This is a genomic window from Vibrio sp. 10N (assembly GCF_036245475.1).
In the GTDB taxonomy this organism is placed as follows: domain Bacteria; phylum Pseudomonadota; class Gammaproteobacteria; order Enterobacterales; family Vibrionaceae; genus Vibrio.
Genome location: NZ_BTPM01000002.1, coordinates 57672 through 115342, shown reverse-complemented (window position 1 = coordinate 115342; position 57671 = coordinate 57672). Strand labels below are relative to the sequence as shown.

The 57671-nt window shown below is 47.2% G+C and carries 48 protein-coding genes (1 of these 48 only partly in view); 28 read left to right on the top strand and 20 right to left on the bottom strand.

Going from position 1 to position 57671, the window contains the following annotated elements:
- The 3 genes in view from AAA946_RS16835 to AAA946_RS16825 are tightly spaced (at most 40 nt apart) and all read left to right on the top strand, a layout consistent with a single transcriptional unit that may run on beyond the window.
- Positions 1-365, top strand: partial view of an amino acid ABC transporter permease gene (locus AAA946_RS16835; protein WP_338165954.1) — the end only. The gene continues 430 nt to the left of window position 1, outside the view; 365 of the gene's 795 nt are visible here — the last part of the coding sequence; its start codon lies off the left edge, out of view; its stop codon occupies positions 363-365.
- A 40-nt stretch (positions 366-405) separates the two neighbouring features.
- Positions 406-1230, top strand: a complete 825-nt coding sequence (locus AAA946_RS16830) for a transporter substrate-binding domain-containing protein (RefSeq protein ID WP_338165953.1) — start codon at positions 406-408, stop codon at positions 1228-1230.
- A 5-nt stretch (positions 1231-1235) separates the two neighbouring features.
- Complete coding sequence (locus tag AAA946_RS16825) at positions 1236-2147, top strand: amino acid ABC transporter permease (protein WP_445206109.1); 912 nt, start codon at positions 1236-1238, stop codon at positions 2145-2147.
- 17 nt (positions 2148-2164) lie between these two features.
- On the opposite strand, the gene cyoE is transcribed toward AAA946_RS16825, so the two are convergent.
- Genes cyoE through AAA946_RS16805 form a run of 4 tightly spaced genes read right to left on the bottom strand, consistent with a single transcriptional unit; the run spans position 2165 to position 5694 of the window.
- A complete protein-coding gene (cyoE, locus tag AAA946_RS16820) occupies positions 2165-3067 on the bottom strand; it encodes a heme o synthase (RefSeq protein WP_338167192.1) in 903 nt (300 codons plus the stop codon).
- A gap of 11 nt (positions 3068-3078) precedes the next feature.
- Positions 3079-4242 (bottom strand): COX15/CtaA family protein, encoded by a 1164-nt coding sequence (locus AAA946_RS16815; RefSeq protein ID WP_338165952.1) that lies wholly within the window; start codon positions 4240-4242, stop codon positions 3079-3081.
- Positions 4243-4296: 54 nt separating this feature from the next.
- Positions 4297-4896 carry a hypothetical protein gene (locus tag AAA946_RS16810; protein ID WP_338165951.1) on the bottom strand — a complete coding sequence of 200 codons (600 nt, stop codon included), beginning with the start codon at positions 4894-4896 and terminating at the stop codon, positions 4297-4299.
- 9 nt (positions 4897-4905) lie between these two features.
- Entirely contained in the window at positions 4906-5694 is a 789-nt protein-coding gene (locus AAA946_RS16805; RefSeq protein WP_338165950.1) for an SURF1 family protein, read from the bottom strand.
- Between AAA946_RS16805 and AAA946_RS16800 the strand changes: the two genes are divergently transcribed.
- The gene (locus AAA946_RS16800) at positions 5693-5917 is read left to right on the top strand and encodes a DUF2909 family protein (protein ID WP_338165949.1); all 225 of its coding nucleotides are present in this window, start codon (positions 5693-5695) and stop codon (positions 5915-5917) included. The two genes, AAA946_RS16805 and AAA946_RS16800, sit on opposite strands and share 2 nt — an antisense overlap.
- A gap of 57 nt (positions 5918-5974) precedes the next feature.
- On the opposite strand, the gene AAA946_RS16795 is transcribed toward AAA946_RS16800, so the two are convergent.
- The 5 genes from AAA946_RS16795 to AAA946_RS16775 form a co-directional block, all read right to left on the bottom strand.
- Positions 5975-6856 (bottom strand): cytochrome c oxidase subunit 3, encoded by an 882-nt coding sequence (locus tag AAA946_RS16795; RefSeq protein ID WP_338165948.1) that lies wholly within the window; start codon positions 6854-6856, stop codon positions 5975-5977.
- A complete protein-coding gene (locus AAA946_RS16790) occupies positions 6849-7484 on the bottom strand; it encodes a cytochrome c oxidase assembly protein (RefSeq protein ID WP_338165947.1) in 636 nt (211 codons plus the stop codon). The genes AAA946_RS16795 and AAA946_RS16790 overlap by 8 nt, the downstream gene beginning before the upstream one ends.
- A 14-nt stretch (positions 7485-7498) precedes the next feature.
- Positions 7499-9142, bottom strand: coding sequence for a cytochrome c oxidase subunit I (ctaD, locus tag AAA946_RS16785; protein WP_338165946.1), 1644 nt, complete (start codon positions 9140-9142; stop codon positions 7499-7501).
- Positions 9142-10311: a cytochrome c oxidase subunit II gene (coxB, locus tag AAA946_RS16780; protein WP_445206108.1), complete on the bottom strand. Its 1170-nt coding sequence runs from the start codon at positions 10309-10311 to the stop codon at positions 9142-9144. Before coxB ends, ctaD begins: the two co-directional genes overlap by 1 nt.
- Before the next feature lie 493 nt (positions 10312-10804).
- Positions 10805-11419, bottom strand: coding sequence for a fumarylacetoacetate hydrolase family protein (locus AAA946_RS16775; protein ID WP_338165945.1), 615 nt, complete (start codon positions 11417-11419; stop codon positions 10805-10807).
- A gap of 235 nt (positions 11420-11654) precedes the next feature.
- Between AAA946_RS16775 and hutC the strand changes: the two genes are divergently transcribed.
- The 7 genes from hutC to AAA946_RS16740 all read left to right on the top strand — a co-directional run bounded on the left by hutC (position 11655) and on the right by AAA946_RS16740 (position 20936).
- On the top strand, positions 11655-12365 hold the full coding sequence (hutC, locus tag AAA946_RS16770) for a histidine utilization repressor (RefSeq protein WP_338165944.1): 711 nt from the start codon (positions 11655-11657) through the stop codon (positions 12363-12365).
- 234 nt (positions 12366-12599) lie between these two features.
- Positions 12600-13832 (top strand): imidazolonepropionase, encoded by a 1233-nt coding sequence (hutI, locus tag AAA946_RS16765; protein ID WP_338165943.1) that lies wholly within the window; start codon positions 12600-12602, stop codon positions 13830-13832.
- On the top strand, positions 13822-14832 hold the full coding sequence (hutG, locus tag AAA946_RS16760) for a formimidoylglutamase (RefSeq protein WP_338165942.1): 1011 nt from the start codon (positions 13822-13824) through the stop codon (positions 14830-14832). The genes hutI and hutG overlap by 11 nt, the downstream gene beginning before the upstream one ends.
- Positions 14833-14919: 87 nt before the next feature.
- The gene (hutU, locus tag AAA946_RS16755) at positions 14920-16641 is read left to right on the top strand and encodes a urocanate hydratase (protein ID WP_338165941.1); all 1722 of its coding nucleotides are present in this window, start codon (positions 14920-14922) and stop codon (positions 16639-16641) included.
- Between the two features lie 10 nt (positions 16642-16651).
- On the top strand, positions 16652-18184 hold the full coding sequence (gene hutH, locus AAA946_RS16750) for a histidine ammonia-lyase (protein ID WP_338165940.1): 1533 nt from the start codon (positions 16652-16654) through the stop codon (positions 18182-18184).
- A 308-nt stretch (positions 18185-18492) separates the two neighbouring features.
- The gene (gene gbpA / locus AAA946_RS16745; RefSeq protein WP_338165939.1) at positions 18493-19944 is read left to right on the top strand and encodes an N-acetylglucosamine-binding protein GbpA; all 1452 of its coding nucleotides are present in this window, start codon (positions 18493-18495) and stop codon (positions 19942-19944) included.
- 161 nt (positions 19945-20105) lie between these two features.
- Positions 20106-20936 (top strand): hypothetical protein, encoded by an 831-nt coding sequence (locus AAA946_RS16740; RefSeq protein ID WP_338165938.1) that lies wholly within the window; start codon positions 20106-20108, stop codon positions 20934-20936.
- Between the two features lie 87 nt (positions 20937-21023).
- Here AAA946_RS16740 and AAA946_RS16735 read toward each other — a convergent pair whose 3' ends face one another.
- On the bottom strand, positions 21024-22634 hold the full coding sequence (locus tag AAA946_RS16735) for an NAD(P)/FAD-dependent oxidoreductase (RefSeq protein ID WP_338165937.1): 1611 nt from the start codon (positions 22632-22634) through the stop codon (positions 21024-21026).
- A gap of 210 nt (positions 22635-22844) precedes the next feature.
- On the opposite strand from AAA946_RS16735, the gene fdxA reads away from it, so the two are divergent.
- The gene (gene fdxA / locus AAA946_RS16730) at positions 22845-23168 is read left to right on the top strand and encodes a ferredoxin FdxA (RefSeq protein ID WP_338165936.1); all 324 of its coding nucleotides are present in this window, start codon (positions 22845-22847) and stop codon (positions 23166-23168) included.
- An 84-nt stretch (positions 23169-23252) separates the two neighbouring features.
- On the opposite strand, the gene AAA946_RS16725 is transcribed toward fdxA, so the two are convergent.
- A complete protein-coding gene (locus AAA946_RS16725) occupies positions 23253-23987 on the bottom strand; it encodes an RNA methyltransferase (RefSeq protein WP_338165935.1) in 735 nt (244 codons plus the stop codon).
- Between the two features lie 468 nt (positions 23988-24455).
- Between AAA946_RS16725 and codB the strand changes: the two genes are divergently transcribed.
- The 3 genes from codB (at position 24456) to AAA946_RS16710 (ending at position 27511) form a co-directional block, all read left to right on the top strand.
- Complete coding sequence (codB, locus tag AAA946_RS16720; protein ID WP_338165934.1) at positions 24456-25700, top strand: cytosine permease; 1245 nt, start codon at positions 24456-24458, stop codon at positions 25698-25700.
- Between the two features lie 19 nt (positions 25701-25719).
- Positions 25720-26997, top strand: a complete 1278-nt coding sequence (locus AAA946_RS16715) for a cytosine deaminase (protein WP_338165933.1) — start codon at positions 25720-25722, stop codon at positions 26995-26997.
- Positions 26998-27301: 304 nt separating this feature from the next.
- On the top strand, positions 27302-27511 hold the full coding sequence (locus AAA946_RS16710; RefSeq protein WP_042501735.1) for a cold-shock protein: 210 nt from the start codon (positions 27302-27304) through the stop codon (positions 27509-27511).
- A gap of 90 nt (positions 27512-27601) precedes the next feature.
- Here AAA946_RS16710 and AAA946_RS16705 read toward each other — a convergent pair whose 3' ends face one another.
- Positions 27602-28318 carry a hypothetical protein gene (locus AAA946_RS16705; protein WP_338165932.1) on the bottom strand — a complete coding sequence of 239 codons (717 nt, stop codon included), beginning with the start codon at positions 28316-28318 and terminating at the stop codon, positions 27602-27604.
- 239 nt (positions 28319-28557) lie between these two features.
- On the bottom strand, positions 28558-30078 hold the full coding sequence (gene exaC, locus AAA946_RS16700) for an acetaldehyde dehydrogenase ExaC (protein ID WP_338165931.1): 1521 nt from the start codon (positions 30076-30078) through the stop codon (positions 28558-28560).
- A gap of 346 nt (positions 30079-30424) precedes the next feature.
- On the opposite strand from exaC, the gene AAA946_RS16695 reads away from it, so the two are divergent.
- The 4 genes from AAA946_RS16695 (at position 30425) to AAA946_RS16680 (ending at position 35678) form a co-directional block, all read left to right on the top strand.
- Positions 30425-32215: a sigma-54-dependent Fis family transcriptional regulator gene (locus AAA946_RS16695; protein ID WP_338165930.1), complete on the top strand. Its 1791-nt coding sequence runs from the start codon at positions 30425-30427 to the stop codon at positions 32213-32215.
- 254 nt (positions 32216-32469) lie between these two features.
- Positions 32470-34380 carry an arginine decarboxylase gene (gene speA, locus AAA946_RS16690; RefSeq protein WP_338165929.1) on the top strand — a complete coding sequence of 637 codons (1911 nt, stop codon included), beginning with the start codon at positions 32470-32472 and terminating at the stop codon, positions 34378-34380.
- Positions 34381-35307, top strand: coding sequence for an agmatinase (gene speB, locus AAA946_RS16685; protein WP_338165928.1), 927 nt, complete (start codon positions 34381-34383; stop codon positions 35305-35307). It abuts the gene before it with no gap.
- A 137-nt stretch (positions 35308-35444) separates the two neighbouring features.
- Positions 35445-35678: a CG2 omega domain protein gene (locus tag AAA946_RS16680; RefSeq protein WP_338165927.1), complete on the top strand. Its 234-nt coding sequence runs from the start codon at positions 35445-35447 to the stop codon at positions 35676-35678.
- A 70-nt stretch (positions 35679-35748) separates the two neighbouring features.
- Here AAA946_RS16680 and AAA946_RS16675 read toward each other — a convergent pair whose 3' ends face one another.
- Complete coding sequence (locus AAA946_RS16675; RefSeq protein ID WP_338165926.1) at positions 35749-36267, bottom strand: DUF2058 domain-containing protein; 519 nt, start codon at positions 36265-36267, stop codon at positions 35749-35751.
- 226 nt (positions 36268-36493) lie between these two features.
- Between AAA946_RS16675 and AAA946_RS16670 the strand changes: the two genes are divergently transcribed.
- The 3 genes from AAA946_RS16670 (at position 36494) to AAA946_RS16660 (ending at position 40536) form a co-directional block, all read left to right on the top strand.
- Positions 36494-37270, top strand: a complete 777-nt coding sequence (locus AAA946_RS16670) for a sulfite exporter TauE/SafE family protein (RefSeq protein ID WP_338165925.1) — start codon at positions 36494-36496, stop codon at positions 37268-37270.
- 148 nt (positions 37271-37418) lie between these two features.
- Positions 37419-39155: a gamma-glutamyltransferase gene (gene ggt / locus AAA946_RS16665; RefSeq protein ID WP_338165924.1), complete on the top strand. Its 1737-nt coding sequence runs from the start codon at positions 37419-37421 to the stop codon at positions 39153-39155.
- A 157-nt stretch (positions 39156-39312) separates the two neighbouring features.
- Positions 39313-40536, top strand: coding sequence for a DEAD/DEAH box helicase (locus AAA946_RS16660; RefSeq protein WP_338165923.1), 1224 nt, complete (start codon positions 39313-39315; stop codon positions 40534-40536).
- A gap of 43 nt (positions 40537-40579) precedes the next feature.
- Here AAA946_RS16660 and AAA946_RS16655 read toward each other — a convergent pair whose 3' ends face one another.
- Positions 40580-42103: an Lcl domain-containing protein gene (locus tag AAA946_RS16655; RefSeq protein WP_338165922.1), complete on the bottom strand. Its 1524-nt coding sequence runs from the start codon at positions 42101-42103 to the stop codon at positions 40580-40582.
- Between the two features lie 645 nt (positions 42104-42748).
- Between AAA946_RS16655 and AAA946_RS16650 the strand changes: the two genes are divergently transcribed.
- Both AAA946_RS16650 and AAA946_RS16645 read left to right on the top strand, forming a co-directional pair.
- Entirely contained in the window at positions 42749-42991 is a 243-nt protein-coding gene (locus tag AAA946_RS16650) for a hypothetical protein (RefSeq protein WP_338165921.1), read from the top strand.
- A gap of 86 nt (positions 42992-43077) precedes the next feature.
- Positions 43078-45072, top strand: a complete 1995-nt coding sequence (locus AAA946_RS16645; RefSeq protein ID WP_338165920.1) for a DUF3466 family protein — start codon at positions 43078-43080, stop codon at positions 45070-45072.
- A 96-nt stretch (positions 45073-45168) separates the two neighbouring features.
- Here AAA946_RS16645 and AAA946_RS16640 read toward each other — a convergent pair whose 3' ends face one another.
- Positions 45169-46545, bottom strand: a complete 1377-nt coding sequence (locus AAA946_RS16640) for an aldehyde dehydrogenase (protein ID WP_338165919.1) — start codon at positions 46543-46545, stop codon at positions 45169-45171.
- 664 nt (positions 46546-47209) lie between these two features.
- Between AAA946_RS16640 and AAA946_RS16635 the strand changes: the two genes are divergently transcribed.
- The gene (locus tag AAA946_RS16635; protein ID WP_338165918.1) at positions 47210-48592 is read left to right on the top strand and encodes an ATP-binding protein; all 1383 of its coding nucleotides are present in this window, start codon (positions 47210-47212) and stop codon (positions 48590-48592) included.
- A gap of 13 nt (positions 48593-48605) precedes the next feature.
- Positions 48606-49295 (top strand): response regulator, encoded by a 690-nt coding sequence (locus AAA946_RS16630; protein WP_338165917.1) that lies wholly within the window; start codon positions 48606-48608, stop codon positions 49293-49295.
- A 152-nt stretch (positions 49296-49447) separates the two neighbouring features.
- Here the strand turns inward: AAA946_RS16630 and AAA946_RS16625 are convergent, their stop codons facing one another.
- Positions 49448-50824: an aldehyde dehydrogenase gene (locus AAA946_RS16625; RefSeq protein ID WP_338165916.1), complete on the bottom strand. Its 1377-nt coding sequence runs from the start codon at positions 50822-50824 to the stop codon at positions 49448-49450.
- 559 nt (positions 50825-51383) lie between these two features.
- On the opposite strand from AAA946_RS16625, the gene AAA946_RS16620 reads away from it, so the two are divergent.
- Positions 51384-52973: a diaminopimelate decarboxylase family protein gene (locus AAA946_RS16620; protein ID WP_338165915.1), complete on the top strand. Its 1590-nt coding sequence runs from the start codon at positions 51384-51386 to the stop codon at positions 52971-52973.
- A gap of 52 nt (positions 52974-53025) precedes the next feature.
- On the opposite strand, the gene AAA946_RS16615 is transcribed toward AAA946_RS16620, so the two are convergent.
- Together AAA946_RS16615 and AAA946_RS16610 are read right to left on the bottom strand one after the other, a co-directional pair.
- A complete protein-coding gene (locus AAA946_RS16615; RefSeq protein WP_338165914.1) occupies positions 53026-53616 on the bottom strand; it encodes an alpha-ketoglutarate-dependent dioxygenase AlkB family protein in 591 nt (196 codons plus the stop codon).
- A gap of 21 nt (positions 53617-53637) precedes the next feature.
- Positions 53638-54093, bottom strand: a complete 456-nt coding sequence (locus AAA946_RS16610; RefSeq protein ID WP_338165913.1) for an MBL fold metallo-hydrolase — start codon at positions 54091-54093, stop codon at positions 53638-53640.
- A 428-nt stretch (positions 54094-54521) separates the two neighbouring features.
- Here AAA946_RS16610 and AAA946_RS16605 point away from each other — a divergent pair, with 428 nt between their 5' ends.
- The gene (locus tag AAA946_RS16605) at positions 54522-55166 is read left to right on the top strand and encodes a flagellar brake protein (protein WP_338167190.1); all 645 of its coding nucleotides are present in this window, start codon (positions 54522-54524) and stop codon (positions 55164-55166) included.
- Between the two features lie 66 nt (positions 55167-55232).
- On the opposite strand, the gene AAA946_RS16600 is transcribed toward AAA946_RS16605, so the two are convergent.
- The gene (locus AAA946_RS16600) at positions 55233-57593 is read right to left on the bottom strand and encodes a Lon protease family protein (protein WP_338165912.1); all 2361 of its coding nucleotides are present in this window, start codon (positions 57591-57593) and stop codon (positions 55233-55235) included.
- Between the last annotated feature and the right edge of the window lie 78 nt (positions 57594-57671).

Here is a 57671-nt window from a genome sequence, read left to right as displayed (position 1 = left end):
GCGCTTACACAGCAGAAATTCTGCGCGCAGGTCTTAACAGCGTGCCGAAAGGTCAATTTGAAGCCTGCCGCTCTATCGGCCTGTCTCGCTTTTACACCTACTACGACGTGATATTGCCACAAGTGGTGCGCCGCACTCTGCCCCCACTCACCAACGAAGTGGTTTCACTGATTAAAAACTCATCCATCGTCAGCGTAATGGCGATTTTTGACCTCACTACCGAAGGGCGCAATATCGTGGCGGAAACCGCGATGCCGTTTGAGATTTGGTTTACCGTTGCCGCGATTTATCTCGTGCTGACGCTGACTTTGTCTGGATTCTCTGCCTGGCTTGAATACCGTTTAAGTCAAGAGAAGCGGTCATAACTCTCTATGCTACTCATTCTTTACTAACAAGGAGTCCCCAATGAAAAGGACACTCAAACATCTAGTAAAAGCAGCCAGTACCGTCGCAATTGGCCTTGCAGTTTCATTTGGCGCAACAGCTAACGAGACACCTAACCTGGATAAAATCAATGAACGAGGCACATTGCGAGTGGGAATGTCGACATTCGTCCCTTGGGCCATGCGTGACAAACAAGGCGAGCTTATTGGCTTCGAAATCGATGTAGCGAAGCGTCTAGCTGAAGACTCTGGCTGGAAAGTGGAGTTTGTCCCAACCGCATGGGATGGCATTATTCCAGCACTACTTTCTCAAAAGTTCGATGTGATCATTGGCGGAATGTCGATTACCCCAGAGCGCTCAAAAAGCGTGTTATTCACCGCCCCTTATTCGCACTCTGGTGTGCAAGTTGCCGCAAGCAAAGCACTGGCGGGCGACTTTTCTAAGATCGAAGACTTTGACTCGCGTCGTGTGAAGATCGCGGCTAGACGTGGTGCATTTACCGTTCAAGTGGCACGCGAAACTTTCCCGAAAGCCAAAGTTCTACAATTTGATGATGATGCCCAAGCATTTCAAGAAGTATTGAATGGTAATGCCCACGCGGTGATTGCATCAAGCCCAAAACCAGAGCACGAAGCTGTGAAGCATGCTGATGCGTTGTTCATTCCATTTAGCGAACGTCTTTCTAAGGGCAATGAAGCCTTTGCCGTACGTCTGGGCGAAGACGATAAGAAAGCTTTCTTCGATGAGTGGATCAAAGCAAGAACGGATGATGGCTGGCTCAAAGAGCGTTATGAGTACTGGTTCTCAACATTAGACTGGCAAGATCAAATCGCAGGCGGACAATAATCTCAATGAGCAACACCAATTCAATCAAAATGAACGCAAACCGTGTAGAACCATCGTCGAAAAAACGATGGCGACCAACCCTCACCGATGGCGTGCTGATGCTTGCCTTGCTTGGTCTTGTTGCATGGTTGGCCTATCGCTCTTCGATTGGAATTAACTATCACTGGCGCTGGAGTCAAGCGATTGAATTGGTGTTCACCCCTACCACAAACGGCGGACTGCCTTATTTTGTCCAAGGCATCATTGCGACATTAAGGCTGAGTATATGGGGAATGGTGCTAGCGCTGAGCCTAGGCACTCTGCTTGGGCTCGCGAAGCACTCTGCCATCGCCGTGTTTAGCATCCCTGCCAATATCTTTATCCAGTTGGTGCGTAATATCCCACCGCTGGTATTCATTTTTATCTTTTATTTCTTTATCTCGAATCAGCTCATTCCCCTTCTGGGGCTCAGTGATATTCTGCGAGGATATACTGGCGAGATATCGAGTTGGCAGGCGTTTTTGTTTGGTCCAAGTTCACTTTGGGAGAACTTGTTGTCAGGTGTTATCTGTATTGGTCTACTTTCATCTGCCTATGTAGCAGAAATCATTCGCGCGGGCCTTGCCTCAATCCCCAAAGGACAGTGGGAAGCCGGCCGTTCATTAGGACTATCGACCTGGTATCAGTATAAAGATGTCATCGCCCCACAGGTGCTCACTGCAGTTGCTCCCGCGCTTGCTGGACAAGCTATCTCACTCGTTAAAGACACGTCGATCGTATCTTTAATATCGATACAAGAGATGACCTTTGTCGGCACGGAGATGGCCAACTCATCTGGACTTATTTTTGAGATATGGCTGATTGTCGGTTTATGCTACTTCTTACTCTGCCTTGCACTATCTCTGCTATTTCGACGTTTTGAAGGTCAGCAGAGATAGCCTTACAAAATGCACCACTATATAGGCATATAGTGGTCAACCAGCAGCAGAAGGAACAATACCATTAAGTGAATGATGGAAAACTTAAAGGTTTCCATCGCCGTTTTCTCGGTAGCGGCAACTTTAAGTTTCCATGCATAGTAGATAAAGCCCGCGCTTAAGAAGGTCGAGCCTGCCAGATAAACCAGTCCTGTCATTCCAACCAATGCCGGCATCAGGCACACAAGCGCAAGCAAAATGGTATACAGCAGAATCGACGTTTTGGTGTATTCCACACCATGAGTGACTGGCAACATAGGAATGTCTGCTTTCGCGTAATCGTCTTTTCTATGGATCGCTAAAGCCCAAAAATGTGGCGGTGTCCAAATGAAAATGATCATAACCAGTAGCCAAGCGTTAGCGTGTAACTCGCCTGTCACCGCTGTCCAACCAAGCAATGGTGGCATCGCCCCTGCGATACCTGCAATGACGATATTTTGCGGTGTCGCGCGTTTCAAATACAAGGTATAGACGACCGCATAACCCAGCAAACTTGCGAACGTAAGCCACGCCGTGAGCCAATTCACACCCAGCGCCAGCACGGCAAACCCAATAGCGCCTATTGCAGTTGCAAACACCATAACCCGCCCAGCACTTAAATCTCCTGACGGTAAAGGGCGTTTGTGTGTACGCGCCATAATCGCATCAATCCGGCGATCGATAAGGTGATTAAATGCAGCCGCCGAGCCTGCCATTAAGGCAATCCCCGTTAGTCCTAATATGGAGGCTTGCACGGGCAGCGCCCCTGGCACAGCCAGACACATACCGACTAAGGCAGTCAAAATCATTAACGCCACGACTTTAGGCTTGGTAAGCGTCAAATAGACACGCCAGTTAACCGTGGCTTTGGAGGCAGAGGCAACCTCATTTGTACTAATCATTGTGGTCTTACTCATAGAGAACTCTCCTTGTCTCCAGACACTTTCAAAGAAGTCACTCGCCCGTTGGCTTCAACAATGGTCAAGGTAGGTTTTTCAATTCGCACATAACGAGCGCTATGCATTACGTAATTGGCATGAATGAGCGACAGCAACAAAAAGGCCGCCCCAAGGTTATGCAATACAGCGACAGGCAAAGGAAGGTGAAATACCACGTTACTCAGTCCCAACATAAGCTGAATGGTCAGCAAAGCCGCTAGGGTGATGCCCACTTTACGAATCGCTGAGTGCTGATATCGCCACAGTCGAAAGGCCAGCAAACCCACCAGCAGAGCCACAACAATGGCACCCATTCGGTGAGTGACATGTATGGTCATCCTTGCAGGGTACTCCAGCACCCCGAACTCATAGTCATCAAAGCCAAAATGAATCGGTGTAAAGGCGGTTTTGAAATCCAGATATTGAGTCCAATCACCCTCACAAATTGGCAGTGCTGTACACACCACCGCTGCATAATTCGACGATGTCCAACCGCCGAGCATGATTTGCAATACCGTCGCAGCCAGCGCTACAAGAGCCAGCATTTTTAGGCGAGCGCTTACCAACTTTGGCAACACCGCACTCGAAGGCTTATCAACAACCTTAGGCTCAAATGCCTTCTCAGTTGAGTCAACATCACCGGAGCTATTAGCACGGCGCACCTCTACTTTGGGTCTGAGCTTTAAGTAGGTATAAAACAGCAGAGAAAACATGGTAAAGCCGCCCAATAAGTGCCCCATAACCACGATCGGCATCAGCTTAAGCGTCACAGTCCACATTCCAAGTGCTGCCTGAAACAGAATGACTAAGGAAAGCGTGATTGGTAAGGCAATACCCAGCTCTCTGCGATGTTTCGATACACCTAGGACGGTGATAGCAAACACCAGTAGCCCTAGTCCTCCTGCTAAATAACGATGAATCATTTCAAGCCAAGCTTTATATGGCTCAACCGCTCGTTCAGGATATAGTGTATTCGCAACTTCAACCGCCACCTGAGAACTTGGAACCGTCAGTTGGCCATAACATCCAGGCCAATCCGGACACCCTAACCCCGCATCTGCCAACCGTGTATACGCGCCCATTGCAATGACAATGACGGTAAATATTAGTGCAGCTCTGACTAAGTTGATCAATCCCATAGCGACTCCTTGCTCTGACTATCGACTTCTCGTTGATTCACACTTTTTCGGCGTCTAACCTACCCGTGACAATTTCAGTAGCTTTCTTAGATCTGAAAGCAGCCCCTTACTATGCGCTACCTGGTTATCTTCCGAAGTAGGTGGAAAAAACATCACCAACTGACCAAGCGTATCGGCAATCAAATAGCCTTGAGACGGCACCACAGCTGCAAATTCGGGGTTAATGGTAATCACACTCAGTGAACCCGGCAGCTCTGGCAATGACTGCCCTGCCGGTACGTAAACTACGGGTGTAACACGCTCTTTGTACTTACCAAGCGCAAGGTAAGTTTGTCCCATGATGTAAAGCCGGTTAATACACGCCTCATCACACTCGGCAGGCAACATAAAGCCCAATTGCCAACTTTGTGTCTGCAATGGATTAACCAATCCAAGAGAGTCGAAGGTGACTCTTGGCTCAATAAGCGTACCGTGATTGGTCACACCCGACTCATACCAGTGATTGCTTAGAATCGCCTTGGCAATAATAAAAGGCAGCGCGAAAAAAATGATAAGCGCCAGTAAAGTCAGCCTTCCGCGTCTGACTGTCGAAGGGTTGAGTTGTGCTTGCTGCGCTCGTTTATCGTCTGTCGTCATCTCTACTTTACTGCTCATTGTTTACCCTCATTTATCCACCGACTGCGCCGAGTGACTCTCTCTGCGCCAGCGCCAAAATGCGATAGCAACGACAAATAATAAAACCGCGGCCATCGTGAACCATTGGAACGAATAACCAAAATGTTTGGCTGAGTTCATTGAGACCGGTTTCCAAGGATGTGGATAGGCCGTTGACGTATCTGTTGGTTGAATCACCCATGCCGACAGTTCCTGGCCGATAAGCTCGCCTATTTGCGCTACGTTAAGGTGTTGAATTCGAAACTGACTGATTAACTCAGCTCCAAAGCCTTCAGCATAGAGCTCTGTGCCGAGTGGACTGTCCATTTTTTTGTATAAACGCCCAGTCACCGTTACTGGCTCGTTTAGAGCGCGTATCGCTGGAAGCATTTGGCGATCAGAACCACCGGCAACAAAGCCAAGCTCTAGCAAAAACGGCTGGCCTGTGTGGCTGCTCCTCACCACCTGCAGCACTAAGTAGCCAACTCTGCCATCAAACGTTTGATTATCAAGAAAGAATAGTAAAGGTTCAGGGTTAAAGTGAGCACTTACTGGCACCGCTATCCAGCGTTGGTAGTCATGCTCATTTTGATGCGCTAAAGGTAAATCTAGAGAGGATAAATCCGATGCAGGCTGCTGTGCTCGTAATGCAAGTGACTGTTCTAAAGCCACTTTCTCGTTACCTCGCTGATGCTGCCACAACCCCAATTTGACCAATGATGAAAACACAACCACAGTTAATACCAACCCCACCCAAAACTTGATGGTTTGGTAATAACGAACATGAGGAGTATCCATGTCATCCACACTGTTGTTTAAGATTGCTTTAGTACTGCTGTTACTCTTCATCATCTTTAACTTAGCGCTTGCCCTAATACGTATGGTGCGCGACGACCCTTCTTCTGAAAAACCAATGAGTTATTATCTTGGCCGCCGTGTTCTATTCTCCGCGATTGTCATTATTCTTCTCATCATCGCGCTTCAAAGTGGTTTCTTAACGCCCAATCCCCGCCCTTACTAATTCCAATTTCCAATGTCTTCCCTATCTATTGCAAAGGGAAGACATTGCCTCGCGCCTTTAAAGCACATAAACAAAGACAAACAAGCACAACCAAACCACATCAACAAAGTGCCAATACCAGCTGCCCGCTTGGAAACCAAAGTGGTCTTTGGGTGTGAAGTGATCTTTAGCGATTCGAAACAGCAACACGATTAAAAAGACCGTGCCTATAAAGACGTGTAAGCCGTGGAAACCTGTCAGCATAAAGAAGGTGTTGCCATAAATACCCGACTGAAGTGTTAGCCCCATATCTTGATAAGCGTGAGCATACTCGACTGCTTGGAAGTACAAGAAAAATACCGCCAGTACGATAGTAAGCTCAAGCCATACAATGAGCGCTGTACGGCGATTCTTCTCCAAACTCACGTGGGCCATGTGCAGTGTGATAGAGGACAACAACAAAATGACCGTATTTTGCAGCGGTAAGCCCTGCCAAGGCATAGCTTGAGTGGTGGTGCCACCTGGCGTTAACGTCAGTGGCCAAATTGCTTCAAAAGCGGGCCACAACACTTCATGAGTCATCAGGTTATTGTCGGCGCCAGCCAGCCAAGGCACGGAAATCATCCGCGCATAAAACAGCGCCCCGAAAAAGGCTCCAAAGAACATCACCTCAGAGAAAATAAACCAGCTCATCCCCTGTTTGAATGACCGAGATAGCTGATCTGAATATAGCCCAGACATAGACTCAGAGATCACATTGCTCATCCAGCCAGAAAACATATAAATCAGTACCGCGACACCCAGCGCCAATACGATGCCGCCGATCACACTGCCAGCACCGCCAGTATCAAGGTTTTGAACGGTCAGGCCCGCTCCAACCGCGACAAGAAACAGCGCCACAGCCCCAACAATGGGCCAACTACTTTGCGCCGGAACATAATAAGTTTGAGCTTTACTCATAGCTTATCTCCGAAGTTGTAAAATCCAGTGCGCGACGACTGCTACTACCGACCTGTGCACGAGAGATCTCGAGAGCGTTCCCGTCGGTAGCGGCGCTGCTCGTAATGTTATACAAGGTATATGAGAGGGTCAGAGTGTGGATCGAATCCGGAATATCCGGCTCAATATAGAAAATAAGCGGCATTTCAGCTTTGCCCTTACCTTCTAAAGGCTGGTGATTGAAACAGAAGCACTCGATTTTGTTGAAATAGGTTGCCCCTGTACCCGGCGACACGGAAGGTACCGCCTGGCCAATCAAGGATTGATTCGATTGATTGTGAGCGAAATAAGCGGTTTGAATCACCTCGCCAGGGTGGACCTCCAATGCCATTTTTTCCGGTTTAAACGACCATGGCATATCCGGATTTACATGCGCCATGAATTCAACACGAATAGTACGAGAGATATCGGCTCTCATGCCTATTGGCTGTACCGCTGACTCAGTATTGGTTTTCCCATTGATCCCCAGCGCTTCACACATAATGTCGTACAGAGGCACCAAGGCGAAACCGAAACCAAACATCGCGACAACGGCCACACCCAGCCATCCCACGAGTTTTCGGTTTGATTTTCTGGTTTCGCTATCCATGGCAACCGCTCCCTTTAATCGATTTTAGGCGGTGTGGTAAACGTATGGTGTGGCGCAGGGCTTGGCACCGTCCACTCTAAACCTTCGGCACGCTCCCAAGGTTTCGCCTCTGCTTTGTCGCCACCTCTGATGCACTTAATAACCAACCAAAGGAAGATGAGCTGCGACAAACCGAACGCGAAGCCGCCGATGGAAACTATTTGGTTCACGTCAGCAAATTGAATCGCATAGTCAGGGATACGGCGTGGCATCCCTGCTAATCCTAAGAAATGCATAGGGAAGAACAAAACATTGACCGAAACAACCGAACACCAGAAATGCCACAAGCTCAACCTATGGTCATACATATTACCGGTCCACTTCGGCAACCAATAGTAAGCCGCCGCCATGATCGAGAACACCGCCCCCGACACCAGTACGTAGTGGAAGTGTGCGACGACAAAATAGGTATCATGATATTGGAAGTCGGCTGGCACAATGGCCAACATTAGCCCTGAAAATCCACCTATCGTAAACAGCACAATAAAGGCAATCGCAAACAGCATTGGCGTTTCAAACGTTAACGCCCCTCGCCACATGGTAGCGACCCAGTTAAAGACCTTCACTCCCGTCGGTACCGCAATCAACATGGTGCAATACATGAAAAACAGTTCCGCAAATACCGGCATACCTGTCGTAAACATATGGTGTGCCCATACAAGGAATGACAGCAGTGCGATACTGCAAGTGGCGTAAACCATGGAGTGATAGCCAAACAATCTTTTACCACTAAAGGCAGGCACAATGGCAGAAATGATCCCGAAGGACGGTAGGATCATAATGTACACTTCAGGGTGTCCAAAGAACCAGAAGATATGCTGGAACATCACCGGATCGCCACCCCCTGCAGCATCAAAGAAACTGGTGCCAAAGTACTTATCGGTCAACACCATGGTGACCGCGCCAGCCAGAACCGGCATAACTGCGATCAACAAGAACGCCGTAATCAGCCAAGTCCAAACAAACAGTGGCATTTTCATTAGCGTCATGCCCGGCGCACGCATATTGAAAATGGTAACGATGACATTGATCGCCCCCATGATCGAACTGATCCCCATAATATGCACCGAGAACACAAACAACGCAGTACTGTCCGGGGCATACGTCGTAGAAAGTGGTGCATAGAATGTCCATCCAAAGTTAGGACCGCCTCCCGGCATAAACAGTGACGCAATCAAGATCAAAAATGCGAACGGTAAGATCCAAAAGCTTAGGTTGTTCATGCGCGGTAAAGCCATATCCGGCGCCCCAATCATTAAGGGCACCATCCAGTTTGCCAGTCCGGTAAACGCTGGCATAACAGCACCGAATACCATGATCAAACCATGCACTGTGGTCATTTGGTTGAAGAAATTCGGCTCGACTAATTGCAAACCCGGCTGGAACAACTCGGCGCGGATCACCATCGCCATCGCCCCGCCCGTGAGGAACATAATAAAGCTAAACCAAAGATAGAGCGTGCCAATGTCTTTATGGCTTGTGGAGTATACCCAGCGCTGCCATCCTGAGGGCGCGTGATCATGATGATCGTCTTCGATGACTGCCGTGCTATTCGCTCGGCTCATGTCCGCATCGGTCACCGCCGACGCTTTCACTTTTTCCATTGGATCCGTTTTCATCATAACTCCTTGGAGCTTGGCTCCGATTCCTGAGTTTTATAACTGTTGATGTCCGATGCCTGTACTACATCACCGGTGTTGTTCCCCCACGCATTACGCTGGTAGGTCACCACCGCAGCAATTTCTTTATCGGTTAACTGATTGGCGAACGATTGCATGGCTGTCCCTGCCACACCATCAACGATCTTACTAATGTGAGTATTGATAGGTCCCGAAGTGGCAACTTCAGCTCCCGCAATCGCAGGAAACGCACCGGGTAAGCCTTGACCGTTAGCCTGGTGACACACTGCGCATCGTGACGCATAAATGTCCTCTCCTGTGGTCAATAATTCTTCTATCGATAGGGTGGCATCAAGCGCTTTTGCCGCTTCAGCTTTAGCGAGCGCCATTTCTTGTTTCTTCCCGGCTAACCAAGCGTCATAGTCGTCTTGCGCCATAGCTTGCACCACAATCGGCATGAATCCGTGTGCTTTACCACACAACTCTGCACACTGACCGCGGTATACACCGGGCTCGTCAATTTTGGTCCACGCTTCATTAATAAAGCCGGGAATGGTGTCTTTCTTGACGGCAAAAGCAGGCACCCACCATGAGTGGATAACGTCATCAGAAGTCATGAGAAAGCGGATCTTCTTGTCGACGGGCACCACAAGTGGGTTATCGACTTCCAACAAGTAATGAGCACCTTTCTCTTCGACGCCGTCAATTTGTTGCTGCGAAGTTGACATGAGTGAGAAGAACTCAACATCCTCGCCAAAGTAGGCATAGTGCCACTTCCATTGCGACCCTGTGATTTTGATGGTGATTTCCGATTGCGAAGTGTCTTCCATCGCCACTAGCGTCTTGGTCGCTGGGATCGCCATCAACACCAAAATGATCACGGGTATGACGGTCCAAATGACCTCGACCTTAGTACTCTCATGAAAATTAGCCGCGACCGCGCCTTTGGACTTACGATGCTTAAATATCGAATAAAACATCACACCAAACACCGCAGCTGCGATTGCACAGCAGATGTAGAAAATGAGCATATGAAGGTCATACACTTGGTTACTGATATCAGTAACGCCGCGAGTCAAGTTGTAGTTACTCGACTCAGCGAAGAGAGGTTGGCTGACGAGCGCAGTCGCCAAACCAGTTCCTATATGAACGGTCAGCAATCTCTTCAAAAGATTTCTCCTTTGCCTAGCCACGTCTATCCTGACGTGGTTCCCCTATGACTTGTGCCAAGCACGTCCGAAAAGTGATCAAACTCTTCAGGATGGGACAAGTCCGTAATCAAAACCCAACAAGCTGTGATTCGACGACGGTAAACGAAGACCAACTAGGTTTTTCGACTCTTAACTGAGTCCAAAAAGTAATGCCAAACACCACAAGTAAACGGTCACAACTGCACACTAACCACTTACTTATTGAGTCCGGTATCAATAAAATACAACTGGAAACAAATTGTTATATTTTTGTTAACTAAAGGCTAGTTACTGATTTCCAGATCTGCAAGAAGAAAAATAATCAGTAAAATTTTGTGAGGAAAGCTGAGATGCCGAGGATGAATTTTTTGACAAATTGCGATTTTGGATTCTATAAAACCGCCTTTATACAGGGGAGATAGTAACCATACACTATCCCCACTCAATACAATGTTGAATACTGGCGAGACTCCTAGATAGCGACCCACTCTACTTCGATGATTGCCTTATCTTGGTGTTTAATACGGCCGAGGAATCGGTCGCCAGCAACGATTTCACCCACACCTTGTGGTGTACCCGTCATGACAATATCGCCATCTTCAAGGTGAGTATAGGAGTTCAGCTCTGATAAGATCACATCTGGCTTATAGAGCATCTGTTTGGGTGAGCCTAGCTGCATTCGCATGCTGTTAATAAAGAGCTCCACTTCCAAATCATCAATATTCATTCCTGCAAGAGGAACAAAACGACTGAACTTAGCCGAATGATCAAAGGCTTTCGCACGCTCCCATGGTAGCCCTTTTCCTTTAAGCACCGATTGCAAGCCGCGTTTGGTCAGATCGAGTCCAAAGCCTACTGCATACAATTGCTTGTCACGCACAACGAAGCAAATCTCCGCTTCATAGTGCAACGGCTCATCAAGAAAGGAATACAGTTCGGTCGCAATGCTCGAGTTCGGTTTGTTGAACACCACCATGTTCTCAGGGACTTCATTTCCTAGCTCATGAATGTGCTCAACATAGTTTCGGCCAACGCATAGAATTTTCGATGGATAAAACGTTTCATCACCAACTACAACCGATTTCATTATTCTTCCTTGCTCAATTCCTTTGTAAACGAACGGGTCATTTTACCCCAACTTAAGTGACAGACTGATGATTTAGCTGACAAAATATCAAACTTGAGGTCAAGATCTGCTTTTACTTAGAGGCAAGCTCAAGACGAGCCAACCCGCAAATTTAATCATAATCGACGTGATACCTTGCATTTTCATGCAAATTCAATGACCATTTGTATATTCAAATAAATGGATTTAGCGATTAATGTCCCAAGAGCCGCTCTACATTCAAATCAAACAGTATATCGAAGACCGAATAGACCAAGGTGTTTGGGCGGTAGGTGAACGAATTTCTACAGAAATGGAGCTTACTGCGCAGTTTGCCGTGAGCCGAATGACGGTCAATAAAGCCATTCGCGATCTTGTTGGCGAAGGCAAACTGGAACGCCGCCCGCGACTTGGCACCTTTGTGACCCGCCCGGTCGAAAAGGCTCAGTCGCCACTGCTTGATACTCGGAATATCGCTCAAGAAGTGGCTTCTCGCGGTAAACATTACTCTAGTGAGGTCGTTCGCCACGAAGCGATCAAAGCAGATCAACACATTGCTACTAAGCTCGGCGTAATGTTAGGAAGCGCTGTTTACTACAGTGAAATTCTGCATAAGGAAAACGACGTCCCAATCCAATTAGAATGTCGCTGGGTCAATGCCAAATATGCCCCCAATTATCATCAGCAAGATTTTACTCAAATCACGCCCAACGAATATTTAACGGCTAACTGCCCGATGACGGCGGTTGAACATACCGTAGAAGCCATTACCTGCAATGAACAAACCGGCCGCTTATTGGACATGAATCCCAACGAACCATGCCTACTGCTGCATCGTCGAACTTGGAGTGAGGATAAACTCATCAGTTCCGCGCTTCTTTATCACCCTGGAAGCCGATATCAACTCAGTTCAAAAGTTGAACTCTAGTCCGCTAAAGTTAGCAACTCTACCTTTCCTAACTTTAGGTTGGTGATTGCGCATTTAGTCACCAACCCATTGACCGGTCTCAAACCAATTCGTCTTTCACAAACGTACCACTCATCTAGGCCTAGTTGTTACCCCCTCTCTGGTCTACTTTGATCACATTTCAACCACTCTGACTTGATCAATTGTATATATTCAACTATTTATTTGTATATACAATAATAACAGACCGATGCTATGAACCTGATCCTCTGCAATGCACGCCTGGTAACTATGGAGCCGGGCCCAACTGGTTATCTGCCCTCTGAGCCTTGTACACTGGTCATCCGGGGCGGTTACATTAAAGCGATCCTCAAAGACCGCGATGCCCTTGAGGCCCTGCACCGCGATATCACCGAAGACGTTCCGGTGTTGGACTGCAAAGGTAAAATCGTCACTCCGGGACTGATTGATCCACACACCCATTTGATCTTCGCAGGTAGCCGCTCTCAAGAATTTGAACATCGTTTAAACGGTGTGTCTTATGAAGCAATTGCCCAAAGCGGCGGTGGCATTAACAGTACCGTCAAAGCAACTCGCGATGCATCAGTAGAACAATTGGTCGAGCTTGCCTTACCGAGACTAGATAGCTTGCTGCGAAGCGGCTGCACCACAATAGAAGTGAAATCAGGATACGGACTAACACTCGATGACGAAGTGAAGATGCTGTTAGCGGCAAAAGCGCTTGAGAACCATCGCCGAGTAAATATTACGACTACCCTGCTCGCCGCTCACACCGTTCCACTCGAATATCACGGCCGCGCCGATGACTTCATTGATTATGTCACCGACACCATTATCCCCCACGTGGCGAAGCACCAGCTCGCGGACGCAGTTGATGTTTTTTGTGAATCCGTCGGCTTTACGCTCGAGCAAACTGAGCGTGTTTTCGAGGCGGCACAGCAATACGGTCTCGCCATTAAAGGACACACCGAGCAGCTGAGCAACCTAGGCGGCAGTGCACTCGCCGCCAAGTTCAATGCGCTTTCTGTGGATCATATTGAATATTTGGATGACGCTGGCGTGGAAGCCTTGGCCAGCAGTGGTACGGTGGCAACCTTGTTACCTGGTGCGTTTTATTTTCTGAGAGAAACACAGCAGCCACCAATACAAAACCTCAGAGCGGCTCAAGTACCAATGGCTATAGGTAGTGATTTAAACCCCGGAACCTCCCCATTTGCCAATCTTCAGTTAATGATGAATATGGCTTGTACCCTATTCCGTCTAACACCAGAAGAGAGCCTGCGCGGTGTGACCTGTCATGCGGCACAAGCCATCGGACAAGCCCAACAACTTGGTCAAATCAAACTAGGTTATCGAGCCGACCTCGCGATTTGGAACATTGCTCATCCGAGTGAGCTCAGTTATCAATTTGGCATGGCAGGACTTAGTAAGCGTATCGTCGCTGGGAGTGTAGAAGATGTCGTCTAACCATCAGAACCTCTTTAACTGGACAGGACGTGACGATCTCGAAGACGGCGATAAGCGTAATCGAGTTCACCATGTGATGCAGCATACCTCAGACAGCCAAAGTCCCTGCGTCCAACTGATGGGGTTTTGTACTGACCAAGGGGTGAAGCAAAATAAGGGACGTATCGGCGCGAAGCAAGGTCCAGACGCCATTCGTACAGCCTTGGCGAATTTAGCCTGGCACCAAGGTAGCCCTCTCGTGGATATTGGTAATGTAGCCGGTGACTGCGAACCATTGGAGTACTATCAAAAAGAGGCCTCTGACAAGATCGCGCGCCATCTTGGTAATGGAACTGTCGTGGTTTTAGGGGGTGGTCATGAGATTGCATGGTCGTCTTTCAAAGGATTGTCCGACTACTTATCAGCTTGTGGTGATACACCAAATATCGGCATTATAAACTTCGATGCTCATTTCGATCTCAGAGAATATTGCTCTCAAGCAGCCAAGACGTCAGCAGACATCGAACTCAAGCCAAGCTCTGGGACACCCTTTTCTCAAATTGCAGATTACTGCCAAACTCAAGGGCAAGACTTCCACTACTTTTGCTTAGGCGTCAGCGAGACAGGTAATACCCAAGCCTTGTTCGACAAAGCTGACGCACTACGCGTGCAATACATTACAGATACAGAGCTTTTCGATACACCACTCCACGACACCATTGCCAGACTACAACGCTTTATTGCCAAGGTCGATACCGTCTATCTGACCATTGACCTCGATGTTTTTAACGCAAGTTTGGCGCCCGGCGTCAGTGCGCCTGCCGCATTTGGCATGACGTTAGAGCAGTTTATCCCACTGCTCAATACCATTATTTCGAGTCACAAGCTAAGGCTTGCCGACATCGCTGAGTACAACCCGAATTACGACATTGATAACCGAACCGCCAAGCTCGCAGCAAGAGTGTGTTGGCAGATATTGGTTGCCATGTCCAAACAGCAACACAAACACCATAAAGAATAACGTAAACACCCTCTGCCAACCCTAACAACAAGGGCTCGACCAGCAATCCAAGAACCCAAGTACGGCAGAGTTCAAAAGGAAAGGACAATGACTGATAAACAAGCTTCGCGCTCAAATACTTCGCGCCTAGACACTTCTCGCTCAATTAAAGCGCCACGCGGTAGCGAGCTGAATACGAAATCATGGCTCACTGAAGCACCACTTCGTATGCTGATGAATAACCTCGATGATGAAGTGGCTGAGCACCCACAATCGCTTGTGGTCTATGGGGGCATTGGACGAGCAGCTAGAGACTGGGCTTGCTACGACAAAATTGTCGAAGTACTTAAACGTCTAGAGGACGACCAGACACTCCTAGTACAATCCGGAAAACCAGTGGGTGTGTTCCCCACTCACAAAGATGCACCGCGCGTTCTCATTGCGAACTCTAACCTTGTGCCTCACTGGGCGAACTGGGAGCACTTTAATGAGCTCGATAAACAAGGGCTGATGATGTACGGTCAAATGACGGCGGGGTCATGGATTTACATAGGTTCACAGGGCATCGTTCAAGGCACATACGAGACGTTTGTTGCTATCGCTAAACAGCACTTCAACGGCGACGCTGCAAATAAATGGATCCTAACTGGCGGTTTAGGCGGTATGGGAGGCGCACAGCCTCTTGCGGCAACTATGGCTGGTTTTTCAATGATTGCCGTTGAATGTGATGAATCACGCATCGACTATCGCCTAAATACTCGTTACGTGGATACCAAAGCGCATTCTCTCGATGAAGCGCTGTCCATCATCAAAAACAGCGACAAACCAATTTCTGTTGGCCTGCTTGGCAATGCCGCCGATGTGTATGCTGAGCTTGTCGAAAGAGACATCACGCCCGACGTGGTGACCGATCAAACCTCGGCGCACGATCCTCTCAATGGTTATCTGCCACAAGGCTGGGCCATGGACTTTGCGAAACAGCAACGCGAAAGCAGTCCAGAAACGGTCGTCAAAGCCGCGAAAGCCTCAATGGCGGTGCAAGTTCAGGCTATTTTGGATATGCAGGAAAAAGGCGCAGTGGCAACGGACTATGGCAATAACATTCGCCAAATGGCATTAGAAGAAGGCGTAGAAAACGCGTTCGACTTCCCTGGTTTTGTTCCCGCTTATATTCGACCTTTGTTCTGCGAGGGCGTGGGGCCTTTCCGCTGGGCGGCGCTATCTGGCGACCCAGAAGACATCTACAAAACCGATCAAAAAGTAAAAGAGTTAATCCCAGACAACCCGCACCTTCACAACTGGCTCGATATGGCGCGCGAGCGCATTCAATTCCAAGGACTACCGGCGCGTATTTGCTGGGTTGGTCTCAAAGATCGTGAACGTTTAGGCCAAGCCTTTAATGAAATGGTCAAAAATGGAGAGCTGAAAGCGCCGGTTGTCATTGGGCGTGATCACCTAGACTCTGGCTCTGTTGCCAGTCCCAACCGTGAAACCGAAGGCATGATGGATGGCTCAGATGCCGTCTCAGATTGGCCACTCCTTAATGCTCTGCTTAACACTTCTGGTGGAGCAACTTGGGTGTCGCTGCACCACGGTGGAGGTGTTGGAATGGGCTTTTCACAACACAGTGGCATGGTAATTTGTTGTGACGGTAGTGATGATGCCGCGCGCCGTATTGGTCGTGTACTGCACAATGACCCAGCAACTGGTGTGATGCGCCATGCGGATGCGGGCTATGACATTGCAAAGCAGTGCGCTCGTGAGCAAGGACTCGATCTACCCATGTTAGATGCCGATGCGTCAAAACACCAAGACAGCAGCCATGGATAAGGAGCACAAGATGTTGAAGTTAGAGCTACTCCCAGGGCAACTCACGCTATCTCAATTACGCCAAATTAGCCGCTCACCGGTGCATTTATCGCTCAGCCCGTTAGCGCAGGATGATATTGAAGCCAGCACGCGAATTGTGGAACAAGTGATTGCAGAGGATCGCACCGTTTATGGCATTAATACCGGTTTCGGCCTACTGGCAAATACTCGTATTGAACCTGACGATCTGGAAGTCTTGCAGAAAAGTATTGTTCTGTCGCATGCGGCCGGTATTGGTAAGTTAATGAGTGATGAGACCGTTCGGCTGATGATGGTATTGAAGATCAACAGCTTGGCTCGTGGTTTCTCTGGTATTCGTCTTAAAGTGATCAATGCATTGATTGAACTCGTTAACTCACAAGTCTATCCATGTGTACCACAAAAAGGCTCAGTGGGCGCGTCTGGCGATCTCGCACCTTTAGCTCACATGAGCACAATATTGCTTGGCGAAGGCGAAGCTCGTCATAACGGCAAGATCATCAGCGGCCTAGAGGCGCTGCAAATTGCCGGTCTCGAGCCGATTACGCTCGCGCCTAAAGAGGGGCTTGCGCTATTAAATGGTACTCAAGCGTCTACAGCATTCGCCCTCGAAGGTCTGTTTTTGGCCGAAGATCTGTTTGCTTCTGCGACACTATGTGGTGCGATGTCGGTGGAAGCTGCGCTAGGAAGTCGCCGTCCATTCGATCCGCGTATCCATCGCGTTCGTGGTCACCGTTCACAAATGGATGCAGCGCGCGCCTATCGTCATCTACTTGGCAATAGCAGTGCGATTGGTGACTCGCACCAAGGGTGTGAGAAGGTTCAAGATCCTTATTCACTTCGCTGCCAACCACAGGTGATGGGCGCTTGCTTGCAGCAAATCCGCAACGCCGCAGACAGCCTTCAGGTGGAAGCTAACTCAGTGTCAGACAACCCACTAGTGTTTGCCGATGATGGCGACATTATCTCTGGTGGTAACTTCCATGCCGAGCCCGTCGCCATGGCCGCCGATGGCTTAGCTCTCGCCATTGCTGAAATTGGCAGCTTGTCAGAGCGACGCATGGCACTGCTGATCGACAGTGCATTGAGCAAATTACCTCCATTTTTGGTCGACAACGGCGGCGTCAACTCCGGCTTTATGATTGCACAAGTCACCTCAGCCGCGCTGGCAAGCGAAAACAAAACCTTAGCGCATCCCGCTTCTGTTGACAGCTTGCCAACATCTGCGAACCAAGAGGATCATGTTTCCATGGCGACGTTTGCCGCCAGAAGGCTCAAAGACATGGCCGAGAATACGCGCGGCATCCTTGCGGTTGAGTACCTCGCAGCAGCACAAGGACTAGACTTTAGAGCGCCGCTAGCCTCAGCTCCGCTAGTAGAGCAAGGTAAGCAAATCTTACGAGAGGTGGTGCCGTTTTATGATAAAGACCGCTATTTTGCTCCCGATATTGCCAAAGCTAACGAGATCATAAAACTGTCGCTTCACAATGCCCTGATGCCAGGTGACTTACTACCAAGTCTCTAAATAGATCTTCACACCACTAAATTCACTTGCCTAAATAACCTGTTTATTTTGGGTAAGTGAATTTCTCACCTAATGATAAAATCAACATTAAATACAGCATTAATTCGAAATGTTAGAATATTCATCCAGAATATGTCATTTAACTGCAAATTACACTAATTTGTAGAAGTGCCTTCCAGAAACAATTCAACCCATTCGCTGAGCTTATTTTTCATCACTAAATTATACCTACACTTGCCGGAAGCAAGTGCTCTACTAAACATGCACTGACTCAACGTGCAATTAAAATTTGAAGAGAAGGTATTGGTATGAGACACACAAAAGTCTTAATTTCGTTGGCGGCCGTTGGATTGGTTGCCAGCCCACTTGTTCATAGCCATGGCTATGTTTCTGCGGTCGAAAACGGCATCGCGGCTAGTCGTGCCGCACTTTGTAAATATCCAAATGCGAATGGTGAGAAAAACATTAACTGTGGCTCGGTGCAATGGGAACCCCAAAGTGTTGAGGGACCAGAAGGCTTTCCACTTCTCGGCCCATCCGATGGTCAAATCGCCAGTGCTGGTCTGGTACAGTTTTCACAGCTTAATGAGCAAACCTCAGATCGCTGGGTAAAAACGCCAATTCAAGCAGGCTTACAAAATTTCGAGTGGACGTTCACCGCAAACCATGTGACGCGTAATTGGAAGTACTACATCACCAAGCCAACCTGGAATCCAAACCAAGCACTCAGCCGAGATTCGTTTGATCTCAACCCGTTCTGTGTGGTCGATGGCAACATGCAGAAACCACCAAAACTGACGACTCACCAATGTAATGTCCCTGAACGTGAAGGCTACCAAGTGATCCTAGCTTATTGGGATGTGGGTGATACCGCAGCGGCGTTTTATAACGTGATCGATGTGCAGTTTGAAGGCAACGCGCCAGGTATTCCTGGCTGGACGCAAGCAGGTACAATCAACCCAACCATGGATCTGAAAGTGGGTGATTCGGTTTATACCCGTGTGTTTGATGCCAACGGTGAACTGCCAAACCTATCCACCAGCATTACCATTAGTTCTAACGAACAAGGCGCTGCAACCCAATGGTCGCACGCATTGGCAAGCGCTATTAACTCAAGCAAGACTGATATCAAAGCTGGTCAAGCAGATAGCAGCGGCAACATCGCTCCAGTATTTGGCACTAACACTATCTACGTGGCTGATAATAGCGGATTGGATCGCGTTGAAATTGGTTATGACATCGTAACGACGCCTCCAGCATCAGGTGCTGAGGTAACAGGACTAGAAACGCAATACGTTATTGGCACCGCGCCAACTGAACTTGCCCTTACTGTCACGGCAGTCGGACGAGTAGACGTTTCGATGAGTGTCTACAACCACGACCAAGAAACACTCGCTGGCAGTGAGCTTGCCTTAAACGACGGTGATAGCAAAAATGTTGTCCTAGCGCTTTCTAAATCTGAACCTGGTCATCACATGCTGGTTACCCGTGTGCGTGATGAAAAAGGCAACCTGCTTGATCAAACGACGCAAGATTTTATGCTCGTCGACCAAACTGCACCAACTGACTACGACTATGTGTTCCCTACGGGCCTAGAAAGCTACACAGAAGGCACCAAAGTATTGGCAAGCGACGGCGCTATCTACCAATGTAAGCCGTTCCCACACTCTGGTTACTGCAAACAGTGGTCTCCCACAGCCACTCAATTCGAGCCAGGTACCGGCAGTCACTGGGATTCAGCTTGGAATAAACTTAACTAATAATTTCTAGCGCTAAGGCTCCAACTCATTTGGAGCCTTTTTATTTGAGCGTTTACCGTTACAACCAAGATACAACCTAAACATTTTCATAACCTTCTGATATATTGAGCTTGTTCAATTCATAGAAATGATGTCAGCTAATCAATAGTAAGGTGATAGAAATGGATATTCGTCATCTGGTCGCCCTAGGCGGCCTCGTGTGTGCAGTAACCTCCCCAGCTATAGCGGGCCAATTTCATATGGCTGGTGGCGCATTTTTTTCCCAGGCAGATACCTCTATCGGTGTTACCAATCCGCAAACAGACATTAACTTTGACTTAGATTTTGAGTCGGATTTAAGCCTTAAAGAGCGCTCGACCTTACCTTATCTTTTGGTCGGCTACGACTTTAACGATCGTCACGGCATTTTTTTAGATTGGCGCAGCCTACACCGCAAAGCGAGCAATGTCGCAGTTACCAAACCTTTCCAGATACCTGATTCAAACAAGGAAGTGCAAGTTGGAGCGCGAATAGATTCAACTCTCAATATCGATATACTTCGCTTTGGCTACAACTATAAGTTTTATGATGGCGAAAATTGGGATTGGAAAGCCTCTATTGGTCTTCACCTCATGAATTTCAATGTCGGTTTTGGCGGCGAGCTTGGCTACCGTGTAGATCAAGATGACCCAACCCTCATTCCAGTCAAAGATGAAGAATTTACCGATCTCACTGCGCCACTGCCCAATATTGGTTTAATCACTGACTATCGGATTACTGACAGTTGGCACTTATTAGGACATGCGCAAGTTTTTGCCCTTAGCATCGAGGATATATCAGGTCTACTGCTCGACTTGGGTGCTGGCATCGAATATAAGTTCACCGAAGATTTTGGCTTAGCGGCTACTTACAGCTATTACGAGATCAATGTTGACTACGGCCGTGAATTTGCCGATCTTGATGCCAAATTTAAGTTTTATGGCCCAATGGCAACGCTGACCTACGCTTTTTAGTCTCAAGTCATTAGATACAAAAAAGCCCATCAAAGTGATCTGATGGGCTTTTTAGTGCCTTAACGAGGCTTAAGCTTCAACAAGCAGCTATGCGAGATCTTCTACCATCGCAATCGCTAGTGCTTCCGCAACTTTAATGCCATCGATACCCGCAGAAAGAATACCACCTGCGTAACCCGCACCTTCACCCGCTGGGTAGAAGCCTTTCAGGTTTACACTTTGATAATCTTTACCACGCTTGATACAAACCGGTGAAGATGTACGGGTTTCAACGCCCGTCAATAGACCGTCTGCACCTGCAAATCCTTTGATTTTCTTATCAAATGCTGGAATCGCTTCACGAATCGCCTCCACAGCGAAGTCAGGTAGAGCTTTTGACAAGTCTGTCAGCTTGATGCCTGGTGTGAATGACGGTTCAACATCACCCAATGCACTTGGATCGTTACCTTTTAGGAAGTCGCCAATCTTTTGTGCAGGCGCATCGTAGTTTTCACCACCTAGCACGTAAGCGTTGCTTTCTAGCTCACGCTGAAAACGAATACCCGCAAGCGGATCGCCAGGGTAATCTTGGTCTGGAGAGATACCCACCACAATCGCACTGTTAGCATTGCGCTCTGCACGAGAATACTGGCTCATACCATTGGTCACTACGCGACCTTCTTCCGAAGTCGCGGCTACGACAGTACCGCCTGGACACATACAGAAACTGTAGACCGTACGACCATTTTTGCAGTGATGGACCAGCTTGTAATCCGCTGCACCCAAGATTGGGTTACCCGCGTTTGGACCAAAGCGCGCTTCGTCAATTACTGATTGTTTGTGCTCAACACGGAAACCTACCGAGAATGGCTTCGCTTCCATGTAAACACCGCGCTCGTGCAGCATTTCAAACGTATCACGAGCACTGTGGCCAACGGCAAGCACCACGTAACGTGTCTTGATCTCTTCACCATTAGACAGTGTCAAACCTGTGATTTGGTCGTTGTCCATGTGGATGTCATCAACACGCGTGCTAAAGCGGATCTCACCGCCCAGCTCAATGATTTTCGCGCGCATCTTTTCAATCATGGTCACCAGTTTAAAGGTACCGATATGCGGCTTACTCACATACAGAATTTCTTCTGGTGCACCGGCAGCAACGAATTCTTCAATAACTTTACGGCCATAGTGCTTTGGATCTTTAACTTGGCTATACAGCTTACCATCAGAGAAAGTACCTGCACCGCCCTCGCCAAACTGTACATTAGACTCAGTATTTAGCGTGCGCTTGCGCCAAAAGCCAAAAGTATCTTTGGTACGTTCGCGAACTTCTTTGCCACGTTCAACAATAATTGGTTTGAAGCCCATTTGCGCCAAAATGAGGCCAGCAAACAAACCACAAGGACCAAAACCAATCACCACAGGGCGCTCTTCTTGGTTCACTGGCGCTTTTGCCACAAACTTGTACTCCATATCTGGAGTTACTTTTACATGTGGGTCATCCGTAAACTTCTCGAGTAGAGCGGCTTCATTTTTTACCTCTACATCAAGCGTGTAGATAAGTAAGATACGTGCTTTCTTTCGGGCATCGTAGCCACGCTTAAACACGTTAAAAGAGATAACTTGGTCTGCAGAAACGCCAAGTTTTTTCAAAATGGCTTGGGAAATTTCCCCTTCCTCATGGTCTAGAGGAAGTTTGATTTCGGTTAAACGTATCATGGAAGGTTCTCGCGTCGTTGGTGTCTTAGCTCATAAGCCTTGGCTTACTTGCTCACAATGGCGCGCATTTTACGTTAACTTGATTTGTCTGTCATACTTAATTGAATTTCACAGGCGACAGTCTGCTCAAGTCTCCGCAAGATGTTGAATTTTGCGTCGGGATCAGTATTATCGCCCCTCCACAAATTTGGCTAATAAGAGTTCACCACCATGGCATTTGTCGTCACCGATAACTGTATTCAATGTAAATATACCGACTGTGTAGCGGTATGCCCTGCTGACGCCTTCCACGAAGGTCCAAATTTTATGGTGATCAACCCAATCGAATGTATTGACTGTGGGTTGTGTGTACCTGAATGCGATGCTCAAGCCATTTTCCAAGAAGATGAACTTGCCGATGACCAACAGGTATTTGTAGAACTGAATGCCGAACTATCTGAATTTTGGCCGGTACAAACGGAAGTGAAGCCCGCGATGGATGACGCTGAAAAGTGGAACGGTGTGCCGAACAAACTGGGTATGCTTGAGAAGTAATCGCGATTAACGATCATAAAAAAGGCGTCACTCATTGCATGAGTGACGCCTTTTTTTTGAATCTGTTTTAGCTTTGCGCACCAATCAACTGTGCTGACGACGATAGTTATCCATTATGATCCCCGTCGCCATCGCAACGTTCAGCGATTCTGCACCACCAAACGCCGGAATAGTGATCTTATCAGTGACGTATTGCTCTGCTTCAGCACGCACGCCATGAGACTCACTTCCCATCAACAAGATGCCTTGTTGAGAAAAATGGGTCGTGTGAACACTTTCCCCTTCCAAAAATGCGCCATAAACGGGAATACTCGCTTCATTGAGATAGCGAGGCAAGTCAAGCAACGTCACCTGAACACGACCAAAACTGCCCATGGTGGCACGAATGGTTTTTGGGTTATATGGATCTGCACAATCTGTGCTCGCCACGATATGTTTGATGCCATACCAGTCAGCAATACGGATAATCGTACCTAAATTGCCTGGATCGGAGACACCATCAAGGGCGATCATCATGCCCTTCGCTTCAGGAGCCTGAGTCTCGGGGATTTCAACAACGGCGACAGCCGCATTGTTACTGACCAGCGAACTCGCTTTGGTAAGTTCATCTAATGACGCCTCAACACATTCGTAGTTTTGAAGCTCTGATGCGTGCTTATCTAAAAATTCTTGTGTGGCAAACACCTGTTTAACCTTCAACGACGTCGCGACAAGTTCAAGCACGTTTTTTTCACCTTCAACCAAAAATAGGCCGTGCGCTTTGCGCTGTTTCTTCTGCCCAAGGGCTCTAAGCAGTTTTAGTTGGTTTTTTGAAATCATTGTCTTACCTCAGATGAAAGCGCGCGCATTATATACTTAATTGCCAAGCCGATGCGAGCATTGCCGAAAAGCTGGACTAGCAAAACCAAATCGCTTTGCACCATTTCTACACGCTTGATGACAAACGAACCTTTGACTCCATCACTGGAAGGTCAACCTCAAAAACAAAAACTTATGTTTTTGACGCCATATCGTAGTTTTTCCATCAAACATAGAAAAAAGCCAAACATATTTTCCGTAGCAAACGTTTTCCCAGTGAAAGTAGAAATCTTTAAAAAAATAATGTTTAGCCCATCACCTATTAACATTGTGATTAATAAGGACTAATAAAACTCTTTCAAAAAACAGCACTATTTTTGAAGAATTCAGCGCTTGACTCTGTGATTCACATCACCATAATACGCGCCGTTTGCCTGAAATACGGGTAAACGTACGAAAAAACAGATTTATTGAATGGTGAGGTATCAGATGTCTGCGGATAACAACTACAGTTTAGGGCCAGTTCCGGCAACAGCCAGGAAGGGAGTCGCTTCATTAACCATGGTAATGCTTGGTTTGACTTTCTTCTCCGCAAGTATGTGGACCGGCGGCTCCCTCGGTACTGGACTTGCTTTCAATGATTTCTTCCTCGCTGTTCTCATCGGTAACCTCATCCTCGGTATTTACACTTCTTTCCTCGGTTACATCGGCGCTTCTACTGGTCTCTCTACTCACCTTCTTGCTCGTTTCTCTTTCGGTTCTAAAGGCTCTTGGCTTCCTTCTGTACTCCTTGGTGGCACTCAAGTTGGTTGGTTTGGTGTTGGCGTGGCCATGTTCGCTATCCCAGTACAAAAAGCGACGGGGATTGATACCAACATTCTAATTTTGGTAAGCGGCCTCCTAATGACGGCGACGGTTTACTTTGGTATTTCGGCCTTGATGGTATTGTCGGCTGTCGCGGTTCCAGCTATCGCACTATTGGGTGGTTACTCAGTACTGACGGCGGTAGATAGCGCAGGCGGTGTTGCTGAGCTGCAAAAAATCCAACCCACTGAGCCTTTAGATTTCTCTGTTGCTCTTGCAATGGTAGTAGGTTCGTTTGTGAGTGCAGGTACGCTTACCGCTGACTTCGTTCGCTTCGGTAAGAAGCCAATGGGCGCGGTATTCATCACCATGGTGGCGTTCTTTATTGGTAACTCGCTAATGTTCATCTTTGGTGCGGCCGGCGCATCGGTAACGGGTCAATCGGATATCTCTGAAGTAATGATCGCTCAAGGTCTCTTACTTCCAGCTATCATCGTACTGGGTCTGAACATCTGGACCACCAACGACAACGCGCTGTATGCCTCTGGCCTTGGTTTCTCAAACGTGACCGGATTGCCAAGTAAGTACCTGTCGATGGCGAACGGTGTGGTCGGTACTTTGTGTGCTCTTTGGCTATACAACAACTTCGTTGGTTGGCTAACGTTCCTATCTCTGGCAATTCCACCAATTGGTGGCGTGATCATCGCGGACTTCCTGAGCAACCGTAAGCGTTACACAAATTTTGAAACAGCAAAATTCCAAACGGTAAACTGGGCAGGTATCATTGCCGTGGCTCTAGGCGTCGCTGCTGGTAACTTCTTACCAGGCGTTGTGCCATTAAATGCCGTACTGGGTGGCGCTTTAAGCTATCTTGTACTTAACCGTCTTCTTAATGCAAAAACCGCTCAGCTAGAAAACGCTGACGCTTAATTACTAGGAATTTGATGCCATGTCATCTTTGCTTATTCAGAACACAACCATCAATGGTCAACAGGGCCAGTTCGACATTCTTATCGAAGAAGGTGTGTTCAAAGCGATTGAAACAGCCGGAACCACATCGTTCTCTGCTGACCGTGTGATTGACGCAACAGGCCAAATGGCAACTGCGCCATTTTGTGAGCCACACATCCACCTCGACACGACGCAAACGGCGGGCGAACCGAGCTGGAACATTTCTGGTACGCTGTTTGAAGGCATCGAGCGCTGGGCTGAGCGCAAAGCCATGCTTTCTATTGAAGATGTGAAAAGCCGTGCTAAGCAAACCTTAAAATGGCAAATTGCCAACGGCGTTCAACATGTGCGTACCCACGTCGACGTGTCTGATCCAACACTGACCGCGCTGAAAGCGATGGTTGAAGTGCGTGAAGAGATGAAACAATGGGTCGACATCCAAATCGTAGCGTTCCCGCAAGAAGGCATTTTGTCTTACCCAAATGGCAAAGAGCTACTTGAAGAAGCGGTAAAACTCGGTGCAGACGTGATTGGCGCCATCCCACACTTCGAGTTTACTCGCGAGTACGGTGTGGAATCTCTGCATTACGTGTTTGAATTGGCGCGTAAATACGACTGCCTGATTGATGTTCACTGTGACGAAATCGACGACGAACAATCTCGCTTTGTAGAAACACTTGCGGCGTTAGCACACAAATTCGAAATGGGCGACCGCGTGACGGCAAGTCACACGACGGCAATGGGTTCATACAATGGCGCTTACGCGTCGCGCCTATTTAGACTGCTCAAAATGTCAGGCATTAGCTTCGTAGCAAACCCGCTAGTGAACATTCACCTGCAAGGCCGCTTCGATGACTATCCAAAACGTCGCGGTGTAACACGCGTCAAAGAAATGTTGGCGGCAAACATCAATGTCTGTTTCGGTCATGATGATGTGTTTGACCCATGGTACCCACTGGGCACAGCGAATATGCTGCAAGTTCTGCACATGGGACTGCACGTTTGCCAAGTAATGGGTTACGACCAAATCAACCAATCATTGGATATGATTAGCCATAACTCAGCCAAAGCGCTAAATATTCAGGACAATTATGGATTAGAGGTCGGCAAACCTGGCAGCTTGCTACTGTTGCCTGCTGAGAATGGCTTTGATGCTGTTCGCCGTCAGGTTCCCGTTGGCCACTCTATCCGTAAAGGCGAAGTGATAGCTCACACCAAACCCGCTGAAACATCGATTCACCTCGGGAGTGAAGAAAACATCACATTCCGACGTTAATTGTCCGCTCATGCGAGGCTAGCCCCAAAAAAAAAGAGCAAGCGACGAAATCGCTTGCTCTTTTTTTCACGATTTAACAAGAAATTCATTTAAACCATCTATAGGTGTGGTACACTGCCCCTGCTCTGGTGTTCAGAGTTATTTAAAGTAAGAGTAAAAAGAGTACGAGAAGTATTGTCAGATGTTTCCCTTGCGGGTATTTGTCATTCGTTTTTCCCATTTACAGCTTGATTAAATAAACAGAACCACAAAGCGAGACCGCCGTAAGGCAAAAATTTTTAATCTGAAAAGTAAGGGACATAACATGTCTAACACAAATACTGGCACTGTAAAATGGTTTAACGAAGAGAAAGGCTACGGCTTCATCGCACAAGAGAACGGTCCAGACGTATTCGTTCACTTCCGTGCTATCTCTGGCGAAGGTTTCAAAACTCTAAAAGAAGGCCAAGCGGTTTCTTTTGGTGTTGAGCAAGGCCAAAAAGGCCCACAAGCTGTTAACGTTATCCCAGCTTAATAACGTAGCTTCGTAAGAATGCCAAAGGCCTCGAGAAATCGAGGCCTTTTTCTTTTCTGTTTATCTAACAACTCTCATGATTCCCACTCATCAAAAGTCGAGATAAAATCCCAACTCGACATTACTGCTGTCTTCAATCGGCCTACCAGGACGAACACGATATTGACCCTTGGTGTACTTCACGTACGGTTGGACATAGGGTAAATTTGCTGTCGCTGAAATGTCGTAACTACTGCGCGTGCTATTTTCGAACCCATGCTGTGATGTCAACACATCAACATGGTAACTGACACCAATATCCAGCAGAGGATGTACACTGTAGCTCGCACCTAAGGTATTTTTCCACTCCTGGCGATGATTGGCATAATCTATAGGCTCCGGCAGCTCAACGGCTTTACTGGTGTCTCGCCACTGGTAATAGGTATCCCAATAAACGAATAGCGAAGGCGAAACCGAGTAACCATACATTAAGCCGACATCGTAAATGTCGATGGTGTCATCAAACCCATACTGGCTATAGACGTTGAAGTAATGGCTCCCCACCAACCAGTCGTAACTCGCACCGAACTGTAAATAGCGGTCAGTATCGACTTCTGCACTTAGAGTGACGTTGTCACTCACTGCCACGTCAATGCCAAAAACACCAATGATCTCATCTTGATACTTTGTCGCTTGAACATTGAAATCTACGATATCTGTTTGCGTTTCATTGGCAAAAGTAAAAGGTGCAATTGTCGATGAAGAGAGTAAAGCAAGTGTGAGCAATCCGTGGCGTGACGTCTTCCATGATAAATAGACGTGTCGCATGTCATGGTTCTCTATGGCAATTTGAGGGAAGGACGAAAATTTCTGAACACAAGGGCGTTTCCGAAAGTCACACTATGTTGCGCGATTTGTGGTATTTAGAAAACAGAGTCCGATATATAGCTGACATTTAAGCTGTAAATATCAGCACTGGTATAGGAGTGCTAATTTCACAAAAAAACCGAAGCCCAATGGACTCCGGTTTCATCAGTAAGTTTCAATCCACTAGGTTCAGTCAAATATTAGAAAAAACCTAGTGGACTGGTTGAGTAGCTGACCAACAGATTCTTGGTGTTTTGGTAATGACCCAGAGCCAGTTTGTGCGTTTCACGGCCGATGCCCGATTTCTTATAACCACCAAACGCTGCATGAGCTGGATAGGCGTGATAACAGTTCACCCATACTCGGCCCGCCTGAATTTCTCTGCCCATGCGATACGCCAAGTTGCCGTTTCGTGTCCAAACTCCAGCACCCAAGCCGTAGTCTGTATCATTGGCAATCGCCAACGCTTCAGCCTCATCTTTAAATGTTGTAATCGCAATTACTGGCCCAAAAATCTCTTCTTGGAACACACGCATTTTGTTGTTACCGGCAAGCATGGTTGGCTGAATGTAATAACCTTGCTCTAAATCGCCCTCTTGCTTACTCATATCTCCACCAATGATCACTTTCGCGCCCTCTTGGCGACCAATCTCAAGGTAGCTCATGATCTTATCAAACTGCTCTTGTGAAGCTTGGGCACCAACTTGCGTGGTGACATCGAGTGGGTTGCCTTGTTTGATGCCGCGAGAACGTTCTTCAAGCTTAGCAATGAACTTATCGTAGATAGACTCTTGCACTAACACGCGAGATGGACAGGTACATACCTCACCTTGGTTAAAGAACGCAAGCAAGGTACCTTCAATACACTTATCCAAGTAATCGTCGTCTTGATCGAAAATGTCTTCAAAATACACATTTGGAGATTTACCACCCAACTCGACTGTCGATGGAATCAAACTCTCTGCCGCACATTTCAAGATATGGTGACCAATTTCAGTAGAACCAGTGAAGGCTAATTTGTTGATACGATCACTCGTCGCCAAGGCCTGACCTGCTTCTGCGCCGTAACCGTTAACAATATTCACCACACCTGGTGGTAGCAAGTGACCAATTTTCTCCATCAGCATCAAAATAGACGCTGGCGTTTGCTCTGCTGGTTTAAGAACCACACAGCAACCCGCTGCAAGTGCTGGTGCTAGTTTCCATGCGGCCATGAGCATAGGGAAGTTCCAAGGGATGATTTGCCCAACAACACCAACAGGTTCAGGGAAGTGATAACTCGCCGTTGTAGCATCGATATCAGCTGCCGTACCTTCTTGCGCTCGGATACAGCCAGCAAAGTAACGGAAATGATCCACAGCTAGAGGAAGATCCGCAGCTAACGTTTCACGAACGGGTTTGCCATTCTCCCAGGTTTCAGCCACTGCAAGTGCTTCAAGGTTCTGTTCAATTGCATCGGCAATTTTAAGCATAATATTGGCGCGCTGTTCAACGCTGGTTTTGCCCCAAGATTCTCTTGCTGCGTGTGCCGCATCCAACGCTAAATTGATGTCTGCTTCACCTGAGCGAGGAACCTCACAAAACGGTTTGCCATTCACTGGTGACACGTTATCAAAATACTGACCATTTACCGGCGCTACCCACTCACCTCCGATGTAGTTTTCGTAACGGCTTTTGTAACTGACGACGGCGTTTTCTGTTCCTGGTTGAGCGTAAATCATGTTTATTCCTTTTTTCTATTTTTCAGACTGTTGGCAGCACTTTCGCAACAAGAAAAACGAGCTGTTGCAAAAACGTACAGTGATAAAGGCAACATTTACGCCAAGCTAAATGCTTTAAATGTTATAATTATGTAAATTTATGATTAATATATTTTTATTGTACTGTCTTTGGGTGACACTCATTTGGGTCATCAAACCCTCACTGTTACAAGATGCCACAGCGTGTGACACCCCGCTGTTACAAGTTGGCACAGTCGCTATTGGTCACTGAACAGCAAAAAACAATCGTAAAAGGGCAGTCAGTCCTATCGGCAGGAAAACTGGAACACTCACATTCGGGAACGTTATGTTAGTTACGCAGATACAAAACAACAAAACTTGGTTAAAAGATTCTTGGCGACGCAGCGTACAAGCAGGTTTAAGCAGCCGAAAGCAGCCCGATGACAGACGCATCGATAGCGAAGACATCAAGTCACGCGCAGAGCAGCACCAGTCACTGATCCAAGTGGTTGAGCAACATGCCTATCCCTTGTTTTGTCAAATATTCTCCCGTACCGACAGCCGTCTGATCCTCGCTGATACTCAAGGCGCCATTATCAAAACATGGGGACAAAAACGCTTTCGCGAAAAACTCACCGAAATTGCACTCGACCAAGGGGTGGTTTGGGATGAAAAGCTCAAAGGTACCAATGCCATTGGTACCGCATTAATCGAAAAGCGCCCTATTTCAGTCATCGGCGGCGAACACTTCATTCGTTACCATCAATTTATCAGTTGTACCGCCAGCCCCATTTTTGCCCCCGATGGCAGTTTGCTTGCCGTGCTTGATGTCACTAGTGAGTATCAAACTCATAACGATGCGACTCAGGTACTCATTCAATCTATGGTGCAGAAAGTCGAGAGTGAGCTACTCAATCACATTCCTGACGCCGCTCTGCGCATTCGTATCGGTCATGATCGCTCAGTACTAGATAGCGGCTGGCAAGGAATTGTCGTCACCGATAAAAATGGTCAGGTGCTGGCACAAAACGCCATCGCATCGAGCGTCCTTGCCAACCAAATCCAACCCGGAGATGCCATCGATAGTGTTATCGGTTCGCTGACTATGAACCAAATCAGTAAAACTGCGCAGTTTTACTATCAGGTTGAAGCGGTGCGCGGCAAAGCAAAGATTCCATTAAGCAGCACCGTGACCTCCCTGAACAAATCGGGTTCCTGCCCGCTTCACTTCGGAGACAGCACTATTGAGCAGTTATGGACACAAGCGGCCAAAGTCATGGACAGGCGAATTAGCTTAGTCATTGGCGGTGAAACTGGCTGCGGGAAAAATGAACTGGTCAAAGCGCTGCATCAACAAAGTGACTTGGCAAACAAGCCCCTTATCTCTATCAATTGTGGAGCACTTCCTAAAGATTTGATTGAGTCGGAGCTGTTTGGCTACGCCCCTGGTGCTTTCACTGGAGCCAACAATAAAGGCTTTGAAGGTAGGTTCCGCCAAGCCAATGGCGGCATACTGTTTCTGGATGAGATTGGCGATTTGCCACTGTCTGCGCAATCTCGTCTGTTGCATGTTCTGCAAGAGAAAGTGGTCTCTCCTGTCGGCTCTCCAAAAACCTACCCCGTTGATGTTTACGTGATTGCCGCCACACATGCTAACTTACAGCAGCAGGTCGCCAGCGGTGAATTTCGTGAGGATCTCTGGTATCGACTTGAAGGCTTAACCATTACCTTGCCACCAGCAAGAGAGCGTGACGATCTAGAGGCGCTTATCTGCCAACTATTTCACCGCGAAGCGCCAAAGCAGACCCTCTCCCCTTCCCTTTTGGATGCCATGATTCACTATCAATGGCCGGGAAACATTCGCGAAATCCTCTCCGCCTGCCGTCTGCTCGCAGCGCTGTGTGATGAAGCGGTCATCACTCCTGCTTCTATCCCCACTAACCTCCACCAAAAATGGTTTGCGTTAAAAACTGCTGATGATCGTGGCGAACAAAACTTGCGTTCGACACTGGATCAAACACTGATCGCCACCTTTAATAAAACCAAAGGTAACGTCAGCCAAACGTCTCGATTACTCGGAATCAGCCGCAACACCATCTACCGAAAACTGAAAAAGCTCGGCTACAACCAAACGTAATCGAAAAGACAAATATCTTTTGTTAGACATGAGGGGTGATTTGTCCGTTAATGCGCACAAATCTTGAGTATGCGCTCCACAACAATAAGCACTCAAGATCCTGTTCGTGAGCATCATGGAAGATCATCACGGGGTTTGATTTTTCAGGTAAATGCTTCTTCTCAATCATCAAATCGAGCAACAATTCGAGCCATATACCCTAATCAAGTATAGAGATGAGCGACAGCCTGAACACATGATAAGTGAGACATGCTGTGACAACGACTTCAAAGCTTGACCGCGTGCGCGCGGACTACAACGTCCAATACTGGAGCCAGAATTTCTTCGGAATCAATGACGAAGGGGATGTCATTGTTTCTCCGCATAAAAATGGTCAGCACCAAGTACCACTCACCAAAATTGCTAAAGCTCTGGAAGATAACGGGCTGACGCTACCGGCATTGGTACGCTTTCCACAAATCATTCATCAACGCGTTCATGGTATCTGTGATGCTTTCAACCAAGCTATTCAAGATTACGGTTACCAGAACCAATACTTGTTGGTCTACCCAATTAAAGTAAACCAACAAAAAGATGTGGTTGAGCAAATCCTAGAGAGCCAAGCGGAAGCGGAAACCAAACAACTCGGCCTAGAAGCAGGCAGTAAACCAGAACTTATGGCGGTTTTGGCGATGGCACAACGTGCCAGCTCTGTGATTGTTTGCAACGGCTACAAAGACCGTGAATACGTGCGCTTAGCACTGATTGGCGAAAAGTTGGGTCACAAGGTTTTCATCGTTCTCGAGAAGCTCTCTGAACTTGATATCGTATTAAAAGAAGCGGCTGCGCTTAACGTCAAACCACGCGTGGGTCTACGTATTCGTCTTGCCTCTCAAGGTGCGGGCAAATGGCAATCAAGTGGTGGTGACAAATCCAAATTCGGTTTGTCTGCCTCTCAAGTACTGCAAGTTGTCGACCGCCTAAAAGCGCAAAACCAATTGGACATGCTGCAACTTGTGCATTTCCATTTGGGCTCGCAGATGGCCAACATTCGCGATGTGCGAAATGGGGTAAACGAGGCGGCTCGCTTCTACTGTGAACTTCGCAAGATGTCTGTACCTATCTCCTATTTCGATGTAGGCGGTGGTCTAGCGGTCGATTATGACGGTACACGCAGCCAGTCGAGCAGTTCTATGAACTACGGACTTGCCGAGTACGCTCGTAACATCGTGAGCACAGTTGGCGATGTATGTGCGCTCTATGAAGAAACCGCACCGGTGATTATTTCTGAGTCTGGTCGCTCGCTAACCGCGCACCATGCGGTACTGATCACTAATGTGATTGGCACAGAAAGCTATAATGTTCAGTCTGTTGATGCTCCAGCAGAAGAGGCTCACCCTTTGCTTCAGAATATGTGGCAAAACTGGCAGAGCCTAAAAGGCGGCACTGATGCTCGCGCTGTCATCGAGATTTACAACGATACCCAGAGCGATCTAGCAGAAGCCCACACCTTGTTTGCATCGGGTGTGGTTGATCTACATCAACGAGCTTGGGTAGAGCAGCTCAGCCTAAGTATTTATGGTGAACTACATCGCCAAATGGACAACAAGAATCGCTTCCACAGACCGATTCTTGATGAACTTAACGAACGATTAGCGGACAAGTTCTTCGTGAACTTCTCTCTATTCCAGTCAATGCCAGACGCTTGGGGTATTGAACAGGTATTCCCTGTTTTACCACTGTCGGGGCTCGGTGGAGAAGAGCAAACGCGCGCGATCATGCTGGATATTACGTGTGACTCGGATGGTACCGTTAAGCAATATGTGGATGGCCAAGGCATTGAATCTACCTTGCCAGTACCAGCATGGAACAAAGATGAACCCTACCTAATGGGCTTTTTCCTTGTTGGCGCGTATCAAGAAATTCTTGGCGATATGCACAACTTGTTTGGCGACACTCACAGCGCCGTTGTGAACGTTACCGATGAGGGTGAGTTTGAGTTTACCGCAATCGACCTAGGCGATACCGTCGAAGACATGATGCGCTACGTTCACATTGACGTAGACGCGATTAAACAAAACTACAAAGAGCTGGTTGAACGCCACATTGCGGCTGACGAACAAGCGCTAATTTTAGAAGAACTAGAGTGCGGCTTAACTGGCTACACCTATTTAGAGGATTTTTAAATGAATGATTTGTTTACTAAAACTGATTATTCACTGTATTCGAACGCAATGACCTTCTTGCGTCGACCTTACGTGAAAAACCCAGTCTCTGCAGACGCAGACGTGGTGGTTTTTGGTGTACCTCTAGACATGGCGACTTCCGGTCGCCCTGGCGCTCGTATGGGGCCAGACGCGATTCGCCGCGCTTCGGTTAACCTAGCTTGGGAAGGCAAGAAGTTCCCTTGGGATTTCAACGTATTCGACAAAACCAAAGTGATCGATTCTGGTGACTTGGTGTTTGATACTGGTGATGCCGAAGACTTCACTTACCGTTTGGAAGCGGCGACTAGCGAGATTCTAAAGAGCGGCAAAACCATGCTTGCTCTAGGGGGTGATCACTTCATCACTCTGCCTATCTTGCGAGCTTACGCTAAACATCACGGCGAGATGGCATTGATTCACTTCGATGCTCACACTGACACGTACTCAAACGGCAGTAACTACGACCACGGCACCATGTTTTACCATGCGCCAAAAGAAGGTCTGATTTCTGCCAAGCATTCCGTGCAAATTGGTATTCGTACTGAGTACAACTACGACGACCACGGTTTTAACGTGATTAACGCCATGCAAGCGAACGATCAAAGCGCAGAAGAAATTGTGGCTCAAATCCGCAGCATCATTGGTGATAAGCCAGTGTATATCACTTTCGATATCGACTGTTTGGATCCAGCGTTTGCTCCTGGTACTGGTACGCCGGTTTGCGGCGGTTTGAACTCAGACAAAGTGTTGAAGATCATCCGCGGCCTAGCAGGCATCAACGTCGTCGGTATGGATGTGGTAGAAGTATCACCTCCTTACGATCAAAGCGATCTTACAGCACTGGCTGGTGCGACGATTGCGCTTGAACTGCTTTATGTTTGGGCAAGCAAAGAAGCCAAAGAATAAACCGTACACCAACAGCGAGGTCATCTAACCTCGCTGTTTTTGTATGCCATCACCTTACGTGGCGCAAAATGACAAATCCCTTATCTAAGCTCGTTTAAACTGCACCTCATCCAATCACTCCATGAGGCACAAACACAATGCGTAACCTACTCCTAATTTTCGCAGCACTTCTACTACCAGTATCAGCAAGCTATGCAGGCATCTCTATTAAAGGCGATAACCTTGAGCTCAGCGAAGACTGTATTAGCTATGAATCCGATCGTGTTCGCATTGAGTCTGAAGAGTGTGATAACAAACACCACAAGAAAAAAGACAATAGCAGTGTTCATGGCAAAAAGAACCCTGGTAAAGGGCATGATAAGAAGAAGTAGTGTCGAAATATACAATAACGCCCCAGTGTACCAAGTATACTGGGGCGTTTTGAGGTATGCAGAAGTCGCGTTACCACATCAGATCATCTGGCACCACATATTGCGCGTATGGGTCATCTTCTTCAACGACTTCTTCTTTCACGTCGTTTTCGATAATGGTCTCTTGGTCACGCTCGGCGATCTTCTTCGCAACGATCGTTGGGATCACTGCGTAGCCCTCTTCTAAACGTGCAATAGACAAGTGACCTTTACTTAGCTGGTCACGCACGTCTTGAGTAACATAAATCGACTTGACCAAAGTACCGTCGGTGAAGTTGTACTTAATGTCACCGTTGCCATGCTCAATAGTGTTAAGAGTGATCAGTTGCTTCACCTGAGCTTTGATTTCTTTGCTCAGTTTTTCTTCATCACGCTGCTTGTTCAGTGCTTGATCGCGCTCTTTTTGTGCCGCTTTGTTCTCTTCAACGGCCGCTTTAGCTTCGCGCGCTTGAACACGTGATTTCTTCGAGCCTTTCTTGGCTTTTTTCAGTTTCTTCTCGTTGACCAGACCTGCTTTTAGCATCTGCTCTTGAAGGCTTAGTTTCGACATGGAATGCAATCCTAGTTTGTTCTCACAATTGTTGGCATGATCCCAAGAAAGCCCGACAAGAGCAAGCCCCAAGCGGGAGAATATCGGCGATTTAACTCTCAGATGCCCGCCGAAAGGCATCGATGGATGATGACTCAGAGATCACGCTTCGGAATGCTGGTTTTGAGAATGAGTGAGGTTTGAGCTATGTTGGCAAACACTCCCCATCCCATTGATTTTACCGATTATGCTGCTCGACCTATCACAGATTGCTTTACTGTTTATTGCTGGTGTCTTCGGCGGTGTACTCAATTCTGTAGCCGGCGGTGGCAGCTTTATCACCTTTCCAACACTATTGTTTGTCGGCATCCCACCCATTGTCGCTAACGCGACCAACACGTTCGCCGCGTGTGCCGGTTATTTAAGTGGCACCTATGCGTTTCGCCGAGAAGTGCTTAAAGACCGCGGCAATTTACTTAAAGTCGTACTACTCAGTATCGCCGGAGGCATTAGTGGCAGCTACCTACTGATCATTGTGTCGGAGCAACAGTTTGTCAGCGCAATACCTTGGCTATTGCTTTTCGCCACCTTGCTGTTCATTTTTGGCGATCGTATTAATGCTCGGCTGCAAGCGGCAAGCAGTCATCGTAACCTAGGTGGGGTAGTCGCGTTTGGATTAGCGCTGTTTTTGTTCCTTGTGGGTGTTTTTGGTGGCTTTTTCAACGCAGGACTTGGGGTGATTGGCCTAAGCTACCTCGCGGTTGCTGGCTACAAAGACATCAACTTGATGAACGGTTTGAAACTTCTTATCTCGACCTGCGCGTCAGCGATTGCCATCGTACTGTTTGTTTTTAATGGTCTCATTGATTGGTCTTCAGGCATTGCGGTCATGCTCGGAACACTGACTGGCGGTTATGTCGCAGCGCACCTTTCAAGACAGCTACCGCAAATCTATGTGCGACGCTTTGTCACCCTAAGCTCCATCGCCATTACCTGTTATTTCTTCTACGACACTTACCTATAACGCCAAATTATCACCAACACCTGCCTTATCAGGCTCTGACCAAGTGATAACAAAGCCATGACCTAACGGTCAAACAAGCATCAAGTGGATATGTTACTGATAGCACCTACCCTTATTTGTATCCATGACACACCGTTTAGAGGCTTTTATGTCATTTCGTATCGCGTTGATCGCTACGCTTGTTTCATGCTCGGTAACGGCGCAGCCTGATCCGTTCCCTACTGAACCCAACGACACTGGTAAATCCTTTATGGTCAGTGCCACCAACCCTTATGTTACCAGCACGGGCTACTCCATTCTCAAGCAAGGCGGTAACGCGGTCGATGCGATGGTCGCGATGCAGTTGGTGATGTCAGTAGTAGAGCCTGATATGACGGGTATTGGCGGCGGCACCTTTGCTCTCTACTACGACAACAAAGCTAAATCCTTTACCGCTTACGATGGTCGTGATGAAGCGCCTTCCAGTGCGACGCCAGATATGTTTTTGGATAAAGATGGTAAAGCGATTAGCCGCGACGACATTTTGGGCCCTCGCTCCGTCGCTATTCCAGGTACGCTTAAGCTTCTTCAGCACACTCACGAAAAGCACGGCAAACTGGATTGGAAACAGCTTGTACAGCCAGCTATCGATTACGCTGAAAACGGCTACTCGATGAACAGCTACACCTATGACATCGTAGTGCGTGAACAAACCAGACTTATCCATGATCCAGAAATAAAAGCGCTCTACTGGGAAGGTGAGACCATCCGCCCAACAGGCACTAACATGACCAACCCTAAAATGGCTGCGACACTTAAAGCCATTGCCGAGCAAGGCGCTGATTATCTATACCGAGGAGACCTTGCAAAGCACATTGTCGAAACGGTCAACGCTCGCCTCGAAAAAGACCAAGCGAAACTCTCTCTCACTGACTTTGCTAGCTATCGTGTAAAAACCCGCGATATCGTTAAGTCTAACTACCGTGGTAACGACATTGTCTCATTCGGTTATCCCGCTTCTGGCGGCGTATTGGTTTCCCAGTCTCTCGACATGCTAGAAAAATACGATATTGCTTCTATGCCCATCACCACGGCAGAACCTTGGCGACTGATGGTTGAAGCAATGCGCCTTGCCAAAGAAGACCGCATTGCCTACGCCGGCGACCCAAGCTATGTCGATACGCCCGTTGAAGCATTGCTCGATAAAGACTATATCGATGATCGCTTTGACATGATCCCAGAACAAGGTGCGGGTGATAGCAAAAACATCAAGCCAGGATTACCCGAGGTAGCGACACCTGCTGCACACGAAGGCTTTGAAAGCCAAGATACTGGACACATTTCTATTGTCGATAGCGAGGGTAATGCCATTGCTATGACCAGTACCGTCGGCACGGGTATGGGCTCTGGTGTTATGGTGGACGGCGTGCTGCTGAATGCTCAAATGGCCAACTTCTCATCGATTCCAAGCTTAAACGGTAGACCAGTACAAAACGCCATTGAAGCAGGCAAACGTCCTCGCTCTGCCATTACCCCGCTGATGGTGTTCGATAAAGATGATAATCTGCGTCTCGTTGTTGGCAGCCCTGGTAGCTCGCAAATTCCGGGTTATGTGCTAAAAACCATTGTCGGTATTGTCGATTGGAACCTATCCGCTCAAGATGCGATTGATCTGCCGAACATCCAATACGGCACCAAAATCGACCGCACTAAGCCATACAACCCAACAGGCTTATTGGTTGAGAAGCGTACCTTCGCCGAATCTATGGTGCCTAGCTTTGCTGAAATGGGCTACAAGGTTCACGTTATTCCTGTGGTCAGCGGCCTGAATGCCATTGAAGTTAAAGATGGTTTGTTGCATGGCGCAACGGATCGACGCAGGGCTTCGACCTCATTAGGGGATTGATTTGAGGAGGCTAAAAGCAGGTGCTTTTAGCCTTTTTTATAGAGTTAGCGGCTAGATAGTTAAAGAGACAAGCACGTTGCAGAGATAAACTCGTTACTATCTGTGGTAAAGTGCACGCCGCTTCCCAATCAGAACAACCAAGATTAAGACCAACACTATGCCGTTTTCTCAATTCTCTCTCAGCCAAAAACTCGTTGCAGCGCTGCCTGATACCTTTCGCTCAGCTACGGAAATTCAAACACTCACTATTCCTGCGATTTTGAATCAACAGGACGTATTGGCCATCGCTAAAACAGGAAGCGGCAAAACACTGGCGTACGGCTTACCACTGTTGGAACAGCTTCTCGAGACACCATCACAGGCGCTCATACTGGTACCTACTCGCGAGCTTGCCTCACAAGTCAATGACACGCTCTCTCTGGCAGCTCAGCATACGGAGCTGACATCAATCAGCATTTGCGGAGGGGTGGATAAAGAACAGCAAAAAGCCGCTCTTACCAAACAACCAAATGTTATTGTCGCAACTCCAGGCCGCCTGCTTGAACTACTCACTGAAAACGCGCTAATGGCCAGCAACATTAATAAACTGGTTCTTGATGAAGCTGATCGCCTGTTAGAAATGGGATTTTGGACGGATGTTCAACGCATCATCGAGATGCTGCCAGCGAAGCGTCAGACGCTGATGTTCTCGGCCACCTTCCCTGAATTACTCGAAAGCCAAGCCAAAGAGCTACTCATCTCGCCAGCACTCATTGAAGTGAAGAAGGCGGAAGATGCAGAGCCAGCGATAAAAGAAACGCTGTACCTCGTTAATAAGGGAAGCAAAACCAAAGCGCTGATTGATCAAATCAGCCGCCATAACTGGCGTCAGGTTCTCGTCTTTATTGGTGCTAAAGATAATGCTGATGCACTGTGCAAGAAGTTAAACAAAGCAGGACTGCACGCTGCCGCACTGCATGGCAACAAAGATCAGGCAGAGCGAGAAGCCACTCTCGAGCAATTCAAGCAGCAAAAGGTCAACGTACTGATCGCAACAGACTTATTGGCGCGCGGTATCCATGTCGAGCAATTGCCTGTGGTTGTAAACTTTGAACTGCCATCCAATGCCGAGACCTATGTACACCGTATCGGCCGCACTGCAAGAGCAGGACAAACCGGTATCGCGGTCTCATTGTTATGTCATGGTGAGGCTGAGTACCTAACCGCGATTCGAAAAGTCACGCAACGTGAGCTTGAACTACAGCAACTCGACGGTTTTCCCGTTACTGATAAACCTTCTACGGGTGAAAGTAAGCGAGCACCGCGTGATAAGCAAGCAAACCGCAGAACTAACAAGAAAAAGAGCATTAAGCAGTTTCAGGGAAAGACTAAGCGTTTCTAATTAAAAAGCAGAGCTTCGGTTCAAAGCTCTGCTTTATAAAGTCTTATTTTCTAAGAGGACGCTTTGGTAACTCATCCTCCGAAATAAAACCATCATTATTTCGGTCGATGCGGGAAAAGTCATTTTTCAGCGGCCCTCGTACTTCAGACCTTAAGAGTTTTCCATCGCCGTTGCTGTCCATATCCGCTATTGGATCACGGCCTTTTTTATCACCCTTTTTTTGGTCGCCGTCGCTCGCAGCACTAGCCGAGAGAGTATATTGCTTGGTTTCACGTTCTACTTTGGTTGGATTTTCCTCGTATTGGGTGTCTTGGTCAGTCACGCAGCGAACGTAGTTTTCATAGCGAACCGCATCACCTTGGGGGCCATGACCCTCGGGATAGTCTACACCGGTATATTGTTTAGGATCGCTACGCTGAGCGCCAGCACCATGTACGTCAATCCATTTGCCATTAATGTAGCCAAGCGAACGTCCAAAGGCGATATAAGCCGCATTGTTCGCATTCTTTAAGTTATTGTGGGTGGTGCTACTCCAATAATTTGGATAATCGAGCTTTCCTCCTTCGTTGATCATAGTGCTGGCTTCGAATACAGGGTCAATAGCGGCACTATTGGTTGTATCTGGGGAGCGAGAGTAGTCCACGATTGATTGTAACTCTTTGATATTTGGCATTCGCCAATCGCTTCTGCCAGCAAGTTCTAGATTTTCACAGTATTGTATTCCAGCAAACCAATCCATCCCTTGTTGGCTATCACCCTGCTGCCAAGTTAGACCTGTCGCTTTATCTGTGATTGTTTTGTCACCGTTATCAACTAAGTTATTAACGCCATAACTCGTGTTCCCTCTAACCGTCAGGAGATAAAACGTTTTTTCACCGCCTCTTGGAGAAGTTGCGCCATAGCCCTTGATTCGACCATCGATGAAGTTCACACCAAAAATAGTTTCATCGCCATTCATGGTCGTTGATACGTATTTGGTTGAACTTAGGTATTGAGAGTCGATCAATCGCTCCCCGGCTTCCATATCACCAGACTCAAAGCCAAATACGGAATGGTCGATAAACGGCATAATGGAGTATGTACCAGCTCCATTGATGCCACTAGGGTCTTCGCCATCAAACAGCATCAAAGAGTACAACTCTTTAATGGTTGGAACACGCCAATCGTTATGTCCTCCCAATGTAAGACTAGAAGCATACGCAACGCCTTCATCGTAAGTGACTTTATCGTCGGCGGTAATTTTTCCATCACCATTGAGGTCCGTCGTTTGAGCCCAAACTAACCCCGTGTTGTTATCTGTTACCGTGCCATCACCATGAGTGGTATAGCTAGGCACATATCCTTGATATTGCGCATCTCGACCAAAGGTTCGCTCACTTAGGCACGAGCCCATTGTGAAATAGTCGCCGGAACAAACAGTTTGGTTTGTATCAACAATGGTATAGGTCATTTGGGCGAACGAGCATGTACTGACACCCAATAGTGCAATGACCCCAAGCAGTTTTACTAAACGACATAGGCAGCAGTTAAGTCCTATTAACGTTTGAATTAATGTTGATTGGCCCATAGTGCCTCCTAATAAGTGAACGAATTAATCTTGAAATCATTCTTTTCGAGCCTATTACTATGAGTCCAAAATGTGCAGAAAATATAGAGATGATAAAAACTTCTAGTTACGACTCTTCACACAACACAATTTCTGTCGATATCTGCATTTTCTTCAAACTCCCTACACATTATTTAATTAACCTGCGAATCAATCCGATATCAATAATCTATCTAGGACTGATAAATGAACAGAGTATTGGTGTTTCTACTCTCACTTCTCGCTCTCACGATACTGCCCTCACTCGTTATGAGAGCATTTGTTAAACACGCTCTCTGGTCGTCCTTTTAGCAGACAAAAAGGTTCACCTGAGGCAGCCTCCTAAACATAACGCTTTACAAGGAAACGAAACTGTTATGAAAAAGCACTCTCAAATCGTATTCGGTGGCTCACTATTTTTGAGCGCTGGAATATTAGGTGTCCTCACAATAGAAACCGTCATCCGAATTCTAATCGTCTGTGCTCAGTGGTTGAGTTTTTTAGTCAATTAGCGCTCATTCTGTGTCCCCCTTTCCTTTCTCCTTATTTTCTACACATTCGTCTCACTTTCTCTGCTCAATCAGACGACACAATGAGCGTTCACTTTTACTTATTTGAGAAACTAAGATGAAAAAATTAGCCCTCGCCCTCACCGCTTTGTTACTTGCCAGCGCATATCACCCAGCTCAAGCTCAGGAAGAACGCCGTAAGCCGCCTTCGTTTGAAGAAATGGATGCAAACGGTGATGGGCTACTAACAAAGGATGAGCTCAAAGGCCGCTTATTGGATGAGTTCGACCAGCTTGATAGTGATGAGGATGGTGTGTTGTCCGAATCGGAGCTACCTGAACCACCAAAACGTCGCGGTTGAGACGGTCACTCTCGAAACAGACCCTAATTACAACATAGCGCCTCAAAGCTATGTGTTCATTTGTTATAAGGAAATAAGGTTAATACGTGTCCAAAGTTGTTCGCTTCCCTTTGGTTTGCTCTCTGCTCACCTACTCTTTTACCAGCGCCGCTGCGCTCTATCGTGTAGTAGAGGTAGACACCTCAATAGCCACAGTAGCTAACGAATACTACTCTGCTGCCATTGAGCCTTCGTCATCCGAATGGTGTTTTGAAGATAACTGTACCGACAGCCAATATAGCGTGCTCGGCTATAGCATGAACGGGTTGGAGGGAGTGCCAATAGACCAAGAGGTCGCATTTGGCGTAGATAACCACTTCTACTATCTCGACTATGATGATCTTTACGATTATTGTGACAGTGAGTTAGGCTACGCAACCTGTGAAGCTTGGGCGAGCAATCGATGGTATGGCGATGCCAGTACGGGTATTGGCGGTCTTGAAAGTCATCAAGATGCGTTTTACAACGCAAGCTACACGCCACTCTATCACTCCTACATGGAATATAGCTTACTTCCAGACATCGACCCAGAGATCCCCAGCGGATATGAAGATGTATTGTTTACCGTCGAAGACACGACTGATATTAAAGCGCATGCTATCAGCTCTGACGGTCACATCATTGCCAATAGCAGCAGCGGCTATTTTGACTATGAGGGGTATTATGTGCAGCCTTTTGATCGTCGAGGGCTGGTCTTTAGCAACGGGGAAACCTACTTCCTAGAACCACTGACCAATCCAAGCCTCAGCTTTGCCGACGACGAAGGCGAGCAGCTAATAGTGGAAGAAATGGGCGCTACGATTGCGTTTGACAGCTTTACCTACCCTACTTCTGGCGCGGACAGTCAGACCTATGTTGTCGGCAGTGCCTCCGTCGCCACATTTGATTACTCAGATACGTCAAAATACTACAATTCATTGGATCTTAGTGACTGTGTCGCTCTCGACCAGCCAATCCTTTCCAGTGCTTGCCAGCACTTTGGATTTGCGTCACAAGCCTTTATCTGGTCGCTAGCCGACGATGGTGAAACTCGCTTTCCGGCCAGCGCTTGGGCCACTAGCTATGACAACTATGACTATGCGTCAGCGCAGGCCAGTATTCGAGCCGCAACCATCGTCGAACGTAGTGATAGTGAATATTTGGGTTTGCCTGTCTTGGTTGGATTCAACTCCGATCTCGCCGATGACAACCTCATCATGCAAGCTGCGGTGTACTTGCCCACCACCACCGATGACTTCTCCGTTGAAGAAAACGCATGGACATCGATATTTATCAACAACGCCAAACTTGAGTACGACGATAGCTATTACTACAGCAACTCCGTCGCTACAGATATTAACTCACAGCTAATTATTATTGGTGAAACCAAGCGATTGGGGAGCGTTCCAGAGGCGGGAGCAGCAGCAAATCGGATGTTCATTGCTGACGCCGGACAACCGACACCATCAGCGACCTATTTCAGCGATATGTCACAGTCAATTTTCTTTGTCGGCGCAGGTGGGCATGCCAATGCAATCAACCAATATAACGAAATCGTTGGTGAAGTGGATGCTGAAAATCATACCGAAATTGATGGGCCGCAACGTCGCCGTCGTGGCTACATCTTTCCATACAATGGCGTTGGAAGCGATGAATCGCGCATGGCCATACTCAACTCACGAGCATGGTGGCTGGATGATCTCACCAATGGGGGTAGCTACAGTGACGTAAACAACGCCTATCGCATTGTCACGGCTTCAGACATCAACGATGCTGGAGTAATTTCAGCGACAGCCATCAAGTGTGCGTCAGGGTATGATTCAACGGATCACTTCGCCACTTGTGGCAACGGGACACTAGCTGAAACCGTTGTTGCAGTAAAACTCATTCCAATACAAGGTACCACCAGTAGCGATATTGAAATCCGCTCGGAAAATACCGCGACCGTAACCCGTGAGGGCGGCAGCATTACTCTATTCAGCCTGTTCTTTTTGCTCACGTATAGAGTCATGCGGGATTGGTGGAATAATCTTTTTAACAAAACACCATCACTTATCGCCTGATTACTCGCGGTGAAGATAAAAAAAGCCGAGCTTTCGCTCGGCTAGATATATCATCGCTTGGGAAGAGTGATGAGATATTCGGTTATTCGCAGTCGATTAAACGATGCGTAGGCCACCTTGAGCAATCGCGAAGCGACGTGCACGTGTGAACGATAGTGCGTTAGTGATACCTTCGCCTGTTGGACCTGCGATAGTGAACGTAGATGTACCTTCAGCGTTGTAACCAACACCAGATAGCGTTGGGCCATTGTGTGCGAAGATAGTGGTGTTGATACGGCCACCAAACTTAGTTACGTTTTCAATGTTGCCAGAGTAGATACATGCAGAGTGTTTGTTACCACGCTCAGCCGCTACTGCACGGTCAATTGCTTCGTCGATGTCTTTACAGATAACCACTGGTAGTACTGGCATCATTTGCTCTACGTGCACGAGTGGGTGGTCGTTTTCAACCAACATTACTGCAAGACGAGTGTCTGATTTAACACCGATAGATTTTAGAATTTTACCTGCATCTTGGCCTACGTGCTTCTTAACTGGGTGCCATACACGAGAGATCTCATGTGCAGTACAAGGTTTCGCACCTTCGAACTCGTCTAGCGTTAGAATTTCTTCTGTTAGCTTCTCAGCTTCTTCCGCTGTCATGACGTACGCGCCAACTTCTTCAAGCTTGTCTAGGAAAGCGTCTGCAACCGCTTCTTCAACGAACACTTCTTTTTCGCCGATACAAAGTAGGTTGTTATCGAAAGAAGCACCGCCGTATACACCAGCTGCTGCTAGATCTAGGTTTGCAGAAGCGTCAACGATAACTGGTGGGTTACCAGCACCTGCACCTACACCTTTCTTACCAGATTGCAGGATAGCCTTAACTAGACCTGGACCACCAGTACCCACTAGCATGTTAACTAGTGGCGAGCTTGCGATTTCGTTTAGCGTTTCTAGCGTTGGCTCTTGCACCATTGTTACTAGGTTTTCTGGGCCACCTGCTGCAATGATCGTCTCGTTAAGAAGATCAATCATCATCGCTGACACAACTTTTGATGATGGGTGAACGTTGAACGTTACTGCGTTACCACCTGCTAGCATTGAGATAGCGTTGTTAACGATAGTTTCTGTTGGGTTAGTCACTGGCGTTACTGCGCCAATCACACCGTAAGGTGCACGCTCACCAAGAGAAATACCGTTGTCCCCAGACCAAACCTGAGTTTCAAGGATTTCAGTACCTGGCGTTTTTGCTGCAGTCAGTTGGTGTTTAGCGATCTTGTCTTCAACACGACCTAGTTTTGTCTCTTCACGAACTAATTTAGCAAAGTCTTCTGCACGCGCTAATACAGCACCGCGGATCGCAGTGATGATGGCTTCGCGACCTTCTTTAGTACAGTTTACGTAGTACTCGATTTGAGCTTTGTGAGTTGCTTCAATCGCAGCGTCCACTGTCGCGAATACACCTTTAGCGTTGTTGATATCAAAAGACATAGTGATTACCTCGTGAGATTTGGTGCTATAAGAGCTGGGCTTCATCATGGCCTCTAGCGCTCTATTGAGCTTGTTGGCTGGGTCTATATGCCCGCCTCAAGATGATGCTAATTTAACCCAAACATTCATCGAAACTATGCCAGTCAGCGTCAACTTATTTGACCGAGATACTTTATTTTTACAAGTATTTTACTTGACTGTTTTGTATTTTGGAGATGAGAAAGAAAAGTGCCACGAAAGATCATAAACTTAGCTTAGCCTCCCGCACAATCGGGCTATCATGCGGGACACGACGTGTTACTTATCCAAGGAAAGGACGTAACAGTAACTCATAAAACATTGACGCCAATTATGCATTAAGTCTTTGTTTACAAACTGGCTATAGAATGCAATTAAGATACATCGCGGATCTAATCCAAGCCCCAACAAGTGCACCATAGCACATATGGGGTCACGAAAAGCCATAGGGAATCCGATCAAATAACCAGCAAACTCAAGCCATCGTCAAAACAGACTATGCTTTCTGCACATTTTCTCCATAATTGGGTTATAAAATTGAACCACGATCCATACTGCCATAACCATTATGCGAATTACTCTGTTTCAAAAACTCTTCATCTCACTATTTAGTTCGAGCTTGATACTTTTGCTTTCCATGGCATTTATGATCAATTCCAGCTTCAAAGTAGAATTACAAAGCTACTTAAACCAAGAAGAGATACAAAAAGTTGAGACCCTAGCGGAGAATGTCGCAGCGTTCTATTCAGATACCGACGGTTGGCGCCCTCTACAGCGTTCACCAAGAGCCTTCGGGTCACTTATGCAACAAATCGGTGAAATGCCTCCTCCAAAACCGCGACCGGGTAACCCACGACGAGTTGAGCCAGACTTTCCCCCTGCATATGACAGTCATCGTTCGAGCAACGTGCTATTCGTACCTTTGGGCATGCGCATCTACCTGCTTGATAAAGGTGGTGAACCACTTTTCAGGCGCAATCTCAATCAGAACGAATTAAACAAGGATCAATTCTTTAGCCGAGTACCGATAGTAAAAGAAGGCGATACTGTCGGCTGGCTGGCAGTATTACAAAGTCGCCAAGTATCAAACCAATTAGCCGAGAGCTTTATGTACTCTCAAACGGCCAACATTTTTACCGCTGCTATCGCGGCCTTTGTTTTGACCCTAGTTATCGCATTCATCACAGTGAAGTACTTGTTGACTCCCCTCGGGGCGTTGCACAGAGGCGCGACCGAAATCGCTAACGGCAACCTTGATCACCGGATTGAGCAGATCGGTAATGATGAACTGACAGACCTCATTGCCTCATTCAATCTACTAGCTGCATCCTTAGCCAAACAAAAGGAGATTCGAGAGCAATGGCTTTCAGATATTTCCCATGAACTAAGAACACCTGTCGCTGTACTCAGAGGCGAAATCGAAGCGCTACAAGATGGCATTAGACCTATGGAGCCAAAGTACCTAGAAGGATTACATGCCCAAGTGACGACTCTGACTCGGTTAATTGATGACTTACATACCTTGTCGATTTCCAGTGATAGTGCGTTTCGAACCAACCAGAGAAGCGACATTGCGCTTGCAGACATCATTGACGATTTACTGACACGCTATGAATTGAGGTTTGCCTCAAAAAGCTTAAGCGTTACCACGGACTACTCATCAGCACCTGATACGACGATATATGCTGACGCGAAGCTGATACAACAAGTGTTTCAAAACCTGTTCGAGAACTGCTTTCGATACACCAACGAGCAAGGCAATGTCAGCATTACGCTGGAGTCAAAAGCCAATGAACTGGTTGCTATCATTGAAGACAGCGCTCCTGGGGTACCCAATGAGGCTCTGCCAAAGTTGTTCGATCGCCTTTATCGCGTGGACAGTTCTCGCAGTCGCGCAAGTGGTGGTTCAGGATTAGGGTTGGCCATATGCCAAAATATCGTCGAAGCTCACCAAGGTACGATTGAGGCCACTCACTCATCTTTAGGGGGCGTAAAAATCGTAGTACGCTTGCCAAAACAACATCATTAGAAATAGAGGTTTTATGATCCTTATCGTGGAAGACGAACCGTCGCTTGCTCAGGTTATCCAAGACTATCTCAATCACAGTGGTTTTGAGTCGCACATGATCAGCGATGGAAACGAGGTGATTGATTGGGTAAAGGTAAATCAACCGGACCTGATCATTCTCGACTTAATGCTACCGAACCGAGATGGTCTCGATATCTATCGAGAGTTAAGAACATTTAGTGGCTTGCCAGTCATGATGGCGACAGCAAAAGTCGACGAAATCGATCGCTTGGTTGGATTGGAATTGGGGGCTGATGACTACATTTGTAAACCCTATAGTCCAAGAGAGCTCGTCGCGCGCGTCAAAAATGTCCTGCGCCGGAGCCGTTCTCAATCGAATCAAGACGCGATAGATACCGGCAAGAATCCTCTACTGAACGTAGATCAACAATTAATGAAAGCCACCATTACGGGCACTGTACTTCCCTTAACACCCGCCGAATTTAAACTGCTTTCCCACTTTCATCGCCACCCGGGTATCGTGTTCAATCGCGACCAACTTATGGACCGAATCTACTCCGACGGACGCGTTGTAACGGATAGGACGATTGATAGCCATATCAAAAACCTTAGAAAAAAGATCTTCGCAGTTAATCCAGACTACGATTGGATAGCGTCTATTTACGGCGTGGGTTATCGATTTGAAATCATTGAGACATGCTGACGTTCGTATTGGGCTTACCCCTCGCCAAGTAACATAGTTTCTCCTTCATCTCAGCGAGACGCGCAGCAAGGAGGCAAAGAGAGGGCTCTAAAAACACAAAAAGGCCGAAGCAACAGCTTCGACCTTTTCACATCAATCAGTCAAACAACCAATTAGACAATACGCAAACCACCCTGCGCGATTGCAAAACGACGTGCACGAGTGAACGAGTACGCGTTTGTGATACCTTCACCAGTTGGACCAGCGATAGTGAACGTTGAAGTACCTTCAGCGTTGTAACCTACACCAGATAGTGTTGGACCGTTGTGAGCGAAGATAGTTGTGTTGATAGCACGACCGAACTTAGTTACGTTCTCGATGTTACCAGAGTAGATACATGCAGAGTGCTTGTTACCACGCTCAGCAGCTACTGCGCGCTCGATAGCTTCGTCGATGTTCGCACAACGAACAACTGGAAGTACTGGCATCATTTGCTCTACGTGTACTAGTGGGTGATCGTTCTCAACAACCATAACCGCTAGACGAGTCTCAGACTCAACACCGATAGACTTAAGGATCTCACCTGCGTCTTGACCAACGTGTTGCTTAACTGGGTGCCATACGCGAGCAATTTCTTGCGCAGTACATGGCTTAGCACCGTCGATTTCGTCCATAGTTAGGATTTGTGCAGTTAGCTTCTCAGCTTCTTCTGCAGAAAGAACGTAAGCGCCCGTTGCTTCTAGCTTAGCTAGGAACTCGTCCGCTACTGAATCTTCAACAAATACTTCTTTCTCACCGATACATAGTAGGTTGTTATCGAAAGATGCACCGCCGTAAACGCCAGCCGCAGCTAGGTCTAGGTTAGCAGAAGCGTCAACGATTACAGGTGGGTTGCCAGCGCCAGCGCCTACACCTTTCTTACCAGATTGTAGGATTGCTTTCACTAGACCCGGGCCACCTGTACCCACTAGCATGTTAACTAGTGGAGATTTAGCGATTTCGTTTAGCGTTTCTAGCGTTGGCTCTTTCACCATAGTCACTAGGTTTTCAGGACCGCCTGCTTCAACAATTGTTTTGTTGATAAGGTCAATCATGATGGCAGAAACAACTTTAGAAGATGGGTGAACGTTGAACGTTACCGCGTTACCAGACGCTAGCATAGAGATAGCGTTGTTAACGATAGTTTCCGTTGGGTTAGTGACAGGGGTAACCGCACCGATAACACCGTAAGGAGCACGCTCTTCTAGAGAGATACCGTTGTCACCAGACCATACTTTAGTTTCTAGAACTTCAGTACCTGGAGTCTTAGCAGCAGTCAGCTGGTGCTTAGCGATCTTGTCTTCAACACGACCTAGTTTCGTTTCTTCACGAACCATTTTTGCGAAGTCTTCCGCTTTAGCTAGCACTGCACCACGGATAGCAGTAAGGATAGCTTCGCGGCCTTCTTTTGTAGACGTCGCATAAAACTCAACTTGCGCTTTATGAGTTGCTTCGATCGCAGCGTCCACTGTCGCGAATACACCTTTAGCTTTATTGATATCAAAAGACATAATGATTACCTCGTGAAGAATGAATGGTCTGTATAACTGTTTATATAACTACAGAACTCTTGTTGTGCTTGCTGTTTAATAACGGTGAATTATGTTTGCTTTATCACTGAACGAAGTGAACTCGCTTCCCGCTATTGAATGCCTATAAATTAGCCACCAAGCTTCAACTTGTAACGTCACTGAGAGTCAACTTAATTGAACAAAACCTTAAAAAAGTGCCATTTTTTACCCCTCGGGTTACTTGACTTGTTGTAACAACCATTCATTTACTCACAAAATGTTAACCAAGCTCACAAAACGACGTATACAGCCGCGTAATTCTATGTATTCAAGCGATTCACTTGATACTGGAGTGTATCTGTAACCCCTAAGTAACTTACCTAGCTGGGCAATCTAATGTTAACGTCCCATTCAGCAACAAAATAGGTACACCACAATGCATTAGATGCCAGTGTAAGTTTTTTTGACTCTGGGTGACGTGTTGTTTTTTCCACCGCCAACTACACTAGCTATCAACAAATCAGTTCATACCTTTTCAACGATTTCGTGAGGAACGAATATGAAATATCAAGCGCGTTTAGAAGACTCAGTAAAGCAACTAAGTTCTGTACTAGAAGAGCAAAAGCAACTTCTTGCCGAGCACAAAGCAAACCAGAACTACGCTGAGCGTCTACAAAACATCCTAACGCCAACTGACGAGCTAACAACAAAAGGCGACGACCTATACATCGGCGGCTGCAAAGCTTCTGACCTGGTTGAGCAATACGGTAGCCCGCTATTCGTTCTTAGCGAAGACACACTACGTGGTAACCTACGTCGCGTTAAAGCAGCGTTCGGTTCAAACTGGCCAAAGCCTGTGAACGTAATGTTTGCAATCAAATCAAACACTAACTTCGCAGTTCGTGCTATCTGTCACGAAGAAGGCGTGGGTGGTGACTGTTTCGGTCCGGGTGAAGTTGAAGCAACTTACATCGCGGGTGCGGATCCAAAAACTATCGCACTAAATGGTACAGTTAAGCCTGAGCTTGCTATCCGTAAAGCGATTGAGTACGGCTACGCAATCCACCTAGATTCGTACGAAGAGATCGAAATCGTTGAGCGTATCGCTCGCGAAGTGAAGCCAAAAGAAAAAGTACGCATCGCGGTACGTCTAAAAGTTATCCCAGAAGATTTCTTTAACGACTTCGAACCAGATGCATACCCGTTCCCGAACTTCATCGGCGCGATGAAGTGGATCAAATTCGGTCTGCTAAAAGAAGAAGCGAAGAAAATCGTTAACCGCGTGAAAGAAATCGACGTGTTCGAATTCTACGGTTTCCACACTCACCTAGGTCGTTTCTCTAAGCAACCTGAAGGTTGGGATGCGCTATACCGTGAGTATGCACGCAACGTTATCGAAATCTCTCGCGAGTGTGGCGTTCAACCATTCCAAATCGACCTTGGCGGCGGTTGGCCACGTGAGCGTGAGCCAGAGTGTCGTAGCGCTGAGCACATGATGAACCCGAACACTATTGAAGATTACGCGAAAGTAGTGTGTGCAGGCATGCTAGAAGAGTTCAACAAAGAAGGCTTCGAGATCCCGCAACTATGGCTAGAACCTGGTCGTTACATCGCTGGTAACATCGGCACACTACTAACGTCTGTATACGTAGTGAAAGATGACCAAGAGATGGACTACACCTACACGATGGTTGACGCGTCTACTTACCTAGCAACGCTAGTTGAGTCTCAAGAGTCTAAGAACCCTGTTCTACCAGCAAGCAAGATGACTCAACCACTTGTTGAGAAGACAACTGAAATCGCAGGTCCAATCTGTATCCCATCAATTTGGGAAAGCGGTGCACGCATGCCAGCTCTAGAGCCAAAAGACGTTCTAGCTATCATGGATGTGGGTCACTACGCAGAGTCTCAAGCGAGCCAGTTCAACTCTCTACCACGTCCTGCAACTGTACTAGTTAAAGACGGTGAAGCTGAACTAATCAAGCGTGCTGAAACCGTTGAAGATGTGTTCGCAACTCAAATTCTTCCTGAGCGTCTAAAGCAAAAGAAGAAAAAGCCAGCTGCGAAGAAGCCAGCAACTAAGCGTGCTGTAGCAAGAACACCTAGCTACGCTAAGAACGCAAAGAAAGCGGCATCTGCAAAAGCATAATCAAACTATGATTTAGCTAATCAAAAGCTCCCTACGGGGAGCTTTTGTTGTTTTAGGGAGCCAGAACTTTTCGAAAAGTTAAATTTATCCTTGGCGCTACTGGTCGCTTTGTTTTGGGAATGGTGTGTTGCCAGTGATGCTGAGTTTCTCCAGCCATTATCAGTAGTGATCCGGATGTTAGATTGAATTCCAATTTCTCACCGGTCAGCTTGTGTTTGAGCAAAAATCGCCGCTCACCACCAAAGCTGAGTGAGGCAATCACTGGGTTGATGCCAAGCTCGGGCTCATTGTCACTATGCCAGCCATTGGAATCCTGGCCGTCACGATACAAATTGGCGAGTACCGTATTAAACCTGTGCTGCCCGTATTGTTCACACAGCGCCTTTAGCTCGGCGAGTTTGGGATACCAGGTCTGAGCCTCTAACTCTAAATTAGAGTAGCGATAACTGGCATCCCCATACCAAGCTTGAAGTCTCGGGATAGGGTGCACTTTTCCAAACAAGCGAATGTTATCTTGTCGCCAATTAAGTGAGCTCCGTAACTCGTTAAACACCGCTTCAGCAGAGTCATGGTCAAACAGTTTTTCAATATAAAGCAGTTGGCCGTTTTCAACCTCCTGCCATTCATATTGGTGCTTTAGCATGCTCTACCTCATCCACTCACCTTAAAACTCGAGTATTTCACCATCCTCTGGAATCGATACTTTGTCAACTAAACCATGAGCGCTCAACGTTCGCTTCAGCGTTGATCTATCCACCGGACAGTGATTCAACGCTTCCATATGGTTAGCGATAACTTTGCCTGGTGAGCGCTTAATAAATTCCATGACTTCGTCGGTTGGCATGAGGAGTGGCTGACCTACGTCCATCTGTGCTTGACCCGCTGCAACCACGGTAATGTCTGGCTTAAGCTCAGTGAGCGCCTTGTTAACATCGTTTGTTAGCACCGTATCGCCACTAATGTAGATGCATGGCTCGTTAGGTAACTCAATATAGAAACCACAGCCGTTGGCCATCACTTTATGAATCCAACCATGTCCATGCTGCGCAGGTACAGCAGTAATTTGCCCGCCCAAAAACGGGGTTGGTTGCCATGGATTTAATCCGTTCTCGACCGTCATACCATACTTTTCTAAATAGGCTTTATCTTTAATCCATAATTGATATCAATAAGGTCATAAATGAACCATTATATTCAACAAGCATGTTGGAATTTAAGCTGATCTATAAAACCTTAAACATGTACTCGAAATTGATAGATCGCCCCCACATCATAGGCATATAGGTGCAATATTGACATACAAGTCAATATTTTGACTCATAGCTACCGTTTTTTAATTGCACTTTGATTTTCTAAGCCCTAGAATTTTGTGAGCACCGTTCAAAGTTTGTCTGGTGTTGCTTAAGTTAGGCAAGATAACCTAATAAAAACAATCCGCTTAAGTTTAAGGCAGTAAACGTCAGGAATCATCAAGCAGTGACGCAACAACAAAAATCTAATCCCCAATCACGGACGACCCATACGCTTAATAGCACTGATGCACTTGCTATGATAGAACATGGTGGCGACGTAACGTTGACCGTCAATACACCTGTCGGCACCTCTTTTCGCTGTGCTACTCAATTTATTGGCGCTCATTCTGAGCATCGAATTTTGCTGGAAACGCCTAAGATCGATGACAGCGATCTTAAGTACTTCTTCCAAGAAGGCTTTTGGTTAACAGTTAGAGCAATCTCCCAAAGAGGCGAAGGTGGAGTCGTCCAGTTCCGCTCCCAACTTATTAATTTTATTGAAGAACCATTGCCTATTTTAGTGCTATCGATACCGCAATCGATGCAGGTGACTAACCTGAGAAAAGAACCAAGGTATGACGTCAATCTCAGCGCCATGCTAAACACCGGCGACAATCAAACTCGCTGTGAGCTCAGAGATATGTCAAAGAGCGGTTGCCGATTCATATTGCCAGCGCTTGGCAAAAGCTTAGTGGTCGGCCAAGAAGTGGCGTTGAATGTTACTGAAGGCGCGCCTAAAGGACGCTACTTCCCTTCCCTATCCGGACTGATATGCAATCAACAGAAGTCTAGCCACTATACCGCCTACGGCATCAAATTTGATGAGAAGGGTGAAGCAAACGCCAAAGAGCTGCTCTCCCACCTTAAGTTTGACGGCACAAAGCTCAAGCTTCGCGCCTAACCGTTCGCGCCCAAATGTAAAGAGACAACGTGAAAAAAAAGCCAAGCTTTCGCTTGGCTTTTGTGACTACTTGCGCAGTGCGTTAAGCCTTGCCTGCGCGATACCATATATTGTATCAATAGGGTAGCTGCCTTCAAGCGACTGCGTGCCAGCCTCTTTGCCCGAAAACAACTCAATCGCTTCCGTCACATGATCAATCGCCCATATGTGGAACTCGCCTTTATCTACTGCCTTAACGATATCAGCACGCAACATTAAGTTATGAGCATTGGAACGCGGTATAATTACGCCTTGCCCAGCGTGTCGACCTTTGATGCTACACACATCAAAAAAGCCCTCGATCTTCTCATTAACACCACCAATAGGCTGCGACTCACCAAACTGGTTCATCGATCCGGTAATGGCGATATCCTGTCGGTTTGGTTGACCCGAAAACGCAGATACTACCGCGCAGAACTCAGCCATACTGGCACTGTCGCCATCCACGCCACCGTAAGACTGCTCAAAAGTAATGGTGGTCGTAAGTGGAACTTTGGCGGTTTTACCAAACACAGAGGACAAGTAGGCGGTAAGTATCATCACCCCCTTCGAGTGAATACTGCCTCCCAAATCCACACTACGTTCAATATCAATGACCTCACCATCACCGTAGGAAGTTGTGGCCGTAATTCGATTTGGCGCACCAAACATATGATCGCTTGTGGTTAACACAGAAAGTGCATTAACTTGGCCAATCGCCGAACCTTCGGTATGAATGAGTGTCGTACCGTTTACAAAGCCTTCCATCACGCTATCTTGCAATCGATTGACGCGCATTTGTTGGTATTCAAGCGCTTGATCAACATGTCCCATGCGGATCAGGTTAGATTTAGCATTGCGCGCCACATAATTAGATTCTCTGAGCAAATTGGCGATGTGCGCTGAATGCAGCGACAATTTATTTTGATCACCAGACAAGCGCGAGCTGTGCTCAATAATGCGAGCAATTGCTTTGCGGTCGCAATGCAACATATTGTTGTCATGTACGATGCTTGAGATAAAGCGCGCGTAGTGAAGCTCGGATTCGGCGGTGCGCGGCATTTCATCCTCAAAATCAGCGGTAACTTTAAACAGCTCGCTAAATTCTGGATCGTAATGCTGTAGCAGTTGATAGGTGCGATAGTCACCAAACAAAATGATTTTTACGTCAAGTGGAATTGGCTGAGGATCGAGTGACACGGTTCCTGTTAACGTCACTTCTTTTTCCAGAGAAGTGAAACTAAGCTGGCGTGCACGCAGTGCGCGTTTTAGGCCATCCCATACATACGGCTGCTCTAATACCTTAACCGCATCCATTAACAGCACACCACCGTTAGCTCGGTGCAAACTACCCGCACGAATCAATGAAAAATCGGTAAATACAGTGCCTTTGTAAGTCGCTGTTTCAATATAACCAAACAGGGAGTGATAGTTAGGGTTCTCCTCGACAATGATCGGAAAGTCGGAGCAAGACTGCTTCACTATCAAGTTCACTTTATAACGGCGCGGAAACTTCTTATCCAATGATGCGGTAGCGATTTCACCTTGTTCATTACCTTCTTCAAGGAAGATATCGACGTTTTCGCAAATATCCTTTTGCAAAGCACTCAAGTACTTCTTGATCTCGGTGTAGCCGTTGTACTCTTTTTTCAGCTTTTTAATTAGGTGACTAATGACACCAAGAGTAACTTCTTCGTTCAGTTTTTGAATATTGTCGGTAAAGGTCTCTTCCCAATCCGTCAACTCTCTAGCCATACCACGAAGGCTCACCTCTAGCTCATCAATGGTGGTGCCAAAGCGATCTTGCTCATCAAGCGGCAGCTCCGAAAAGCTTTCGTCAGTATGTAACTCCTCTCCATTCAAAGCAACAAATTGATAATCCCCTTGCTGCGTGATCGTCAGACTGATGCCCTTCTCTTTGGCTTCTTCACTGAGCTTTTGTAGCTCCACTTGCTGCTTACGTGCCAGATCATTTTTTAGCTTGTCTGCGCGACCAAAATACAGCTCGTTATCAAATGCCATTGGAATGGCTTTAACTAACTTAGAGATCAGCTTCTCAACATCTTTCTTGAGTTTTTCGCCCATGCCACACGGCAACTTCAATACCTGCGGGGTACGAGTATCGGAAAAATTGGCAACATAACACCAATCATAGAGCGCTTGTGTGTCGTGAGGATGGCGACTAAGATAACGTAAAATCATGGTGCGCTTACCAAGGCCATTTTGGCCTATCGCATAGATGTTATAGCCTTTTTCTTTGATAGACATCGCGAACTCAACCGCTTTCTGAGCGCGCTCCTGGCCCACAATTTCATCAATCGGATCCAGTTCTTTGGTCGACTTACACGGCAGTTTCTTGAGTTCTGCGGCATGGTATAGCTTGTTTGCTTCGAGTCTTTGAATCGCCATCACCAGCTCCTACTTTTTTCCCTTCATGATTTCAGTTTAGCTGAATTGGCTTTACATTTTAGTGACTTACTAGGTAAA

Bases quoted from the DNA above. Each gene is read 5' to 3' on its own strand.
- AAA946_RS16830 (WP_338165953.1), top strand. From the start codon at position 406: ATGAAAAGGACACTCAAACATCTAGTAAAAGCAGCCAGTACCGTCGCA.
- AAA946_RS16825 (WP_445206109.1), top strand. From the start codon at position 1,236: ATGAGCAACACCAATTCAATCAAAATGAACGCAAACCGTGTAGAACCA.
- cyoE (WP_338167192.1), bottom strand. From the start codon at position 3,067: ATGATTAGTACAAATGAGGTTGCCTCTGCCTCCAAAGCCACGGTTAAC.
- AAA946_RS16815 (WP_338165952.1), bottom strand. From the start codon at position 4,242: ATGGGATTGATCAACTTAGTCAGAGCTGCACTAATATTTACCGTCATT.
- AAA946_RS16810 (WP_338165951.1), bottom strand. From the start codon at position 4,896: ATGAGCAGTAAAGTAGAGATGACGACAGACGATAAACGAGCGCAGCAA.
- AAA946_RS16800 (WP_338165949.1), top strand. From the start codon at position 5,693: ATGTCATCCACACTGTTGTTTAAGATTGCTTTAGTACTGCTGTTACTC.
- AAA946_RS16805 (WP_338165950.1), bottom strand. From the start codon at position 5,694: ATGGATACTCCTCATGTTCGTTATTACCAAACCATCAAGTTTTGGGTG.
- AAA946_RS16795 (WP_338165948.1), bottom strand. From the start codon at position 6,856: ATGAGTAAAGCTCAAACTTATTATGTTCCGGCGCAAAGTAGTTGGCCC.
- AAA946_RS16790 (WP_338165947.1), bottom strand. From the start codon at position 7,484: ATGGATAGCGAAACCAGAAAATCAAACCGAAAACTCGTGGGATGGCTG.
- ctaD (WP_338165946.1), bottom strand. From the start codon at position 9,142: ATGAAAACGGATCCAATGGAAAAAGTGAAAGCGTCGGCGGTGACCGAT.
- AAA946_RS16775 (WP_338165945.1), bottom strand. From the start codon at position 11,419: ATGAAATCGGTTGTAGTTGGTGATGAAACGTTTTATCCATCGAAAATT.
- hutC (WP_338165944.1), top strand. From the start codon at position 11,655: ATGTCCCAAGAGCCGCTCTACATTCAAATCAAACAGTATATCGAAGAC.
- hutI (WP_338165943.1), top strand. From the start codon at position 12,600: ATGAACCTGATCCTCTGCAATGCACGCCTGGTAACTATGGAGCCGGGC.
- hutG (WP_338165942.1), top strand. From the start codon at position 13,822: ATGTCGTCTAACCATCAGAACCTCTTTAACTGGACAGGACGTGACGAT.
- hutU (WP_338165941.1), top strand. From the start codon at position 14,920: ATGACTGATAAACAAGCTTCGCGCTCAAATACTTCGCGCCTAGACACT.
- hutH (WP_338165940.1), top strand. From the start codon at position 16,652: ATGTTGAAGTTAGAGCTACTCCCAGGGCAACTCACGCTATCTCAATTA.
- gbpA (WP_338165939.1), top strand. From the start codon at position 18,493: ATGAGACACACAAAAGTCTTAATTTCGTTGGCGGCCGTTGGATTGGTT.
- AAA946_RS16740 (WP_338165938.1), top strand. From the start codon at position 20,106: ATGGATATTCGTCATCTGGTCGCCCTAGGCGGCCTCGTGTGTGCAGTA.
- AAA946_RS16735 (WP_338165937.1), bottom strand. From the start codon at position 22,634: ATGATACGTTTAACCGAAATCAAACTTCCTCTAGACCATGAGGAAGGG.
- fdxA (WP_338165936.1), top strand. From the start codon at position 22,845: ATGGCATTTGTCGTCACCGATAACTGTATTCAATGTAAATATACCGAC.
- AAA946_RS16725 (WP_338165935.1), bottom strand. From the start codon at position 23,987: ATGATTTCAAAAAACCAACTAAAACTGCTTAGAGCCCTTGGGCAGAAG.
- codB (WP_338165934.1), top strand. From the start codon at position 24,456: ATGTCTGCGGATAACAACTACAGTTTAGGGCCAGTTCCGGCAACAGCC.
- AAA946_RS16715 (WP_338165933.1), top strand. From the start codon at position 25,720: ATGTCATCTTTGCTTATTCAGAACACAACCATCAATGGTCAACAGGGC.
- AAA946_RS16710 (WP_042501735.1), top strand. From the start codon at position 27,302: ATGTCTAACACAAATACTGGCACTGTAAAATGGTTTAACGAAGAGAAA.
- AAA946_RS16705 (WP_338165932.1), bottom strand. From the start codon at position 28,318: ATGCGACACGTCTATTTATCATGGAAGACGTCACGCCACGGATTGCTC.
- exaC (WP_338165931.1), bottom strand. From the start codon at position 30,078: ATGATTTACGCTCAACCAGGAACAGAAAACGCCGTCGTCAGTTACAAA.
- AAA946_RS16695 (WP_338165930.1), top strand. From the start codon at position 30,425: ATGTTAGTTACGCAGATACAAAACAACAAAACTTGGTTAAAAGATTCT.
- speB (WP_338165928.1), top strand. From the start codon at position 34,381: ATGAATGATTTGTTTACTAAAACTGATTATTCACTGTATTCGAACGCA.
- AAA946_RS16680 (WP_338165927.1), top strand. From the start codon at position 35,445: ATGCGTAACCTACTCCTAATTTTCGCAGCACTTCTACTACCAGTATCA.
- AAA946_RS16675 (WP_338165926.1), bottom strand. From the start codon at position 36,267: ATGTCGAAACTAAGCCTTCAAGAGCAGATGCTAAAAGCAGGTCTGGTC.
- AAA946_RS16670 (WP_338165925.1), top strand. From the start codon at position 36,494: ATGCTGCTCGACCTATCACAGATTGCTTTACTGTTTATTGCTGGTGTC.
- ggt (WP_338165924.1), top strand. From the start codon at position 37,419: ATGTCATTTCGTATCGCGTTGATCGCTACGCTTGTTTCATGCTCGGTA.
- AAA946_RS16660 (WP_338165923.1), top strand. From the start codon at position 39,313: ATGCCGTTTTCTCAATTCTCTCTCAGCCAAAAACTCGTTGCAGCGCTG.
- AAA946_RS16655 (WP_338165922.1), bottom strand. From the start codon at position 42,103: ATGGGCCAATCAACATTAATTCAAACGTTAATAGGACTTAACTGCTGC.
- AAA946_RS16650 (WP_338165921.1), top strand. From the start codon at position 42,749: ATGAAAAAATTAGCCCTCGCCCTCACCGCTTTGTTACTTGCCAGCGCA.
- AAA946_RS16640 (WP_338165919.1), bottom strand. From the start codon at position 46,545: ATGTCTTTTGATATCAACAACGCTAAAGGTGTATTCGCGACAGTGGAC.
- AAA946_RS16635 (WP_338165918.1), top strand. From the start codon at position 47,210: ATGATCAATTCCAGCTTCAAAGTAGAATTACAAAGCTACTTAAACCAA.
- AAA946_RS16630 (WP_338165917.1), top strand. From the start codon at position 48,606: ATGATCCTTATCGTGGAAGACGAACCGTCGCTTGCTCAGGTTATCCAA.
- AAA946_RS16625 (WP_338165916.1), bottom strand. From the start codon at position 50,824: ATGTCTTTTGATATCAATAAAGCTAAAGGTGTATTCGCGACAGTGGAC.
- AAA946_RS16620 (WP_338165915.1), top strand. From the start codon at position 51,384: ATGAAATATCAAGCGCGTTTAGAAGACTCAGTAAAGCAACTAAGTTCT.
- AAA946_RS16615 (WP_338165914.1), bottom strand. From the start codon at position 53,616: ATGCTAAAGCACCAATATGAATGGCAGGAGGTTGAAAACGGCCAACTG.
- AAA946_RS16610 (WP_338165913.1), bottom strand. From the start codon at position 54,093: ATGACGGTCGAGAACGGATTAAATCCATGGCAACCAACCCCGTTTTTG.
- AAA946_RS16605 (WP_338167190.1), top strand. From the start codon at position 54,522: ATGATAGAACATGGTGGCGACGTAACGTTGACCGTCAATACACCTGTC.
- AAA946_RS16600 (WP_338165912.1), bottom strand. From the start codon at position 57,593: ATGGCGATTCAAAGACTCGAAGCAAACAAGCTATACCATGCCGCAGAA.